This window comes from Catellatospora sp. NPDC049133, assembly GCF_040648455.1.
Lineage (GTDB): Bacteria > Actinomycetota > Actinomycetes > Mycobacteriales > Micromonosporaceae > Catellatospora > Catellatospora aurea.
Map to the genome: position 1 here is coordinate 57,672 of NZ_JBEZDT010000019.1, position 54,298 is coordinate 111,969.

Below are 54,298 nucleotides of genomic sequence, written 5' to 3' on the forward strand. Positions count from 1 at the left end.
CTCGTCGTGCAGCTCGGCGGGGATGGTGTAGCAGTCGGGTTCCTTGCGGCCGTCCGCGCGGTAGATCGGCCGGGGCGTGATCATCCAGTCGACGTCGGCGCCCATGGCGTACCACCAGCAGATGTTGGCCACGGTGTAGCCGGGGCGCTCGCGGCGGATCGCGTCCCAGACCCGCTCCCCGCCGACCAGCGCGTGGCTCTGCCGCCACAGCAGCACCTCGCCGAGGTCGCGGAAGTACCAGCCGTTGCCGACGACGCCGTGCCCGGCCGGGGTCTCACCGGTGAGGAAGGTCGCCTGCACCGAGCAGGTCACCGCGGGCACGACCGGGTCGAGCCGGGCGGTGAACCCGTTCGCGAACGCGGCGCGCAGCCGCGGCATGTGCGCCAGCAGCCGGGGCGTCAGCCCGACCACGTTCAGCACGACGAGTGGCTTGTTCACGAGACCCCCAGGGCGGCGAACTGGTCGCGGGCGAAGGCGAGCTCGGCCGCGATGCCCTCGGCCAGCCCGGCGTCGTCGGTGGGCCGGGCCGACGGCGGCAGCACGTCCCAGGTGTACGTCTCGACCTCGAAGTGGTCGCAGTCGCTGTTGGTCAGCAGCGCCGCCAGGCCCTCGCGCAGCACCGTGGAGCTGGTGCGCAGCGGGTCGAGCGCGGCGGCGTGCAGCGGGGCGTGGAAGTGGATGCGCCACGGGCCGGGCGCGTCGGAGGCCAGGGCCTGCGGCAGGTCGTCGAAGCGCTCGCCGGCCGAGCTGCGGGTCTGGTGCAGGAACCGCGGTTCGGCGTACGCCGCCAGCACCTGCCGGGCCGCGTCCGGGTCCTCGACTTCGAGGGCCTGCGACACCTGCACCTTGACCACGGCGACCCCGGCCGCCTTCAGCTTGGCGACCGCGTCGACCGGGTCCTCCCAGCCGCAGGCCAGGTGCGCCAGGTCGACGCAGACGCCGAGGTGCTCGCTGGCGACCGCGGACAGCGCCGCGACGGCCTGGTCGGTGGACTCGACCACGCAGCCGGGCTCGGGTTCCAGCGCGACCCGGATCGGCCGCTCGCCCCGGGCCAGGCCCGCGGCCAGCTCGTCGAGCTGCGCCTTGGCCGCGCCGAACCGCCGCCGGTCCCAGGGCTCGCGCCAGGCCAGCGGCAGGGTCGAGATCGACCCGCGGGCCGCGTCGTCGGGCAGCAGCTCGGCCAGCACCAGCGCCAGATCCAGGGTGTAGCGCAGCCGGCGCGGGTCGGTCCAGTCCGGCAGGTAGACGTCGTGCTTGACCACGGGGGCCTGGAACGCCTTGTAGGGAAACCCGTTGAGGGTCACCGTCTCCAGGCCTCGTGCCGTCAGCTCCCGGCGCAGCCGCCCGCGCAGCTCCGGCTGCTCGGCCAGGGCGCGGGCGACCGGGGCGGCCAGCCACAGGCCGAGCCCGAGCAGGTCGACGCCGAGGCGCTCGCGCACCGGCACCGCGAAGCGGTCGAGCTGGGACAGCACCCCGTCGAAGTCCTCCGCGGCGTGCACGTTCGTGCAGTACGCCAGGTGCACCGTCGCACCGTCGGCGTCGCGCAGCCGCATCACGAACCCCCGCGCAGGATCGAGTTGCCCGCGAAGGTCGCCTCGGCGCCGGTCTCGTCGAGGTCGAGGCGGCCGGACTGGCCGTAGAACTCGACCGGGTTGCGCCACAGCACCCGGTCCACGTCGTCGTCGCTGAACCCGGCCGCCAGCATCGCCTCCCCCGTGCGCAGGGTGAGCAGCGGATCGGACTTGCCCCAGTCGGCGGCCGAGTTGACCAGCATGCGCTCCAGGCCGTACTCGCGCAGGATGGCGACCATGCGGTCGGGCGACATCTTGGTGTCGGGGTAGATGGAGAAGCCCATCCAGCAGCCACTGCCGGCGACCTCGCCGACGGTCGGCTCGTTGAGGTGGTCCAGCACGACCAGGCCCGGGTCGATGCCCGACTCCTTGACCACGTCGAGGCTGCGCCGGGTGCCGACGACCTTGTCCCGGTGCGGGGTGTGCACCAGCGCGGGCAGCCCGAACTCGCGGGCCAGCTCCAGCTGCGCGGCGAAGACCTCGTCCTCCTCCGGCGTCATCGAGTCGTACCCGGTCTCGCCCACCGCCACGACCCGGTCCTTGGCCAGGTAGCGGGGCAGCACGGCCAGCACCTCGCGGCAGCGCGGGTCGTTGGCCTCCTTCGGGTTCAGCGCGATGGTGCAGTGGTGCGCGATGCCGTACTGGCTCGCCCGGAACGGCTCCCAGCCGATGAGCGCGTCGAAGTAGTCGGTGAACGACCCGGGGTTGGTGCGGGGCTGGCCGAGCCAGAAAGCCGGCTCGACCAGCGCTCGCACACCGGCCGCCGCCATCCGCTCATAGTCGTCGGTGGTGCGCGAGGTCATGTGGATGTGCGGATCGAAGATGCGCATCAATGCAGCCTCTCCAGGAGGTCGACGGCGTCGGCGGGCATGGTGCGGCCGGCCGCCTCGCGCTCGCGGCGCAGCGCCGCGAGCATCCGGCCCAGCTCGGCGTCGGCCCGCGACGCCAGTCCGTCGACACCGGACAGCGGCAGGCCCATGAACACGCTCTTGAGCACGCCCTGGCGCCATTCGGCGTCGGGCAGGTCCCGGGCGCCGGGGCCGAGCGCGGCGGCCACCAGCCGGGTGTCGTTGCTGCGCAGGGCGTCGCGCAGCAGGTCGGGGTCGGGGCAGGCCAGCAGCACGGACCGCTTCTCGTCGTTGTCGCCGTAGCGGTACAGCTCGGCGGCCTCGTCGCGGCCGGGCGCGGCGGCGCGCAGCAGGCGCACCCGGGCGTCCTCGGCGGCGGCGCGGCCGACCCCGCGGCGGGCCGCGGGCAGCAGCGTCGCGATCGCGGCGGGCTCGGTTTCGAGGCGGTGCAGCGCGTCGCCGAGCCACTGCGCGGCCCGCAGGAAACTCAGCGACCGGGCCGCGACGTCGGGGGCGGCGTGCGAATGGCGGGGCAGCTCGACGGCGACCAGGCCGCGGTATCCGGTGTCGGCCAGCGCCCGCAGCACCGGCGGGAAGTCGATCTCGCCCGCGCCGAACTCCAGGTGCTCGTGCACGCCCCGGCGCATGTCGTCGATCTGCACGTTGACCAGGTGCGGCCCGGCGATACGCACGCATTCGGCGACGTCTTCGGGCTCGTTGGCGCGGCAGTGGCCGATGTCGAGGGTCAGCTTGAGGTCCGCGCCGACCAGCTCGCGCAGCCGGAACCAGTCGGCCAGCGTCTCCACGAGCATGCCCGGCTCGGGTTCGAATCCGGCCGCGACCCCGCGCTCGGCGGCGTACCCGACGACCTCGGCGCAGCCTTCGGCCAGCAGCTGCCAGGCGACCTCGGCCGACACGTGCGGCGGGCGCACCCCGGCCCAGAAGGACACGGCCTCCGCGCCGAGCCCTTCGGCGATGTCGATCGCCCGCTTGAGGAAGTCGATCCGCCGGGACGCGTCGTCGTGCAGGAAGGTCGGCGCGTGCTTACGCCGCGGGTCGAGCAGGTAGCGCGCCCCGGTCTCCACGACCACCGCCAGCTCCCGTTCGGCGAGCAGCCGCGCGGTCCGCGCGACCTGGTCTTTCACCTCGGGGGCGTACGGGTCCAGGTGCGCGTGGTCGAGCGTCAGCGCGACGCCCGCGTAGCCCAGTTCGGCGATGACGTCGAGGGCGTCGACGAGCCGGTGGTTGGCGAAGCCGTTGGTGCCGTAGCCGAAGCGCAGGCTCATGTCGGGGACACCTTCCTCGCGAGCTTGGCCGCGGCCGGGGCGGCGGTGGCCACCATGGCTCCGGCCAGCGGTCTGCCGTGCCGTGCGATGAGCGCGCCCTGCAGCGCGGGCAGCGAGGTGATGCCGGCCCCGACCGCGGCGCGCACCCGTCCCGCGTCGGGTTGTCGCAGCACCTCGCGCTGGGCCTTGCCGAAGCGGGTGGCGTACCAGCCGGCCAGCACCGCGGGCAGCCAGCCGCCGCTGCGGCCCGCCGCGTGGGTCGCCACGGCCGCGGTCGCGGTCATGGTCAGCGCGGGCAGCACCCGGTCGGTGCCGCTGACCTCGCGCCGCGACAGCGCAGTGACGGCGTAGGTGTGCGCGGCGACGGCCAGCGCCGGGCGGGCGGCCTTGCGCAGGTCGCCGGTGCTCGCGCCGAGCAGCACGTCCAGTCCCCGGCACAGCGCCATGCCGGCGGGCCCGGCCGGTGAGTTCTTCCACTTCACGTCGTACGCCCACACCGCTCCCGCGAGCAGCCCGGCGGTGGCCAGGGTGCGTCTGCCGCCGCTGGCCGCGGCCAGGGCCAGCCCGGCGACGGTCAGGCCGCCCGCGACGGCGAGCGCGGTGTCGGGGCTGATCCGCCCGGAGGGGATCGGCCGCTCGGGGCGCTCGACGGCGTCGAGTTCGCGGTCGGCCCAGTCGTTGGCGGCCATGCCGCCCCAGTACAGGCAGACCGACGCGGCGGCGATGCCCGCGGTGCGCGCGTCGAGGACGCCCGCGGCGGTAGCGCCCGCCACCGCGTCGCCCGGCACCGACAGCGCCGCCGGTGCCCGGACGAGCTGTGCCAGGTCACGTAACTTCATGACTGCTGCCCGCCCGGCTCGGCCGGACCGGCGGGCGTGGTCCCGCCGGTCCGGCCGCCCAGGTCCGGGCGCTCGGCCGGGAGGTCCCAGCCCTGCACCCATTCGCACAGGTCGCGCCACTGCTCGGCCAGGCCGTGCGGGACGTCGCCGATCGGGTCCTTGAAGAAGAAGGCCAGCTGCGGCAGGGGGCCGGACAGGCCCTGGGCGTGGGCGGCGGCGGTGAGCCGGGCCAGGTCGAGCACGAGCGGCGCGGCCAGCGCGGAGTCGCAGCCGTGCCAGGTGAACTCCAGCCGCATGCGGCTGCCGAGGAAGCCGCTGAAGGTGATGAGGTCCCAGGCGGTCTTGAGGTCGCCGATGTCGGGCACGTAGTCGATGCGGGTGTGGCCCTCCGGCTCGTAGCCCAGCGTCTCGCGCAGCACCCGCTGCTTGCTGGCGACCTTGGCCGCGTTGGCCTCGGGCCGGGCCAGCGTCGCGCCGTCGCCGCCGCCGAGCAGGTTGGTGCCGGACCACGACCGCACGTGCAGGTTGCGCATCGCGAACATGGGTGCGAGCACCGACTTGAGCAGCGTCTCCCCGGTCTTGCCGTCGCTGCCCGCGTACGGCACGCCGTGGCGCGCCGCGAGCTGGTCGAGCGCGGGCAGCCGGGCTCCCGTGGACGGGGTGAAGTCGACGTAGGCACAGCCCGCCGTGAACGCCGCGTACGCGTACCGCGAGCTGGGCGGCAGCACCGGTTCGTGGTGCAGCGCCGCAGCCAGCGCCGCCGCGTCGGCATACGCCGGGTGGTCCGGCGGGATGGCCTCGGTCGAGGACACGTTGACCACCACCACCCGGGCGAGCCCGTGGCGTTCGCGGAAGTCGGCGAGGTCCGCGGCGATGCGGGCGACGGTGTCGTGCTGGGTCGCCCCGTCGGGGGCGTGCCGTACGTCGGCTTCGACGCCTGCCAGTTCGTCGGCCACGGCGGCGACGACGGCGGCGGGCAGGACGCCGGCGGCGACGAGCGCGTGGGCCTTCTTGACCAGCGACACGCAGGACACGTCGTGGCCGCCGAAGACGAGGTCGGACAGGGCCGGCAGCGCCGGGTGGCGCAGCGGGGGCAGTTCGGTGACGCAGCCGACCGGGTCGGCGAGCGAGGCCCGCACCGCCAGCGCGCCGACGATGCTGGTGACCGCGACCGAGCCGCGGGCGCCGACGAGCCATATACCAGTACGCACAGGGCCTCCTGTAACGCGTTCGTGGCGGCCATATTAAATCCAGATCTGCAAAAGTTTCTAGATAGGAACTCGTACTTTTTCTAGATCTAGCAAAAGTTCTGCGCTCATCAGCAAATCGGAGGGTCGCCGTCGCGAAAGTTGTCACGGCAGCCTTCCATGACTCGGCGCATTCCTATAGGATTCGACACCGATAGATATCGGATCCGTGTTTCGGCGACCGGCTCCGGTTCGCGGGTGAGAACCCGCCGAACGCCGTCAGCAGGGGCGTGCCCGCGCCCCGAGGACGTGTCCTGTCCGGTCGCCGCACCCGCGTGGCCCTCGCCAGCGCGGACGGCCGTGCGGACCAGCACGCCTCGCGGCGTCCGCCGGTTCGAGCCCGCCCTCCGCGCTACCCTCATCGAAGGAGCGAGCCACATGCGAAAACGCGTACTGTCCCTGGTCGCCGGACTGGTCACGGTCCTGGCGACGACGCTGTTCGCCCCGGCCACCCCCGCGTCGGCCGCCCCGCTGACCAAGGTGCTGGTCTTCTCCAAGACGGCCGGCTTCCGCCACTCGTCCATCCCCAACGGCATCGCCGCCATCCAGGCCCTGGGCAGCGCCAACGGCTTCACGGTCACCGCCACCGAGGACGCCGCCCAGTTCACCACCGCCAACCTGGCCCAGTACCAGGCCGTCATCTGGCTGTCGACCACCGGCGACGTGCTCAACGCGACCCAGCAGACGGCGTTCCAGAGCTACCTCGCCGCGGGCGGCGGCTACGTCGGCGTGCACGCCGCGGCCGACACCGAATACGACTGGCCCTGGTACGGCGGCCTGGTCGGGGCGTACTTCCACTCCCACCCCGCGATCCAGACCGCGCAGCTGCGGATCGAGTCGCCGGTCAACGCCTCGACGGCGCACCTGCCGGCCACCTGGACCCGCAGCGACGAGTGGTACAACTACCGCACCAACCCCCGTTCGGCCGTGCGCGTGCTGATGAACCTCAACGAGGGCAGCTACAGCGGCGGCAACATGGGCGACCACCCGATCACCTGGTGCCAGAACTACGGCGGCGGCCGGGCCTGGTACACCGGCCTCGGCCACACCGAGGCCAGCTACACCGAGAGCAACTTCACCCGCATGCTGCTCGGTGGCATCCAGATCGCGGCCGGCGCGGTCACCGCCGACTGCTCGCCGGCCACTCCCCCGCCCGCCGGGATCAGCCTGCGCGCCCGCGCCAACAACAAGTTCGTCACCGCCCCCAGCGGCGGGGCGGGCGCGCTGATCGCCAGCGCCACCGCGGTCGGCACCGCCGAGCGGTTCGAGCTGATCGACCGCGGCAGCGGCAACATCGCGCTGCGCGCCCTGGTCAACTCGCGGTACGTGTGCGCGGACAACGCCGGCGCGAACCCGCTCATCGCCAACCGCACCGCGATCGGCGGCTGGGAGACCTTCGCGCTGATCCGCAACTCCAACGGTTCGGTGAGTTTGCGGGCCCAGGCGAACGGGAAGTACGTCGTCGCGGAGAACGCCGGGGCGGCGGCACTGATCGCCAACCGGACCTCGATCGGCCCGTGGGAACAGTTCGACCTGGTCAGCCCATAGTTCATGGGGGTCAGGCCGCCCGGTGAGACCGGGTGGCCTGACCCGGCTTGATCTTTGTCACAGAACTGTCATGGTTCGCAGGGTTATCACCCTGCCCGGTGGGGAATGGCTGCACTCACCGGCAAGGAGGTACCCCAGGTGGAAGACATGGTCCCGGCGACCGCGGCACAGGCAGTGCCACTGGTGGAGGTGCAGGTAAAGGGCGATCTGGACGCGCAGGCCGCCCCCGAGGTGAACCGCCTCCTGGAGGAGGCCCTGGCGCTGCATCCCGAGCAGATCGTCGTCGACCTGGCCGACTGCGACACGATCGACGCGGCGGGCATCCTGCTGCTGCTGGACGCGCACCGGCGGGCCGTACGCGACGGCGGCGCGGTCGCCCTGCGCTCGCCGTCCGAGCGGGCCCGACGCTCCCTGCGGCTGGCCAAGCTCGACCGGATCATGCAGCTGCTGCCGTACGCGGTGGTCGAGGAGCTGGCTCCGGCCGGGCCGGTGGTCGCGTGACCGCGCGCTACGAACTGATCGTGGCCGGTGACCGGGTCCCTGCCACCGATCCCGACGGCAGCAGCGACCATGTGGACGCCGCACTGGCCTCGCTGCGCCCGTTCGTCGCCGCGCAGGGCGGCACCTGGGCGGCGGTGACCGACGGCGTGAACCCGCCTGACGCCGACGCGCTGCACGTCGACGCCGGGGCCGACGACGCGCGGTTGGGCGCGGGCCTGCTGCGCGCGCTGTACCACCACCAGCCGGCCGAGTTCCCGACCGGCTGGTTCGAGCCGTACGAGCAGGCCAACACCGCCATCGCCGACGCCGTCGCGGGGTCCGCGGGGCTCGGCGGCACGGTCTGGGTGCACGGGCACCAGCTCCAGCTGCTGCCGCGGATGCTGCGCCGCCGGCGGCCCGATCTCGCCACCGCGGTGCACCTGCACAGCGCGTTCCCGCCCGCGGAGTCGTTCGCGCGGCTGCCCGAGCACCGCGAGCTGCTGGCCGGCCTGCTCGGCGCCGACCTCGTCGCGCTGCCGCACCGCCGCGCGGTGGACAACCTGCTCGACCTCGCCGGCCGGGTGCACGGCCTGCCCGTACGCGACAACCAGATCGCCGTCGGCAACCACCGGGTGCGCGTGCTGGCCTGCGCGCTGCCCGCCGACACCGGCGGCATGCGGCGGCTGACGCGGCTGCCCCAGGTGCGCGAACGCGCCGCCGAGATCCGCGCCGCGCTGCGGGTGGGCGGGCCGGTGCTGCTGTCGATCGCCGGCTGGAACCCGTCCGACGCCGTCGAGCAGCGGCTGCACGCGTTCGACCGGTTCCTGGCCGAGCACCGGCCGGAGCCCGCCACCGTCGCGCTGCTGCACGTCGCGCTCGGCGACCCGCACACGCCCGATGAGCAGGAGCAGCGCGAACGTGTCGACCGGCTGATCGCGAAGATCAACGGTACGCACGCCAACGTGGGCCAGGCCGTCGTGCACTACGTCCGCGACAACCCCGACCGGCGCGAGCTGGCCGCACTGTACCTGGCCTGCGACGGCCTGCTGGCCACACCCGTGCACCACGGCACGGTCAACCCGGCGCACGAGTTCGTCGCGGCCCGCGGCACGCTCGGCGCGACCGTGGTGCTCAGCGAGCTGACCAGCGACGCCGCCGACGTGCCCGGGGCGATCGTGGTCAACCCGCACGACACGGCCGCCTACGCCGAGGCCGTCGCGACGGCCGTGGGCCTGTGCGGTCCCACGCCGCAGGCCGGTCCGGCGCCCACCGAGACGGGCCTGGACGGCTGGGCCCGGCACGTGCTCAGCGTCGTGCGCGCCCGCGCCTCGGCAGGCCCCGTCCCAGCGGTGGTCCGCCCGCGGCGGGCGCCCACCACCCCCGGGCACACCAGGCCCGCCGTCGCCGACCGCGCCGAGCACCTGGGAACCGCGCCGGGCACGCCCGGCCGCACCGCGTCGCGGCCGGCCCGCCCGTGAGCCTGACGCCGTGAAAGCCCGCCCCCGGCCGCGAGCCGGGCGGCGGGCCGCGACGGGAAGGAAGAAGATCCACCGTGACGACGATGCTCGACCAGTCGCAGCTGCTGCGCCGCGCGCACGGCTCCATCCTCATGGCCGCCCGCGCCGACCTGCTGGCCGCGCCGCTGCACGACGCGGCGATGCCCGATCCGGCGCAGGTGGAGGCGGTGCTGCGCGAACGGCGCGCCCGCCCGCCGCAGCCCGGCGCGGCCGCGACCCAGCTGCTGATCCTGGCCGAGCACCTGGGCCGCCACGCGGGCCGGGTGCATGACGACACGCTCGCCCTGGAGCTGGCTCGCGAATGGCCCGAGGACCGGCCCGAACTGGCCGACACCGGCACCGCCCGGGTGCTGGCCGCGGTGCGCCGCGGCGCGCGCTGGTCGCAGGTCGCCCCGACGGTCCACGACGGACAGGGCAGCTTCGGCAGTGTCGCCGCGGTGCGGGCGGGTGCGGTCGGCCTGCTGCCCGACACCGGCATGGGCACGGTCGCCGCGCTGGCCCGCCGCACGGCCGGGATCACGCACACCCATCCGCTGGCCCGCGACGCGGCCGCCGCGACCGCGACCGCGGTGGCGTTGGCCGCGCGCGGGCAGCCGCTGGCGCCCGCCGACAAGTACCACTTCCTCGACCTGGTCGGCGCGCAGCTGCGGACCAGCGAGTTCCGGGCGGCGCTCGGCGAGGTGCAGACCCTGGTCCGCCACCGCAGCGCCCCGGCCGACACGGCCGCGACGGTCGGTTCAGGACGCGCCGCGCTGCGCTGCGTGCCCGCCGCATTGACGGCGTTCCTGCGCCACCCCGACGATCCGGTCGCCGCCATCCGGTACGCGATGATGATGGGCGGTCAGGCCCGGACCGTGGCGACGATCGTCGGCGCGGTCTGCGGGGCCCGCCACCCCGAGCACAACCTGGCCGTGGCGGCCCGGCCGGACGTCACCCGCGGGCTTCGCATCCAGGCCGCCGCAGCGGCGCTGGCCCGGCTGGCAACCGGCCGCCGGGCCGCCGGGCTGCGGCGGGGCCGTCCCGAGGGCGGCCCCGCGGCGCAGCTCAGCCCCAGTTCTGGCCGGCGGGCTGGCGGGTGACCGCGTTGATCCGGTTGAAGAAGTTCGTCGTCGCGATCCACAGCACCAGCGAGGCCAGCTCGGCCTCGCCGAAGTGCTTGGCGGCCGCCTCCCAGACCTGGTCCGGCACCGCTTCGCCCTTGTCGGCCAGCCGCGTGGCGTGCTCGGCGAGGTCGAGGGCGGCGCGCTCGGCCTCGGTGAAGTAGTCGGTCTCGCGCCACGCCGCGACCGCGAACAGCCGCTCGTCGGTCTCGCCGGCCTTGCGCATGCCGCGCGCGCCGGAGTCGACACACGCGCTGCAGCCGTTGATCTGGCTGGCCCGCAGGTGCACCAGGTCCAGGGTGGACTTGGCCAGGCCGGCCGAGTGGGCGGCCTTGTAGATCAGGTTGATGCCCTTCACGGCGTCCGGCAGCAGTGCGGCGGGGTTGGTCATCCGAGCCTGCATGGGGTCCTCCAATAGGATCTTGTGGGCTGGGCCTGTCACATCGGCCCGATCTCGTTCGTCATCGGTATGACGGGCCGCTTTCCGAAGATGTGACAGATGTGGCCTGGATCACGATTGACGGAGATTCGGGGAGATATGCACGACATGGACGAGCAGGACCGGCTGGCCGAACGCTTCGAGCAGGACCGGGCCCGGCTGCGCGCGGTGGCGCTGCGGATGCTCGGCTCCTCGGCCGAGGCCGACGACGCCGTGCAGGAGGCCTGGTTGCGGCTGAGCCGCACCGACGTCGGCGAGGTCGGCAACCTCAGCGGCTGGCTGACCACCGTGGTCGGCCGGATCTGCCTGGACATGCTGCGCTCGCGCACCACCCGGCGCGAGGACCTGCTCGACGACACCGCCGACGCCGATCTGCCGCCGGTCGGGGCCACCGCCGTGCCCGACCCGGAGCAGGAGGCCGTGCTCGCCGACTCGGTCGGGCTCGCGCTGCTGGTCGTGCTCGACACGCTCACCCCCGCCGAGCGGCTGGCGTTCGTGCTGCACGACATGTTCGCCGTACCGTTCGACGAGCTGGCCCCGGTCATCGGCAAGTCACCCGACGCGGCCCGGCAGCTGGCCAGCCGCGCCCGGCGGCGGGTGCAGGGGCAGGCGCCGACCGGCGATGTCGACCAGGCCCGCCGCCGCGCTGTCGTCGAGGCGTTCCTGTCCGCAGCCCGCGAGGGCCGGTTCGAGGCGCTGGTCACGATGCTCGACCCCGACGTGGTGATGCGCGCCGACGCAACCGCCGTGTCGTACGGCTCGACCGCCGAGAAGCGCGGCGCGGCGACCGTCGCGGGCTACTGGAACGGCCAGGCCGCCGAGGCGCGCACCGCGCTCATCGACGGCGTCGTCCACGCGGTCTGGGCCCCGAAGGGCAGGGTGCGCGTGGTCCTCGCGTTCACCGTCGTCGACGGCCGTATCGCCGCCATCGACCTCACCGCCGACCGAGACCGGCTCGCCGCCATGGACGTGACCGTCCTCTGAGGCCACGACCCCGCCCTGACCGGCCGCGCCGGTCAGGGCGCGTCGCGCAGGCGGCCGATCTCGGTGAGCAGGTAGCGCAGCTCGGGGCCGCTGGACGTGCCGAACGCGGCGGCACGCAGGTGCTCGATCGCGGCCGGGCGGTCGCCGGCCATCTCCAGCAGATGACCGCGCACGGCGGCCAGGCGGTGGTGGCCGGCCAGCGGCCCGTCGAGGGTGTCCAGCACCTTCAGGCCCGCCTGCGGACCGTCGACCATGGCCAGGGCGACGGCGCGGTTGAGGGTGACCATCGGGTTCGGCTGGATGCGCGCCAGCACGCCGTACAGGGCGAGGATCTGCGGCCAGTCGGTCTCCGCCGCGGCGGCGGCCTCGTCGTGGACCGCGGCTATCGCCGCCTGCAGCTGGTACGGCCCCACGGCGCGCTGCCGCAGCGCCCCGCCGACCAGGTCGACGCCCTCGGCGATGGCCGCCCGGTCCCAGCGGGCCCGGTCCTGCTCGGGCAGCGGGATCAGCTCTCCGTGCGGCCCGGTCCGCGCGTCGCGGCGGGCGTCGTTGAGCAGCATCAGCGCCAGCAGCCCGGTGACCTCGGGTTCGTGCGGGAGCAGCCGGTGCACCTCGCGGGCGAGCCGGATCGCCTCCTTGGACAGGTCGGTACGCACCAGCTCGCCGCCGCCGCTGCTGGCGTACCCCTCACTGAAGATCAGGTAGAGCACGTGCAGCACGGCGTCGAGCCGGGGCCGCCAGTCCGCGCCCGAGGGCAGCCGGAACGGCTCGCCGGAGGCGTGGATGCGCTGCTTGGCACGGCTGATCCGCTGGCCCATGGTGGCCTCCGGGACCAGGAACGCCGCGGCGATCTCCGCGGTGGTCAGGCCGCCGACCGCGCGCAGCGTCAGCGCGATCGCCGACGGCGGTGTCAGCGCCGGATGGGCGCACATGAACAGCAGCTGCAGCGTGTCGTCGCGGTCCGCGGCGGTGTCGTCGGCCGCGCTCGCCGCAGCGGGCTCCCAGTCCTGCTCCTCGCGGCGGCGGCGGGCGTCGTCGGCGCGCCACATGTTGATCAGCCGCCGGGAGGCGGTGGCCACCAGCCACGCCTCGGGGCTGTCCGGCAGCCCTGCGGCGGGCCAGTGCAGGTGCGCCGCGAGCAGCGCCTCCTGCACGGCGTCCTCGGCGGTGTCGAAGTCGCGGTACTTGCGGGCGACCACGGCGAGGACCCGCGGCGCGAGTTCGCGCAGCAGGTCCTCTATCGGCCGGTCGGCCATCAGGCGTCGGCCGCCGGCGGCCCGACGATCGGGCGCACCTCGATCGGGATGCCCAGCGGCTGACCGTCCTTGCCGGGCGCGGACGACGCCTTGGCCGCGATCTCGTATGCCCGCTCGGGGCCCGCGCAGTCGACGATCCAGAAGCCGATCAGGAACTCCTTGGCCTCGGGGAACGGGCCGTCGGTGACGGCCGGCGCGCCCTGGCCGTCGTGGCGGACGATGCGCGCCTGGTCGGGGAAGGTCAGCCCCTCGTTGAAGACCATCTCGCCGGCCTCGCGCAGCTCGCGGTCGAAGTCGTGCTGGAACTCGATGTGCCGCTTCACGTCCTGCTGCGACCAGTTCGCGATGCCCTCGGTGGCGTCCTGCCCGGTGTGCATCATGATCATGTACTTCATCGCGGTACTCCTCCTGGCGATCCGTGGTGGCGGCGGCCGCCCTTCGGGCCTGTCCCGCCACCCTCTCACCGGGTAGACACCGCCGGCCGCGCGCCTTCGACATCCGCGCCGCACATTTCTCAAGATTTTTTCCGGGAACGGTGAAGGGCTCCGCTCACCGAACGGAGCCCTTGGTCACGACCGGCCTCTCAGTCCGGCCAGCTGCCGGTGAGCGCCTTGACGCCGTGTGCGCCACCGCGGTCCACCGCGGCCTTGACCAGTCCGAAGACCGCACCCTGCAACGCCGCGGCGATCAGGATCTCGGCCCATCCCTTCGTCGGGTCGGTGGCGTGCGGCGCCTCACGATTGCCGGAGACGACCCGCCAGACCTGCTTGAACGCCACCCCGGCGACAGCACCGGCCACGGCGCCGCCCACCATCCCGATCGGCTTGTAGACCAGCTTCTGCGTGTTCATGGCAGGCGCATACCCGGTTCAGCCGACGTGTACCGCCAGCTTGCCGACGCTGCCGGCGGTGAAGTCGGCGAACGCCTGCGGCACCTCCTCCAGGTGGTAGATGCGCTGCACCGGCACCTCCACCCGGCCCGCGACCACCTCGGCGGCCAGGTGCTCCAGCCCGGCCGGGGCGAGGTCGGCGTTGACCGGCAGCGCGACCACGTCGCGTACGCCCATCTGGTCCGGGCCGATGCCGAGCAGCGAGGCGAACCGGCCGCCCGGCGCGATCAGGTCGGCCAGCGCGAACGGGTCGCCGGCCAGGTGCACGGCCGCCTTGACGCCGCCCGGGGCGATCGCGGCGACCTGGCCGATGAGGTCGCTGCCGCGGTCGATGACGTAGTGCGCGCCGAGGCGGCGTACCAGCCGGGTGCCTTCGCCGGGCTCGGCGGTGGCCAGCACGACCGCGCCGCGCGCGGCGGCCAGCTGCACCGCGACGCTGCCCACGCCACCGGTCGCGCCCATGATCAGCACAGTCTCGCCGGGTGACGGCGCGATGGCGTCGACGACCGTGGCGGCGGCCGCCCCGGCCAGGCCGAGCGCCCCGGCGGTGGTGAGGTCCAGCCCGCCCGGCACCCGGGCGAGGCTCGCGGACGGCACCACGACGTACTCGCCGAAGCCGCCCGCGTGTAGCGGATGGTCCAGCACCACCCCGAAGACGGCGTCGCCGGCGGCGAAGCCGGTGACCCCGTCACCGACCTGGTCGACCGCGCCCGCGAAGTCCCGGCCGAGCACCACCGGGAAGCGGTGCTCCAGCAGTGTTGCCATGTATCCGCTGATCACCGCGGTGTCGAACCCGTTGAGCGAGGACGCGGCCACCTTGACCCGCACCTCGCCCGGCCCCGCCGACGGCGTCGGCACGTCCGCCAGTTTCGCCGCCGCACCCAGTTCCGCGCTGATGATCGCGCGCATATGTACTCCTCACCTGGTGTCCACGATGGAATACGCGCGACGTTAGGGCAGCGCGCCAGGCGCTCGATACTGTCCGTAACGACGTTGCGACGCGCCCTCCGGCCGTACGGTCTGACCCGTCGGAGGTCGCCGCCCTCCGCATGGACGTCACTTTCAGTGATCGCCGACGCCGATCAGATCGCCCCCTCGGCGGAAGCGCCGACGACAGCGGGCCCACCGCCTGATATTGCTGATCCACATCGGACCGATGCCGATCTCATAGAGAGCGCTCTCTTGACGGCGGCACGACTCCGCCCTAACGTGACGGTTGTCAATTTATTAACAGTGCTTACCAAAAGTGTTCTGCCCGGAACTCCTGGTAGCACGCCCCGCACGTTCCCTGGGAGGTAGTCCCATGCGCAGAACGACCCGACTGCTGGCCCGCCTGACCGTGGCCGCACTCGCCGCCGCCGGCCTCACCGTGCCCGCCACCGTCATCACCGCCACGCCGGCGCTGGCCGTCGGCCCGCAGACCTGGTCCGACGAGTTCAACGCGGCCGCCGGCACGCCCGTCAACGGCAGCAAGTGGAAGTTCGACATCGGCGGCGGCGGCTGGGGCAACAACGAGCTGCAGTACTACACCAACAGCACCAGCAACGCGGTCCACGACGGCGCGGGCAACCTCGTCATCACCGCCCGCCGGGAGAACCCCGCCGGCTACGGCTGCTGGTACGGCAGCTGCCAGTACACCTCCGCCCGCCTGCTCACCGCCGACCGGTTCACCCAGACCTACGGCCGCTTCGAGGCCCGCATCAAGATCCCGCGCGGGCAGGGCATCTGGCCCGCGTTCTGGATGCTCGGCAGCGACATCGCCACCAACCCGTGGCCGAACAGCGGCGAGATCGACATCATGGAGAACATCGGCAAGGAGCCCGGCACCGTCCACGGCAGCCTGCACGGCCCCGGCTACTCCGGCTGCTGTTCACTGACCGGCCAGTACACCCTGCCCGGCGGAGCGCGCCTCGCCGACGCCTTCCACACCTACGCCGTCGACTGGGCCCCCGACTCGGTGACCTGGTACATCGACGGCATCCAGTACTCCCGCAAGACCCGCGCCGACGCCGGCGCCAACCGCTGGGTCTTCGACCACCCGTTCTTCATGCTGCTGAACGTGGCGGTCGGCGGCAACTGGCCCGGCTCCCCCGACGGCAGCACCGTCTTCCCGCAGTCGATGGTCATCGACTACGTCCGGGTCTTCGCCCAGGACGGCACCACCCCGCCCACCGGCGGCACCCCGCTGATCGGCCAGAGCAGCAACCGCTGCATCGACATCCCGAACTCCAACACCGCCAACGCCACCCGGCTGCAGATCTGGGACTGCAACGGCACCGGCGCGCAGCGCTGGTCCTTCGAGTCCGACGGCAGCCTGCGGGCGCTGGGCAAGTGCATGGACGTCGCGGCCGGCTCCTCGGCCGACGGCGCGGCCATCCAGCTCTACGACTGCAACGGCACCGGAGCACAGAAGTTCGTCCTCAGCGGAGCCGGCGACCTGGTCAACATCCAGGCCAACAAGTGCGTCGACGTCACCGCGAACGGCACCGCCAACGGCACCAAGCTCCAGCTCTACACCTGCAACGGCACCGGCGCCCAGAAGTGGCGCAAGGGCTGAGGTTCCTCGCTGCCGGCGCAGTTTCGGGCAAGTGCAGCTTTCGAGCCTGGCTTAGCGGCAGTTTCCCCGAAACTGCAAGCCCCACCTGGTGCGAGACCGCCCCGTCTTCCGGATACGCCGAGTCCGGGGGGCGGGGCACTCGTGTCAGGTGGTGCAGGAGACGGTGACCTCGGCGAAGAAGACGTGGCCGAAGTAGGGGTGGTCGACGACCTCCCAGATGCCGGGCTCGCCGACCGGGACGCAGGTGTTGAGCAGCTCGGCGCTCGCCGACGCCTCGGCGTCCCAGGTCGCGGACCGGATCGCCGAAGCAGCCGTCAGACCCCGGCCGCCGCCGGTGAACTCCTTGGCGGTGGCCGCAGTCGCGGGTGCGGCGGCCGCCACCAGCAGCGCCGTCGCGGCCGCCGCCACACCGGCCGCCCTGGCGAGACGTCGCCCGATCCTGAAGCGGTGCACGTGGTTCTCCTTCCGGGCAGGAAGACGGGCAGTACATCGAAGTTGAGCGTTCAAACCGATGTCTCGACCAGCATCGCCATGACAGTGGCGACAGTCAATGCACACGTGCTCGCGCGACCGTCGAAAGCGTCACCCCTTCTCGGTAACCTGACCCGGTGACCCGCGACGTCCTCCCCGGCGCGCAGACGACGCCGACCCAACGGTGGCCCCTGTGTTCGAACATCGGGCTGCCGGTCCTGATCGGACTACCCGACGACATCTGTCACGACTGTCGAGCCGCCTTGGCATGACGTCGCCGAGGCCGCGCCGCACGCCGAAGCCGCTGCACGTGCTCGACGCACGGCGCGGGCTGACGCTGCGGGCGCGGGCCTACCTCGCCGCGTACGGGGTCCGGCGTGAGGTGTGGTCGCCCGAGCAGCACCGCAGGCATTGGCACCGCTATCACCGGCCTGCGGCCGCGATCGAGCACCTGGCCGCCTACCAGGGCCGCTGGGGCGGGCTGGAACTGCCGCCGACCCCCGAGTACGAGGGCGGGCCGCACGTCCTGGACGCCGACGACCCGACCGTGGAAGAGGGGCGAGGCGCCTGCTTCACGGCGGGCCGCCCCCGGTCCGCCTCGGCGTACGGATTCATGGTCGACGGCGACGGCCGGTTCGGCATCGTGGCTGACGGCACCTGGGTGCCGCTGCACGGCTCGGTCGAGGGCTGGGTGGAGTCGATCGCGTTGCGCCACCTCGCCGACCGCATGCCCGCCGAGGTGGCGCTCGCCACCGGGGCCAGGCTCGACGGGCTGCCGGAGCGGCTGCGGCTGCGACCGGTGACCGAGGTCGCCGGGGCCGCCGACGGCTGGTGGCGCGGCGAGGACACGCTGCTGGCGATCTACCGGGGCGAGGCCCGGTTGTTCGACAACGTGCAGTACCAGACGGCATACCTCTACACCGGCGTCGACGGCCTCACCGAACGCCTTCGCGCTGCGTGAAGCAAGGAACGAGAGGTGGCGGGTGCCCGCTAGGCTCGGCCGGTGACCGTGCGCCGCCCCTTCCCGCAGAGGATCCTGATCTACGGGGTTTACGGGGCGGGCAAATCCACCCTCGCCCTGGAACTCTCCCGGCGGCTGGGCCTGCCCTGGCAACCGGTCGACGAGCTGACCTGGGAGCCCGGCTGGAAAGAGGTCCCGATGCCGGTCCAGCGCGACCGGATCGCCGCGATCTGCCGCAAGAAGTCCTGGATCCTCGACGGCGCGTACAAGGACTGGCTGGACCTCCCGCTCGCCTCCGCCGACCTGGTCATCGGCCTGGACTTCTCCCGCGGCCTGACCCTGCGGCGGCTGCTGCGGCGCACCGCGCGGCTGATCTCGACCGGCGAGGTCATCTGCAACGGCAACCGGGAGACGCTCGGCAGCGCGCTGTCCTCCGAGTCGATCATCCTCTGGCACTTCGCTTCGTACGGGCGCAAGCGCCGCCGCATGCGCCGGTGGGCGGCCGACTCCCCCGGCCCGCAGGTGCTGCTGTTCCGCACCCCCGCCGAGCTGGACGGCTGGCTGGCCGAGCTGAGCCCGGTCAGCTCCGAAGGAAGGGCACCTTCTTAACGCTATTGGTGCGCAGGGTGCCCTTATCGACCACCACGGTGAAGGTGAGCTGGCGGCGGACGGCGAAGCCCATCGCCTCGTAGAGCCGGATCGCGGCGGTGTTGTCGCTGGCCGCGTGCAGGAACGGCGTCTCGCCGCGCCGCCGCACGCCCGCCGCGACCGCGCGGATCAGCCGGGTGGCCAGCCCCTGGCCGCGGTACGCCGGGTCGGTGCAGACGGCGCTGATCTCGGTGAATCCGGGCGGGTGCATGCGCTCGCCGGCCATCGCGACGAGCCTGCCGTCCTGCCTGATGCCGAGGTAGGAGCCCATCTCGACGGTGCGGGCGAGGAAGGGGCCCGGTTTGGTGCGCTCGACCAGGTCGAGCATCTCCGGCACGTCGGCCGCACCGAGCGGCACCGCCTCGGGCTCGTCCGCGACCGCGAGGGCGTCGTCGACCAGCTGGACGACCTCGTCCTGCCAGGTGATCTCCCAGCCGGGCGGCACCGGGTAGTCGCCGATGAGCACCGCGCGGCCACCGGCTCCCACCAGCACTGCGAGGTCCTGCCAGGCCTGGGCGTCGGCACCGGCGGGCAGCGCGGCGAACGGCGTGACGGCCGGGTCGTAGCAGCGCGCTTGGCCGTGCCGTCGGGCGAACCCGCGATGCGGGCCGGACAGGGCGGTCCCGGCCGGGTCGTCGAGCACACCGGTGTCGATCGCGTGCACGCCGCTCATCGAAAGACCACTCCCCCGCGACGATGTCCTGGTCAGCAGTGGCCATCGTAGTCGCCGCGGCGGTCCATCGACCTGGGCGGTCAGAACAGCAGGCGCTGGCCGGCGCTCAGGGCGATGTGCGCGGCGAGCCGGTCGCCGTCGGCGATCAGGAGGTCGCTGAACCGGACCCGGCCACCGGGCAGGTGCACGGTGAAGTCGCGGCGGGTGGTGGTGAACGCGCCGTTGCTGGTGTTGACGGTGACGCCCTCGACGTACGCGACCTCGTGCCAGGTCACCACGTGCCGCACCCGGCCGAGCGCGCCGACCGTGATCATCCCCCGTTCGAACACGTGGATCGCCCGGTTGCGGTGGATGAGCAGGGCCTGCGCGAGCAGGCCGGCGGTGATCGCGGTGCCGGCGAGCTGGTAGGCGACGACGTGTGCGCCGAAGCCCAGGATCAGCGTGGTCGCGGCCACGATGGGGGCGGTGAGCAGTTGGGCGACCGGCCGGGTGCCGTAGCGCCGCAGTTGGCTGCCGAGGCCGGCGTGGGCCGCCCTGTCCTGGACGCTCGAACCGCGCTTCATCGACAATCCTCCACATAAGACATACGGAGGGTACAGCAGCAGTACACGTTAGGTTAGGGCGGGTCGGCCGGGCCATCTCCTCAGCCAGCGGTCGATGCGGCGCAGCTGCCGCGGCGTCAGTCCGGCCTGCACCGGCGGCGCCAGCACCAGCGCCCGGTTGCCCCACCGCCTCGTGTCGGCGGCGCGTAGCTGGTGGCGTACGTCGTCGTCGGTCCAGAGCAGCGGGCGGCCCTCGTCGAGCACCCGCAGCGCGGCGGGCAGCTTCCACCACGTGTGCTTCCTGCTGACCAGCGGGCTCGCCAGGACGGCGTCCATCGACACGAACTCGGGGCAGTCACGCACCGGCCAGGACGGCAGTCCCAGCGCCGTGCCGACGTTGACCGAGTTGTGCTGCCAGGTGCTGTGCCACCAGATCTCGGCGCGGCCCTGCTCGTGGACCCGGCGCAGGAAGTCCAGCACCGGCGTCGCGGCCAGGATGGGCCACTCGATGTCCTCGTTGCTGGCCGCGGCGGTCCGCACCCACTGGTGGCCCCGCCACACGCGGCGATCCGGCAGGTCGGTGACCGCGTTGATGACCCCGTCGATGTCCAGCAGCCAGATCGGCACACCCTTGGCCACCGGCCGATTCCGCCGTAACAGCGCGATCACTCCCTGAGCCGCCCGTCCGTGTCGGCTCCATCATTTCGCCGTCCGGCAAGCCCGGCAAGGCCGCGACCGGCCCGTCCTGGTGTAGCCGGGCGGGTCGGCGCTGTCCGCCCACGCCAGTACGCTGCCCGCCATGACGCACACCGAGCGGACCCTGGCCGCATTGCTCGCCGAGGCGAAAGCCCTGCCCGCAGGCCGCACGAAGTGCGAGCGCCTGGACGAGGTGATCCGCCTGGCCGACGCCGCGGGGTTGGACGCCTTCGCCTTCGACACCCGGCTCGGGGCCCTGGGCGACTACACGGAGGCCGGGCAGACCCAGCGCGAACTGCTGGCCCTGTCGAGGTGCCTGGCAACGCTCGACCGCACGCCGGAGCTCGTGACGCCGTGGCAGCACCGGCGGCTGCTGTGGTCGCTGGTGTACGCGCCGATGAACCTGGTCCGGTTCCCCACGGTGGCCCGGCAGCAGATCGAGCAGGTGTTCGCCGACGCGGAGCGGCACTTCCGCGGCTCCGGCTACCAGATGCACGCGATCTACCAGCTGCGCATGTACGTCGCCCTGCATCTCGGGGACCACGAGGCGGCGCTGACCTGGCACGACCACTTCGTCGTGGCCAAGCCCGACCAGATGTCGAGCTGTAGCGCCTGCGTGCCGTCGTATCTCATCGAGTGCTACGAGGAGACCGGCCAGTTCGCCCGGGCGGTCGAACTCACCGAGAAGGTGAAACACCTGACCTGCCACGGGCAGCCGTACTGGCTGCTCAGTCACGCGCTGCTGCCGTACGTGCGCACCGGCGACCTCGACGGGGCCCGCGAGGCTCAGCGGCGCGCCTATCCGGGCATGACCGACGCGAACTGGCTGCACGGCATCGGCCTGCACCTGGTGTACTTCGCACTGGCCGGCAACGAGGTACGCGGGCTCGATCTGGTCGAACGCCATCTGCCCTGGCTGGACAGCTCGCCGTCGCCGTTCCAGACGATGGAGTTCGCCTCGGGCGCGGTGATGGTGCTGCGCGCGCTGGCGCAGGCGGGACACGGCGGCACGGTGGTCCGCGACGGCCGGCGCGGCGGCGAGCCGCTGACCACCGTCGCCGCGCTGTGCGACGAGCTCTCCACGACCGCGAACGACCTCGCCGGGCAGTTCGACGCCCGCAACGGCAACGACCACTTCCGGCGTCGCCTGGCGGCCCGGTCGGTGCCCACCGCCGACGCACCGGCGCGCTGACGGCCGGGGCGTCGTTGCCCACCGGCCGGGTTACCGATAATGTCCGCGCCTGACGCGGCCCGTACCGCCGCGGCCAGGCGAAGGAGGCACGATGGCGTCGTCCGGGGTGGTCTTCCCCGTCAGCGCCGGCACCGAGCGCAGCACGTCCGCGCTGGGCCGGGCGGTGGTCGCCGACGCGCTGCGGCCGGTGGACCCGGTCGGGGCGCGGGCGGCCGAGCACGAGACCAACTGGCGCGCCGACTACCTGGTGCACTTCCGGCGGCTGGTGGAGGCGGGGCTGCTGTCCGGTGACGCGGCACGCGGCAGCGCGGCGGCGGGCCTGGCCTCCTTGCACCAGCGCATGCGCGTGGTCACCGACGACGGCGAGACCGGGCTGCGCGAAGTGTTCGCGCGCAAGCCCGACCCGGCCGCCGAGCTGGGCACGGTGACCGTCGGCGGCGACGGCGACACCGACCGCGAGCTGTCCCTGCCGTACCGGGGCGAGCGGTTGCGCGGTGACGCGCTGGCCCGGCAGCTGGACGCCTGGGTGAGTGCCGGGGTAGTGGAGCCGAGCTGCGCCGAGGCGGTGCGGGCGGTGCTGGCCAATCCGGACTGGCTCGACCTGTCCGACGTGCGGGTGGTGGCGCTGGGCGCGGGGGCGGAGATGGGCCCGACGCACTCGCTGCTGCGCTGGGGCGGCGAGGTCGTCGCGGTGGACCTGCCGCGGCCGCAGCTGTGGCGGGGCCTGCTGGAGACCGCCCGGCGGTACGGCGGCCGGCTGCGCGTCCCGGTCGCCGCCGCGCGCCGCGACCACACGGACCTGGCCGAGGTGGCCGGCGCGGACCTGCTGCACCAGCTGCCCGCGGTCGCGGACTGGCTGCTCGGCATGGACGGCCGGCTGGTGATCGGCAACTACGTCTACGCCGACGGGGCGACCAACGTGCGGGTGTGCGCCGCGGTGGACGCGCTGTCCGAGCACCTGCGCGGGCAGCGCCCGGACACGGCGCTGGCGTTCCTGGCCACGCCGACGGACGTGTTCGCCGCCCCGGGTGAGGCGGTCGCGCAGGCCGACGAGAAGTACCGGCGGCCGTCGACGCTGCGTACGCTGCGCGGGCCGCTGCGGTTCGTGTCGGCGGGGCGGCTGCTGCGGCGCAACTATCCGCCGGACGCCGACCCGGGCATCTGCGACAGCCTCGTGGCGCAGCAGGGCCCGAACTACGCGCTGGCCAAGCGCTTGCAGCGGTGGCGGGCGGCGGTGGCCCGGCACGAGGGGGCGACGGTCAGCTTCAAGGTCGCGCCGCCGACGCGTACCCGCTCGGTGGTGAAGAACCGGGTGCTGGCAGCGGCCTACGCGGGCGCGCCGGCGTTCGGGGTGGAGGTGTTCGAGCCGGCCACGTCCAACACGCTGATGGCCGCGCTGCTCGTGCACGACCTGCGCAATCCCCCGCCGGTACGCGAGCACGTGTGGCAGGAGGAGGCGCAGGGCGCGGCGCACGGCGGGCTGTGGCGGATGCCGTACGCCCCGCGCAGTGCCCTCGGGCTGGCGGCGCTGCTCGGCCTGGGCGGCGCGCGCAACTGAGACGGCGCGGCCCGCACCGGCGGTCGTCCGCCGGTGCGGGCCGCCGCGCCGGTCAGGCCAGCGTCTTGAGGTAGGCGTCCAGTGCCCGGTAGGACTCGTTGGCCCCGCCCTCCATGCCGAAGGCGACCATGCCGTCGCGGTCCTCCTTGTTGGCGAACGTCGAGGTGCCGGTGAGCGTGGTCTTGCCGTCCTTGTGCTCGAACACCAGCCGCTCGACGGAGATGTGGCCGGGCATGCCCTCCCACTCGAAGGTCTGCACGATCAGCTCCATCGGCACGATCTCGCGGACCTCGCCGCGGAAGGCCCACTCCTCGCCGTTGTCGCCGTGCTCGACGATGCGCCACTTGCCGCCGGGCCGGAAGTCGAACGCGGTGACATCGGCCTCGTGGCCGCGGGCCCACCACTTCTTCAGGTGCTCGGCCTTGGTGTGCACCTCCCAGACCAGCGCGAGCGGCGCGTCGAAGCTGCGCGTCATCACGATCTCGAGGTCGCCCTGCAGTTTGACGTCCAGGGTCTTGGTCTCGCCCATCTCACTTCTCCTCTTCCGAGGGACCCGTCTGCTGAAGGGTCCGCAGGTAGTCGTCCAGCCGGTCGTAGCGCTCGTCCCAGAAGCGGCGGTACTGCTCCGCCCAGGCGGAGATGTCGCGCAGCGGGGCGGCCTCCAGCCGGCAGGGCCGCCACTGGGCGTCCCGGCCGCGGGTGATCAGACCCGCCTGCTCCAGCACCTTCAGGTGTTTGGAGACCGCCTGGAGGCTGATCGGGAACGGCTCGGCGAGCTGGTTCACGGTGGCCTCGCCGTCGGCCAGCCGGGCGAGGATCGCCCGTCGGGTCGGGTCGGCCAGCGCCGCGAAGACCAGGCTCAGTCGGTCCATGACCGCCTCTCTATTCAACCATCCGGTTAATCAACCGACAAGTTGAGTATGCACCTCACACCACCCCTGTGCAACCCATACCCCGGAAAACACGAACGGGCGGCGCGGGTCAGGAGGCCTTGGTCAGCGGGCAGGTGACGTAGCCGTTGCTCAGCTCCGCCTTGTTCCCGGAGCAGGTGTAGGAGACGGTGTTCTTGGACAGGTCGAGGTTGCCCTCGCCCTGTACTGACAGGAAACCGTCAGCGGACGGTCGGCGACGACCGTTGCCATACTGTGTGGCACACACTATCGTGTGACGCATGGTGAACGACGAGCAGCTCTCGACGCATCTGCAGGAACTGCGCCGGGGCACCGTCGTGCTGGCCTGCCTGCTCGTGCTGAGGCAGGCCAACTACGGATACGCGCTGCTCGACCTGCTGGAGCAGCGCGGTTTCGCGGTCGACGCGAACACCCTCTACCCGCTGCTGCGGCGCCTGGAGAAGCAGGGGCTGCTGACCAGCGACTGGAACACCGACGAAGCCCGGCCGCGCAAGTTCTACCGCACCAGTGCCGAGGGCGAGCAGCTCGCCGAGACGCTGGGCCGTGACTGGGACGCCCTCGACGCCGCATTCCGTGCTCTGAAAGGCCGGCCATGACCACCCTCACCGACCGCTATGTGGACGCCGCGCTGCGCCGCCTGCCCGGCCGCCAGCGCGCCGACATCGAGAAGGAGCTGCGCACCGCGATCGCCGACGCCGTGGACGACCGGGTCGAGGCCGGTGCCGAACCCGCCACGGCCGAGATCGAGGTGCTGACCGGCCTCGGCGACCCGGCCCGGCTCGCCGCCGGCTACGCGGACCGGCCGCTGCACCTGATCGGCCCGGCGCTCTACCACGACTACGCCCGCCTGCTCACGGTGCTGCTGGCCACGGTCGTGCCCGCAGCGGCCGCGGGGGTGGGCCTGGTCCGCGCGCTGCACGGCGCGGACCCCCTGGCCTTGGCCGGTGACGTGCTGTCGGCGGCGTTCACCACGGCCGTCCACATCGTCTGCTGGACCACGGTGGCCTTCGCCGCCATCGACCGGCTGCCTCGGCTGCGCCGCGGCCCGGCCCGGCCCTGGAGCGTCGAGGCGCTGCCCGTGCCGCCCAGCCGCCGGGCCCGCTACGCGGAGCTGGCGACGCTGACCGTGATCACCGTGCTGTTCTCGACGTTCGTGCTGCTGACACCCGTGGTGAGCACGCAGAGCGACCCGAGCGGGAAGCCGATCGGGCTGTTCGCGCCGCGGCTGTGGGACACCGGCCTGGTCTACGCGTTCCTGGCGGTGGTGCTGGCCGGGCTCGGCTTCGCGTTCGCGCGGCACTACGCGCGCTGGAGCGTGCCGCTGGCCGTCGCCGGCTCGCTCGTCGACGTCGCGGCCTCGCTCGCGCTGATCTGGCTGGTGACGACGGACCGGCTGCTCAACCCGGCGTTCGTCAGCGCGGCCGGATGGGGCCCCGAGGTGCCCCGGTGGATCGGCATCGGGCTGGTCGCCATGTCCGTCGTCACCCTGCTGCACACCGTCGCCGAGGCGGTGGGCCAGGCCCGCCGCGCCACCCCGAGCTGAGGAGAGCACCCGTGAAAGCCATCGTGTACGACAGGTACGGCTCCCCCGACGTGATCCGCCACGCCGACGTGCCCACCCCCGCCATCCGTCCTGATCAGGTGCTGGTGCGCGTGCGCGCCTGCTCGCTCAACTTCGGCGACCGGGCCGCGCTGCTCGGCGAGCCGCGGCTGATCCGGCTCGCGTTCGGGCTGCGCCGGCCCAAGGCCCCGATCCTGGGCCGCGACGTGGCCGGCACCGTCACCGAGGTCGGCGCGCAGGTCACCGCCTGGCAGCCGGGGGACGACGTGTTCGGCGAGGTCAACCAGCGCGGCTTCGCCGAGTACGTCGCCGTGCCCGCCGCCCATCTCGCCCGCAAGCCCGCCGGGGTGACGTTCGAGCAGGCCGCGACGCTGCCGGTGGCCGCGTCCACGGCACTGCAGGCGCTGCGGCTGGGTGGTGTCACCACGGGCACCCGGCTGCTGGTCAACGGGGCCTCCGGCGGCGTGGGCACGTTCGCCGTGCAGCTCGCGGCCGACCTGGGGGCCCGGGTCACCGGCGTGTGCAGCACCCGCAACGCCGAGCTGGTGCGCTCGCTGGGTGCGGAGGTCGTCGACTACACCCGGGAGGACTTCACCGCGGCGGACCGCGGCTACGACGTGATCCTCGACCTGGCCGGCGGGCACCCGCTGGGCGCGTACCGGCGGGTGCTCGCGCCCGGCGGCGTCTACCTGTCCTCCAGCGGCGCGGGCGGCCGGACCCTGGGCCCGATCCCGCACCTGCTGAAGGTGACCGCGGCCGGCGTGGTGGCCCGGCAGCGGCTGCGCGTGGTGGCCAACCGCCGCGACACCGCCGACCTGGACCACCTCGCCGCCCTGATCGCCGCGGGCCGGCTCACGCCGGTCATCGAGCACGTCCGCCCCCTCGCCGAGGCGGCCGAGGCCTTCCGCGCCCAACTCGCCGACCACGCCCGCGGCAAGACCGTGCTGACGGTGTGACCCGCGACGCCACGGAAAGCCGAAGGCCCGGCGCCAGGATCTCCCCGGCGCCGGGCCTTCACGGTACGGGTCAGGGCATGGACACCAGGTGGTTGTGGACGGTGTTGGCGAAGTTGTAGCCGTTGGACGCGTCCCAGTTGATGGACCAGGTCATCGCGCCGCGGATCGTGGGCCAGCGCGCCGGCGGCACGAAGCTGCCGCAGTTGGTGCCGGCGGCCAGGCAGTTCAGCGCGTTGTTGACCACGGTCGGGTTGACGTAGCCGCCACCCGCGGCCTGGGTGGTGGCGGGCAGGCCGAGCGCTATCTGGTCGGGCCGCAGCGCCGACTGCAGCTGGATGCAGGCCAGCGCCGTGAGGAAGTTGATCGTGGCCTGCGAGTACGCGAACTGCTGGTCGCAGCCGAGCATGCTGCCCGAGTTGTAGAACTGGGTGTGCACGATCGTCAGGATGTCGCGGATGTTGAGCGCGAGCGAGAAGTAGCCCGCCCCCGTCGACTGCATGTCGATGGTCTGCGGGGCCATCGTGATGATCAGTCCTGACCCGACGCGCGAGCGCAGGTTGCGCAGCGCCTGCTCCATGTAGGTGGCGTTGAGCCCGTTCTCGAGGTCGATGTCGACGCCGTTGAAGCCGAAGTCGGTGATCAGGGTGTAGAGGCTGTTGGCGAAGTTGGTCGCCGCCGTCGAGCTGTTCACCGAGACCGAGCCCAGCTCGCCGCCGACGGACAGGATGACCTTCTGGTTGCGGCCCTTGAGCGTGGCCACGTCGGTGCGGAACTGGGCGTTGGTGTAACCGCCGAGCGCCGAGGACAGCCCGGAGTCGACGTTGAAGGTCACCGCGCCGGGGGTGCCGGACACGGCGTCGGCGAACGCGACGGCCACGATGTCGTACGTGGTCGGCACCGACGACAGCCGCAGCGGGGTGGCCCCGTTGACGAAGTTCTGCCAGTACCCGGTGAGCAGGTGCTTGGGCAGGGTGCCGGTGGTGCAGCCGGTGGTGGTGCCGGACGCGGCCGCCGACGCCGGGGACTCGCCGGTGGCGTTGTAGGCGCGCACGGTGTAGGTGTGGCTGGAGCAGGTGGCCAGGCCGGTGATGGTGGCGGAGGTTCCGGTGACGGTGGCGCGCACGGTGCTGCCCTCGTACACCCGGTAGCCGGTGACGGTGCCGGACGAGGCGCTCCAGGAGACGTTCAGCGAGGTGTTGGTCGCGCCGCCGACGGTGACGTTGCCGGGGGTGCCGGGCACGCCGGTGCCGCAGCCGGTGGTGGTGACGGTGACGTTGCCCGAACGCGGGGACTCGCCGGCGCTGTTGTACGCCGCGACCGAGTAGGTGTGCGTGGTGCACGCGCCCAGGCCGCTGATCGTGGCGGAGGCGCCGGTGGGGTTGGCGACCACGGTGCTGCCCTCGTACACCCGGTAGCCGGTGACCGTGCCGGACGACGCGCCCCAGCTCAGCGCGACCGACGTGTTGGTGATCGAGCCCGCGGTCGGGGTGCCGGGCGTGCCGGGCACCGGGTTGGTGCCGCCCTGGCCCTGCAGGGACACGTCGTCGGCGAAGTAGGTGCCGGTGCCGTACCAGCCGTGCAGGTAGACCTGGATCGAGCTGCTCGCGGCGGTGAAGGTCAGCGTGAGCTGGGTCCAATTAGTCGCGTTCGGGGTCCAGGTGGAAACGCCGCCGTTGACGCCGAGGTAGACGTAGCTGCCCCGGACCCAGGCCGACAGCGTGTACTGGGTGCCGGAGACCACCGAGACGGTCTGCGTGCACTTGGAGTTGTCGGAGGCGCTGGCCGCACCCTGCAGCGCCTTCGTGCCGGTGCGCACCGGAGTGGACACGACGCTGCCCAGGTTGCCGGTGCAGCTCCACGGCGACAGCGCGCCGGTCTCGAAGCCGCCGTTGACGAGCACTTCCGCGGCGGAGGCGGGGGCGGACAGCGCCGCCACCGCGAAGGTGGTGACCAGCGCGGTGGCCAGGGCCGCCGCCGCTGTTCGCAGTCTGTTCATGGGAGCTCCGATCTCAGGACACGGGGGAGCCGTTCTCCTGGGATCGTCGCGGGTCGATAATTAACAGTCAATAAGCCTTACTATTAATTCCCACCAATTGAGACAGTGCATCGACGACACAGGCCCGCTCGCCTGACGCGAGCGGGCCTGTGCTGCTGGTACGTGACTACTCGGCGTCCGCGCCGACGCGCTCCGCCTGCGGCATCCGCTGCGCCGGAACGGCGAGCTCGGCGTCGCGGCGGCCGTTGGCGTACTCGGCCAGCTCGGGGTCACCCTCGTGGTGGCGCTGCTCGGCCTGCTCCTCGTGCGCCTCGGCCACGGCCTCCTCGCCCTGCGGCGGGCCCTCCAGCTCCAGCACCGCCTCGATCTGCTCCGCCTGCACCTCGACCTCGTCGGGCTCGGCCGCCGAGTGGCGGGGGTTCGGGCGCATCTGCACGCGCGGGTACTCGCCGGTCTCGACCCCGCCGACGGCGGCGGCCATGACGGCGGCGGCGGCCAGGTTGGCCACCCGCTCCGCCTCGCGCTGCACCCGGGCCCGCACCGCCACGGCGTGGCGCTCGGCGGACTCGGCCGAACGACGGGCCTCCTCCAGCCGGTGCAGCTCGTGGTTGAGCTCCTGGGTGGTCTCGCTGAGGCGCTGCTGCAGCTGGGCGACATCCCGCTCGGCGGTGGCGCCGTCCTGGCGCGACTGCACCAGGCGCTGCTGGGCGATGTCCAGCTCGGCCTGCAGCTGGGCCAGCGCCTGACGGCGGGCCCGGATCTCCTGCTGCACGACGGTGAGCTGCTGCTGGTGCGCGGCGTTCTGGTCGTCGGCGCGCCGGCGCAGGTCGGCCGCGTGCTGCTGGGCCTCGGCGTGCAGCGCGGCGTTCTTCTGGTTCACCGCGGTGCGCTGGCCGGCCAGCTCACGCTCGGCGGCCGCGCGCAGCTCGGCGAGCTCGCGCTCGACGTTGGCCTTCCACTGCGAGACCTCCTGCTGGGTCTGCGCGCGGGCGGCCTCGACCTCCTGCTGCACCCGCACCCGGGCGGCCTCGACCAGGGCGTCCGCCTCGGCGCGGGCGTGCTCGGCCTGCTGGGCGTTCTGGTCGTGCACCCGCTTGAGCTCCTGCTCGGCGCGCTCCAGGGCGCCCTCGCTCTCGGCGCGCAGCCGGTCGGCCTGCTCCCGGGCGTCGGAGAGGATCTTCTCCGCCTCGTCCTTGTGGTGGGCCATCTGCTGGGCCGTGGTGGTGGTGATCGCCTCGGCCTGCTTCTCGGCCAGCTCCAGGATCTGGTCCACCATCGGGCCCAGGTGGCGGAACGAGGCCCGCTCGACCTGCGGCGGGCGCTGGCGCAGCTCGGCCAGCTCGGACAGGTCGGTGTGCTGGCGCTTCAGCCGCTCGGTCAGGTCGCGGACCTGCCCGAGCGCGCGCTCACGCTCGGCCGACAGCGACGACACCTCGGCGTTGATGCGCGCGATGTACTGCTCGACCTGCCGCTGGTCGTAGCCGCGCAGCTTGACCTCGAAGTCGGGCCGTGCCGCCAGGTCGTCGCGTAGTGCGAGCACGTCCTCGTCCTGAGACATACGTCTTCCTCCACAAGATCACGATCGCGTCGGCCGGCGGTGGCCGCGCCGCCGGGGGTAGCGGTGCGTTCGGCGTACCCGCCTGCGCATCCGCAGACGGTACCGGCGTCCCTATGTTCGCCGTCACCCCGCCCCGCCACCAGTCCACCGACCGTTCACGTTTGTGTCGGATCGGGGCCTGCCGGACAGGATGGCACCACAGTTGAGCCAGATTGGCTTGCCTATGGCACCACGGTGGTGCCATAGTGATGCCATGGAACTGACGCCCTACGTGGAGAAGCTCCGGGCGGAGCTGGCAGTCGCGGCCGAGACCGGTGGCGCGGAGGCCCGCGCCCTCGCCGAGCGCCTGGCCGTGCCGCTGGAGTCGGCGATCCGGCTCACGCTGCTGGAGGCGATCTCGGCCGCCGCCGACGAGATCACCCGCGACCTCGCGCCCGGCTCGGTCGAGGTGCGCCTGCGCGGGCTCAACCCGGTCTTCGTGGTGAACACCCGGCAGAGCCCGCCCGAGGAGCACCCGGTTGCCGCCGCCCCCGCCGCCGCACCGGCCTGGGACGAGACCGCCGGGGAGAAGGGCGCGACCTCGCGCATCAACCTGCGCCTGCCCGACGAGCTGAAGGCGCGCATCGACGAGGCCGCCGCCCGCGAGCGGCTGTCGGCCAACTCCTGGCTGGTCCGGGCTGCCGCGGCCGCGTTGGACGCCACCGCCGCGCCGCGCCCCGCAGCCCGCCCCAGCGGCACGGACCTCGGCCAGCGCTACACCGGCTGGGCGCGCTGACCCTGCCCCGTCACCCACCCCCGCCCACCAGCGGATTCACCGAACAGACCGAGGTAAGGGGAGCACCATGCCCACTTTCGCCACACCCGATCCGATCACCGTGTCCGTCAGCGTCATCGCCGCCGACGTGCGCATCCTCGCGACCGAGCGCACCGACACCGTGGTCGAGGTGCGTCCGGCCGACAACGGCAGCAAGTCGATCAAGTTGGCCGAGCAGACCCGCGTCGAGTACGCCGACGGCCGCCTGCTCATCAAGACGCCCAAGCACCTCAGCACGCTGATCGGCCGCACCGGGTCCCTCGACGTCGACATCCACCTGCCCGCCGGGTCGGCCCTCGACGGCGACTCGGGCCTCGGCGACCTGCACGTCGACGGCCCACTGGGCGACTGCCGCTACAGCTCCGGCTACGGCCGCCTGTACTTCCAGCAGACCGGCAACCTGCGCGCGAGCACCGGTGCGGGCGAGATCAGCGCCGACCTGGTGTCCGGCGACGCCGACCTGTCCACCGGCGCCGGGCGCACCCGCGTCGGCGTCGTCGCGGGCAACGCGGTCATCAAGAGCTCGACCGGCGGCTGCGAGGTCGGCACGATCGCCGGCACCGGCCGGATCAACGGCGCCGACGGCCCCATCACCGTCGGCCGGGCCGCCGCCGAGCTGACCGCCAAGACCGCCAACGGCGACGTCACCGTCGACCGGGCCGAGGGCGGGCTCACCGCCAAGACCGCGTTCGGCGACATCCGCGTCGGCGCGGCGGTGCGGGGCACGCACGTGCTGGAGACCTCCGCCGGGCGCATCGACGTCGGCATCCCCGAAGGCACCGCGGCCTGGCTGGACCTGAGGTCGAGCCGCTCGGTGCGCAACACCCTCGACAACGTGCCCGGCCCGGAGGAGTCCGACGAGCGCGTCGAGGTGCGCGCCCGGACCCACTGGGGCGACATCACCATCCACCGCTCCTGAGAGGACACTCCCCCATGCCCACCCCCGCGAACGCCATCGAGGTCGCCGGCCTGCGCAAGGCGTACGGTGCCAAGACCGTCCTGGACGGCATCGACCTGCGGGTCCCCGCCGGCACGATCTTCTCCCTGCTCGGGCCCAACGGCGCCGGCAAGACCACGATGGTCAACATCCTGTCCACCCTGCTGCGCCCCGACGCCGGCCGGATCAGGGTGGCGGGCCACGACCCGGCCACCCACCCCGACGACGTGCGCGCCGCGATCGGCCTGACCGGCCAGTTCTCCGCATTGGACACCTTCCTGACCGGCGCGGAGAACCTGGCCCTGATGGCCGACCTGAACCACCTGGACCGCAGGGAGGGCCGCCGCCGCATCGCCGACCTGCTGGAGCGCTTCGACCTGACCGAGGCCGCCGGCAAACCGGCCACCACCTACTCGGGCGGCATGAAGAGGCGGCTCGACCTGGCCATGACCCTGGTCGGCAACCCGCGGGTGGTGTTCCTGGACGAGCCGACCACCGGCCTGGACCCGCGCAGCCGCCGGACCATGTGGGACAGCATCCGCGCCCTGGTCGCCGACGGCGTCACCATCTTCCTCACCACGCAGTACCTGGAGGAGGCCGACCAGCTCGCCGACCGGGTAGCCCTGCTCAACCACGGCCGCATCATCGCCGAGGGCACCCCGGCCGAGCTCAAGCGGCTCATCCCCGGCGGGCACCTCCGACTGCGCTTCGCCGGGCTCGCCGAGCTGGAGGCCGCCGCCCGCCTGTTCGGCACCTCGACCCGCGACGACGACGCACTCACCCTGCAGGTGCCCAGCGACGGCGGCGTCCGCTCGCTGCGCGAGGTGCTGGAACGGCTCGACGGCGCGTCCGTCGAGATCGCCGAGCTGACCGTGCACACGCCCGACCTCGACGACGTCTTCCTCACCCTGACCGGCCGGCCCGACGCCACCGGCTCCCCCGCCCTCGAAGGAGCGAGCAACCGATGAGCACCACCGCGTACGCCCTGCGCGACTCGTCCACCATGCTGCGGCGATACCTGCTGCGCGCCCGCCGCTACCCGCTGATCGGCTTCCTGGTCGCCATCCCGGTCATCATGCTGCTGCTGTTCGTGTACGTCTTCGGCGAAACGCTGGGCGACGGCATCGCCGCGGGCGGCGGCCGGGCCGCGTACGCCAACTACGTCACCCCCGGCATCCTGCTGCTCGCCATCGCGAGCGCGCCGCAGCTCACCGCGATCGGCGTGGCGCAGGACATGACCGAGGGCATCATCGCCCGGTTCCGCACCATGGCCATCTTCCGGCCCGCCGTGCTCACCGGACACGTGCTGGGCAACCTGGTGCAGCTCGTCGTCGCCCTGGCCGTCGTCGTCGGCGTCGCCGTGCTCGTCGGCTTCCGCCCGAACGCGACCCCGGTCGAGTGGCTGGCCGCCGCCGGGCTGCTGACCCTGGTCTCGTTCGCCGTGACCTGGTTCGGCGTGGCCTGCGGGCTGACCGCACGCACCGTCGAGTCGGCCAGCAACCTGCCCATGCCGCTGATCCTGCTGCCGTTCCTGGGCAGCGGCTTCGTGCCCACCGACTCCATGCCGAGCGGCGTGAGCTGGGCCGCCGAGTACCAGCCGTTCACGCCGGTCATGGAGACGCTGCGCGGCCTGCTGCTGGGCACGGGCATCGGCGACAGCGGCTGGCTCGCGCTGGCCTGGAGCCTCGCCATCACGGTGTTCTGCTACATCTGGGCCAAGCGCCGCTTCAACCGCGAAGGCGCCTGAACCCGCCGCGCTGTTGCGCCGACGGGTGCGGAGCAAGGCTTTGGGCGCAGAGCAAATGCGTTGCGCACCACATACGGCGGCGGCCACCGGACCTCCCGGCGGCCGCCGACGCACACCTGCCGCGCCGGACCCGCCTGGATCGTCGGACTTGCCTGGCAGGTGTGCGAATCATGGATGCGCTTTCGACCATGTGTCAGGCAAGTCGGACGATCAACGGCGTCCGGGGCCGCCGCCGGGAGAAGGCGGCGGGCCGTGCGCGGCGGCGGCCGCGCTAGCCTGCCGGGATGAGCGATGCCGCCGCACTCCCTGAACGCCGTGGCTCGGCCGCCTTCGCGGGCCTGATCGGGGCCGTCGCCGGCCTGTCCGTGGCCGCGTCCTGGGGCGTCGCCGCGATGGCGGCAGGCGCGCTGGCGGGCGCGCTGCTGCTCGGCCTGGTCGACGTGCTGGCGCGGGCGCGGCAGCGGCCGGGCGAGATCCCGGCACTGTGGTCGCGCATCGTGATGAGCGCCGCGCTGGCCGCGCCGTGCGGCTGGGCACTGGCCGCGCTGGGCGCGAACTCGCTGCTGATCGGCGTCGTCGCCGGTGGCGCAGCCGGGCTGCTGGGCGTACGCCCGCACAAGGTCGTGCTAGGTCCGCTGGTCGGCGCGGCCCTCGGCTGGGCGATGGCGGGCGTGCCCGGCGCGATCGTGGCGGCGGTGACCGTCGCGGCGTTCCGCATCCTGTCCGCGCTGCTGTTCCGCGACCCGCAGGTGAGCCTGCTGGCAGAGCGGGTCGACCCGGCGCGGCTGCCGTTCGTGGTGCCGCTGGCCGCCCGCACCCGCTACGTCGGCACCGGCTACGTCGCCGACCTGGCCGAGCGCCTCGGCGGCGAGCACCGCCGCGACCACCCTGACATCGGCATCGTCGCCTCGCTGGACGAGCTGGCCGGGCCGGGGTTCGACCCCTCCGGCGCGGACCCGCTGGTGCGCGAGTTCTACGAGCACACCACCCGGTTCACCCTCGACATCGAGCCCCGCTGGCGGGCCTGGGTCCGGCCCGGCTACCTGTTGTACCGGCACCTGCTGGCCCGGCCGCTGGGGCAGGCCGACGTGCCGATGAACCAGCGCGAGACCCAGCGCGGGGTACGCAGCCGCATCGACACGGTCAGCGTCGACGGCGAGATCACGGTGCGCGGCTGGATCCGTTCGTACGCCGACACCGACGCGCCCATCTACGTGGGCGTGTACACCACTTACCGGCGCGAGGGGCGCGGCTATGTCAGCGTGGGCTTCCCGCTGCCGCAGGCGAGCTTCACCGCCACCCTGGAGCCCCGGACCCGGCCGGGCGGCGGGCTGGTGCTGACCAGCCGCAGCAAGCTGGACCAGCCCGGCCACTACCTCACGTTCGTCGACCCGGCCGACGGGCGGCTGACCGCCATGGCGGTGCACGGCTTCGCCGAGGACCTCGACGTCTACGTGCGGGACGGGCGGCTGCGGGCAGAGCACGCGTTCCGGGTGTTCGGCCTGCCGTTCCTGGTCCTGCACTACCGCATCCACCGCAAGCCGGCCCGCTGAGCGCCTCGATGGCCCGCGTGGCCGGTCCGTCACTGTTCGTGGCTTTACGTTCCCCGTACACGCAGCGCGAGCGGCTCGGATCTCCGCCTGCCTAGGATCGGCGCATGGCGGAACGGGAGAAGGTCGCGCACCTGCTGCGGAGGGCAACGTTCGGGCCCACCGCCGACGAGGTGGACCGGGCCGAGCGGGCCGGATATCAGGCGACCGTCGAGCAGTTGCTCGCACCGGACGGCGCGGACCGGGGCGCGGGGCGTACGCCCGCCCCGAAGCTCGGCGCGGACCCCTACACGGACCTGCCCAAGAAGCCGAGCCGCGAGCAGCGCCAGCGCGCCCAGCAGGCCCGCAAGGAGCAGGTGCAGCAGCTCACCAAGTGGTGGGTGGACCGGATGGTCGCCGCGGATCACCAGTTCACCGAGAAGCTGGTGTTCTTCTGGCACGGCCACTGGGCCACCAGCGTGCAGAAGGTCAAGTCGGCCGGGTTGATGCTGGCGCAGCAGGAGACGTTCCGGCGCGACGGCCGGGGCGACTTCGGGGTGCTGGTGCGGGCGATGCTGCGCGACGGCGCGCTGATCCACTGGCTGGACGGGCAGCGCAACACCCGCAAGGCCCCCAACGAGAACCTGGCCCGCGAGCTGATGGAGCTGTTCACGCTCGGCATCGGCGCGTACACCGAAGCCGACGTCAAGGCCGCCGCCCGTGCGCTGACCGGCTGGACCGTGGACCGGGTCGACGGCACGGCCACCTTCCAGCAGGCCCGCCACGACCCCGGCAAGAAGACGGTGCTCGGACGCACCGGCCCGCTGGACGCCGACGCGCTCGCCGAGGTCATCCTGGAGCAGCCCGCCGCGAAGACGTTCCTGCCCGCGCGGTTGTGGTTCCGGTTCGCCTCCGGCGAGCCCATGCCCGACGGTGTACGCGATCGGCTGTCCGCCGCGTTCGCCGGGCACGACGTCACCGCCCTGGTCCGGGCGCTGCTGACGGACGAGCAGTTCGCGGCGACCGGCGGGCAGCTGGTCAAGCAGCCGGTGGAGTGGCTGGTCGGCGCGGTGCGACAGCTCGGCGTCGCCGCGGCGGCCGACAAGCAGCGCAAGCAGCTCTATCAGGGCCTCAACCGGCTCGACCAGGTGCCGTTCAAACCGCCGAGCGTCGGCGGCTGGCCGTCGGGCACGGCCTGGCTCAACACGTTCGCCACGCAGACCCGGGTGCAGTTGGCGCAGGCCCTCACCGCCGCGGCGAGCCCCGCGTTCCTGGAGCGCCTGTCGGCCGCGCCGGTGGCCGGCCGGCCCGAGGCCCTGGCCCGGCTGCTGGTCGTGGACGCCTGGACCGACCGCACCCGCAAGGTGCTGGCCGAAGCCGCCAAGGACGCCAAGAAGCTGACCGTGCTGGGGCTGATCAGCCCCGAGTACGCGGTGCACTGAGAGTTCGAGGAGACGACCGATGGACACCACGACCCGGCGGAAGTTCCTGATCGCCAGCGGCGTCGTCGGCGGCGCGGCGCTGGCCGCGGGCGCGACGACGCTGGCCCTGTCCGACCTCCTCGACACCGCCGGCGACCGCCCGGACGGCGCGAAGACGCTGGTCGTCATCACGCTGTACGGCGGCAACGACGGCCTCAACACCGTCATCCCGTACGCCGACCGCGCCTACCAGGACGCCCGCCCCGAGCTGGCCTACGACGGCGGCGAGGTGCTCAAGCTCGACGACGCGACCGGCCTGAACCCGGCCCTGAAGGGCCTGCACGAGCTGTTCGGCGGCAAGAAGCTGGCGATCGTCCGCGGTGTCGGCTACCCCAAGCCCGACCGCAGCCACTTCCGCTCGATGGACATCTGGCAGACCGCGAACCCGGAGCGGCCCGGCAACACCGGCTGGATCGGCCGGTGGCTCGATGGTGCGGGCGGCGACCCGCGGCTGGCCGTGTCGTTCGAGAAGGTGCTCCCGCCGCTGCTGGCCGGTGAACGCAGCGCGGGCGCGGTGATCGGCGCGGCCGACGTGAAACTGCCCAAGGCCGTCACCGCCGACGCGCTCGCCGGGTTCGCCGCGCCGTCGGCCGGGGAGCCGCCGCTGCAGGCGCGGGCCGCGGCGTGCTTCGGCGACCTGGCCCGGGTGCGGGAGATGGCCCAGCAGGTCAAGGACGCCGACGGCGACGACGGTGGCGACGACGAGAAGGTCCCGGCGACCGGCACCGGCGGCCCGGCCGGGCTGCAGGCGCAACTCGACCTGGTCGCGCAGTGCATCGAGGCCGGGGTGTCGACCCGGATGTTCTCGGTGTCGCTCGGCGGCTTCGACACCCACGCCGACGAGCGCGACCTGCAGGAGACGCTGCTGTCGTACCTGGACAAGGGTCTGACCGCGTTCTACAGGCGGATCATGGCGCATCCGGCGGGCAAGGACGTGGTGGTGCTGGTGTACTCCGAGTTCGGGCGGCGGGTGCGGGCCAACGCCTCCGACGGCACCGACCACGGCACGGCGTCCAACGTGTTCGTGCTGGGCGAGTCGATCCCCGGCGGCCTGTACGGCGAGCAGCCCAGCCTCACCGACCTCGACGACGGGGATCTGAAGTTCACGACCGACTTCCGCGACGTGTACGCCAGCGCGCTGGACCGGGTGCTGCAGGCCGATCCGCAGGCGGCGCTGCAGGGCTGGAAGGGCCGACTGGACTGGTGGTGACGGCGGGGATGGTGCGGGCGACGGCGATGGCTTAGCTTCATGCGCATGTCTCGAAAGATCGCCGCCGTCCTCGCCGCGGTGGCCGTGGCCGTGCTGCTGCCCTCCCCCGCGCAGGCACACGGCCAGCTGGCCTTCTCCGACCCCGCCGACCGCAGCACCGTGACCGAGCCTCGTGAGAGCGTGCGGCTGGTGTTCACCGAGAAGCCGACCCAGGCCGCGTACTTCACGGTGAAGGCGCCCGACGGCACCCGTGTCGACCACGGCTGGTCGGGTGGCGAGCCCAAGCCCCTGCCCAGTCCGGTGCAGGAGCTGACGCTGCGCGACGGCAACTGGGAACCCCAGCTCTACAAGATCGGGTTCCCGACCGTGATCCCCGTGTCGCACTGGCCGCAGACCGGCGTCTACACCATCACCTACCTGTCGGTGGCCTCCGACGGCGACAAGGTCAGCGGCGAGATCCGCTTCGACTACCAGGGCAGGCTGACCGCTGCCCCGGCCGGTTGGACGCCACCGACCAACCAGCCCGACCCGCAGTTGCTGGGCCAGACCGCGCCGCCGCGGCAGCCCGCCGGGTCGGGGAACGCGACGTCCGGCGTCGAGGCCGCCCCAGGCCCCGACCCGGCCTCGACGACGTGGCCCTACTGGGTGCTGGCCGGGCTCGTGGCGGCGCTGGTCGTCGGCGGCGTGCTCGTGCACCGGCGGCGCACCGCGCGCTGACCTCGGCCGGCCTCCCGCGTCGCACCCGCTGTGCGACGCGGGAGGACCGACGTCCGTGAATCTCGTTCGCAGGCGCGCCCGCAGGGGCGCGCGGCCGAGGGGGACGAGATGACCCGGATCGTCGAGAAGGTGCAGGGTTCGGCTGCGGAGCGCCGCCTCCAGCAGGCCCACGGGACCACCGAGCGGGCGCAGCGCTTCTACGACCAGCAGATGCTGGACCACCTCAACGAGCGGATGGCGGCGTTCGTCAGCCGCCAGGAGATGATGTTCGTCGCGACCTCCGACGCCGCCGGGGAGTGCGACAACACGTTCCGGGCCGGGCCCGCGGGCTTCGTGCACGTGCTCGACGCCACCCACCTGACGTGGCCGGAGTACCGCGGCAACGGGGTGATGGCGAGCCTGGGCAACATCACCGAGAACGGCCACGTGGGACTGCTGTTCGTCGACTTCGTCACCGACGTCATCGGCCTGCACGTCAACGGCCGCGCGACGGTCCTGGAGGACGGGGCGGCCCGGGCCGCGTTCCCGGACCTGCCGGTCGACACGGTCCCGGGGCGGCGGCCCGAGCGCTGGGTGGTGGTCGACGTGCAGGAGGCGTACATCCACTGCGCCAAGCACATCCCTCGGATGGCCAAGGCGCCGAGCAGGCGGGAATGGGGCACCGACGACGTGCGGCGCAAGGGCGGCGACTTCTTCGGCGCGGCCGCCGACGCCGCCGCGCGCACCGCGTCGCCGGTCGACGCCGCCCGCCCCACCCTCCTGCGGCGCTGGCTGCGGCGGATGAAGCCCAGCCGCCGGGTCGATGCGGCCGCCGGCACCCGATGACCCGGCCGGTGGTCAGTTCGGCGGGGTGACCAGGCCCAGTTCGTACGCGGTGATGACGAGCTGGACGCGGTCGCGGGCGGCCAGCTTGGTGAGCAGCCGGGCGACGTGCGACTTGGCGGTGGCCGGGGAGATGAACAGCTCCTGCGCTATCTCGCCGTTGGACAGCCCGCGCCCGACCAGCGTGAGCACTTCGCGCTCCCGGTCGGTGATGCCGGGATCGGGGCGGGCCGCCCGGGGCGCGGTAGGCCCGGCGGCGAAGTCCGCGATGAGGCGGCGGGTGACGCTCGGCGCGATCAGGGCGTCCCCGGCCGCGACGACCCGGATCGCGGCCAGGATGTCGTCCAGCGCCATGTCCTTGACCAGGAACCCGCTGGCCCCGGCCCGCAGTGCGCCGTAGACGTGCTCGTCCTCGTCGAAGGTGGTGAGCATGAGCACCCGGGCGGGGCCCGACCCGGCGGTGATCTGCCGGGTGGCCTCGATGCCGTCCATGCCCGGCATGCGGATGTCCATCACGACCACGTCGGGGCGCTCCTGGGCGGTCAACCGGACCGCGTCCGCGCCCGTACCAGCCTCCGCGACGACGGTCAGGTCGGGCGTCTCGTTGATCAGCACCCGCAGTCCGGACCGGACCAGCGGCTGGTCGTCGGCGAGCAGCACCCGGACCGCCGTCATGCCTGCGCCCGTGCGGCCGACCGGGGTCCGGGCACGCCGTGCCCCGGTGCCGCCTGCTGCCCGACGCGGGGATCCGGCTGCGGCTGCGCGGCGGCAGCCACCCGTTCGGGCAGCGGAATCCATGCGGTGACCAGGAATCCGCCGCCTTCCCGAGGCCCGGCGGCGAACTCGCCGCTGAGCAGTGCGACCCGTTCCCGCATGCCGGTGATGCCGTAGCCGGATCCGGGCTGCGGGCAGCCGCGACCCTCGTCGGCGATCGTCAGGCGCAACTCGGTGTCGCGGTAGTCGACGGTGACCGTGCACCGGGGCGTCGCCGCGTGGCGTACCACGTTGGTGACGGCTTCCTGCACCACCCGATACGCCGACAGCTCCAGGTCGCCGGGCAGCGGCCGCCGGTCGCCGCGGCAGTCCAGCTCGACGCGTACCCCCGCGCTCGCGGTGGTCGCGGCCAGGCGCTCCAGGTCGGCCAGCGTCGGCGCGGGCGGCGCGACGTCGCCGTCCCGGCGCAGCCCGACCAGCATGCGCCGCAGCCCCGCGAGGGTCTCCCGGCTGGTGTCCTCGATGGCCTGCAGGGCGTTGCGGGCCTCGCCGGGCTGCGAGTCGATGACGCGGCGGCCCATGCCCGCCTGGATGGCGATGACGCCGACGCTGTGCGCGACCATGTCGTGCAGCTCCCGGGCGATGCGCAGCCGCTCCTCGGCGGCGGCCTGACCGGCGGCCCGGGTCCGGATCGCCTCGGCGTGCTCGCGGCGGGTGCGCACCGAGTTGCCGACGGTCCAGGCGAAGGCCATGGCCAGGGTGGGGATCTCGAACTCGAAGACGGGCGTGTTCAGCCCGTTGGCGTACCCGATGAGGACCTGGACCAGCAGAGCGACGAACGCCACGGTGGCCGACACGCGCCGCGAGCGGTTCGCGGCGACCACGGCCACGGCGAGGTCGACGGCGATGAGCTCCAGGTAGCGCATGTCGGTGAGGTACGCGACCTGCTCGGTGTGGATCGCGACCGTGGTCAGGGACGAGCCGACCAGCAGCAGGCCCAGCGCGGCCAGGGGGCGGCGGCGCAGCAGCGCGAACGGCAGCGCCAGCGCCAGCGCGGGCAGCAGGTGCCGCATCGACAGCCACGGCACCAGGTCGATGCTCCCGCCGCCGGCGCCGTCGGCGACCACGACGTACAGCAGGACCGGCGACGCCAGGGCACCGGTCCACGCGAACACGGCACGCGACCACCCGGCGGCTGTGCGGCGGGCCTTCGGGCCAGGGGTGATGAGGTCCACTCGGTGAGGGTAGCCAGCTCAGCGGGGTGCGGCATCCGCCCGTGGGCGTAGGCCCAGGGAATGGTGCCGGCCGCCGTTGCCGTCCGGTGCCCGATGCCCGCCGTGCTCGTTGTGGCGCTGACCGCCGGGCGCGACCATCGACACCGCGCCCGACCACCTCGCCGTACGCGGACTGCCCGGCGGCGCTCGCCTTCGCCAACGCCGTCGAACGGGACGAACTGACCACCCCACCACCAGCCTGGAGGAAGCCTTCGTGACTCCGCCCACGCGTGAGCGCGCGGGCTTCCTACGTCGGTGGCTAGCCACCGGCGCAGAGGACCAGCCCGGTCCTGTAGAGCACGTTGAGCGCGCCTACCCGGTCGGCGTGTTCGACCAGACCGCAGTTGACGCACTCGAACTCGGCTTGGTTGACGCGGTTGTCCTTCGCGACGTGCCCGCAGCCGCCGATCTGGGGCGGGCAGGTGCGCGAGGTGTTGCGGGCGTCCACTGGAATCGTTCGGCGACCGGCGCTCTCAGCCTTGTTCGCCAGGATTGCCAGGAACTGTCCCCAACCTGCGTCGAGGATGGCACGGTTGAGCCCGGACTTGGCGGCGGCCTGGTTGGGCAGGAACACGCCGTCGTTTCCAGGATCGGGCTTGGGCGCGGACTTGCCGGTCATGCCCGCGATGTTCAGGTTCTCGTGCCCGATCACGTCGTGCAGTCGCACCAGCTTCAAGGCCGTCTTGTGGTGATGGTCGAGCCGCCTACGCGCGATCTTGCGGTGCAGGTCGGCAACCTTGCGGGCGGCGGCCCGGTGCTTTTTCGTGCGGCGTCTGGTGCGCTGCGGATACGTCGAAAGGTGCTGCTGGGCTGCGGCCAGCTCGCCGGCCGTCGTGCGCAGGAACGTCGGGTTCGGCTCGTGCACGCCGTCGGAGTCGGTGAAGAAGTGCACGGTGCCCACGTCGACACCGACGATGCTGCCCGTGGGCGCCAGCGGCTTCGCCGCGACGTTGTCGCAGGACAGGATCACATACCAGCGGCGGCCCTCACGTTTGACCGATACGGTCTTCACCCGGCCGTTGACCGGCCGGTGTTGGTGCACCCGCACGTGCCCCACACCCTGCAGACGGACCCTGGTCTGGGTGTCGTGCGGGGTGCTGTTCCAGCGGCAGCCGTCGCCGTCTTTCGGGAAGGTCACGGTGTCGAAGTGCCCGGCTCCTTTGAAGCGGGGGTAGCCGGGGGTCGTTCCGGCTTTGACGCGGCCGAAGAACGCAGCGAACGCCTTGTCCAGCCGCCGCAGGGTGGCCTGCTGGGACGAGAACGACCAGCGGCCCTGCCGTTCGGGGTCGAACGCACGGATGTCTTTCAACTGGGCGGACTGACCGCTGTAGCGGATCGTGGTCCTCGACGCGTGCCGGTAGGCGTCACGACGTTCCTGCAGTGCGGCGTTGTACAGCGACCGGTGGTCGGCCAACATCTCGGCCAAGACCTGCTCCTGACGCACCGTAGGCCGCAGGAGGAACTTGTACGCGCGGATCACGACCCCTCCCCCAGATTCCTCCTCCAGGCCGTTCCCGCTGGATGTCGATGTATCGGCGCATCGTGGCGGCGCTTGCGGCAACCGACGCGGCGAAGTACGACGACGACCACAACCTGGGCAGCTTGGAGCGCAGGTGCGGGAACCCCTCGCGCAGGATGCGGGAGGAAAAGCCCTTGAACTGCTTTGAGACGAATGACGCGAAGTCCTTCGGGTGGTGCCTGGCGAACACGTGAACGTGGTCCGGCATCACCTCCAGCGCCACGATCTCCCACCCCCGTTCGTCTGCCCCGGCTCGGATCAACACATCCAGGCATTGCGCGACCAGGCCACCGACGACCGGGCAGCGGCACTTCGGACACCACACGACGGCCAGCCCGAGGTCATACACACCACCAGAACATCGGCGGACGCTCTGGTCGCAGACACACCGAGCATACGCACTGCATCCATATAGGGATGAAGCTGCGGCCGGAGCCAGCCGCAACGCCGCAGTGTCCATGGCGGACCCCATCGCTCGGCGCACCGTGGTGGCTTCGGCCCTGCTCGCCCGGTCTGCGCCCTCATCGGACTCTGCCTGGGCGGTGCCGACCCGCCACACCGCCATGACCATGGTCACCGGTGCGTTCCTGCCGCTGATGCTCCCGACGATGCTCTCTTCGGACAAACGCTGGTCGGCCGAGCTGGGCCACCTGACGCCCCGCATCGCCTGGAACACCTCAGTCATCCCCGTCGAACAGCAACGCCTCTCCCATCCTCGACACCATCGTCCGCAGCCGGCAGGAGAACCATCAGCGACCTTATGAAGCGGTATTCACGCCGCAAAACCGGCGGGGACGACGCCCTCGCAGCGAACAACTCTCCCGACCATCCGGCGGCGGCACGATCGTCACCAGGACTCAAGATCCGGAAGGACGAGTGCTCACCCACCCAACCGCGATCACCCGACGAGTCTGCCCCAAGCCGACCCGCAGCACTCATTGGGAAGGGCGCCTCCCAACATCTGCCGACGTGCGGCCTGGGGCGGGCTGCCGCCGCGCCGCGCGGACGGACGCAACACGAGAACGTGACGGCCTTCGGCTGTCGGGATGTGCGCACATAGACGCAGGTGCAGGCCGCGCGTCTCGCGGTTCGGCGGAACGGATGACGCGCCTTCCCCGCCAGCGGCGGGGCGACTACCATCGGCGCTGTTCTCGACGGTGCAAGCTGCGCGGGAACGTCGACCCGGGCCGGCGGGAGTCGCGGCGTTGAGAACACTGGGGTGAGGAGAACCTGCGATGACCGACAACCGGTTGAAGGGTCGGGTCAAGGGCCTGTTCAGCGGCCCGGCCGAGAACGAGCCGATCGAGCAGCAGGCCAGTGTGCTCGCGGACCCGGACGCCGAGCGGCAGGCGCTGCAGGTGCTGGTGCTGGCCCGGCGCACCGCCGACGAGCACGTCGCCACCGCGCAGGCCGAAGCCGACCGGATCAAGGGCGATGCCCGGGCCAAGGCCGACGACCTGGCCCGTGACGCGCGCGGCATCGTGGAGAGCGCCCGGCAGGACGCGGCGCAGATCCAGGCCGCCGCCCAGGCAAGGTCGGTGGAGATCAACCGCGAGGCGCAGGCGAACGCCGACACCGCCCGCCGGGAGACCGAGCAGATGATCGCCGAGGCGCGCTCCACCGCGACGAAGATCGTGGAAGCCGCCCAGGCCAAGGCCGACGAGCTGGAACGCGACGCCCTGCAGCAGTACGAGGACGTGGTGGGCAGCCTGGAGAACAAGCGCTCGGTGCTGCAGCGGCGCATCGAGGCGCTGCAGAACTTCGACCGCGACTACCGGGCCAGGCTGCGCAAGTTCATGAACAGCCAGCTGGACGCCCTCGACCTGGACGAGCACCCCGCGCCCGAGGGCGACGACGAGCTCGCCGAGGTCGCGGCGGGCCCGGAGCACAAGCAGCCCGCGGTGGTGCGCCGCCAGCCGGCCGCCGTCGTGGTGCCGCAGGAGCGCCGCCGCCCCTGAGCGGCGGCCCGCGGGTGGCATCATCACGAGCATGACCGCCGACCGATCCGACCGGGTGGCCGGCGCGCTGCTCGGCGTGCACGCCGGTGACGCGCTCGGCGCTACCGTCGAGTTCGACTCCTGGGAGTACATCCGGTTCCGGTATCCCGACGGCGTCCGGGAGATCACCGGCGGTGGCGTGTTCGAGTGGCCGCCGGGCCACGCCACCGACGACACCGACCTGACCCGTGCCGTCGCACTGGCCTATCTGGACCCGGGTGAGGACGTCGTGCTCGCCGCCGCCCGGCTGATGCTGAGCTGGTACGAGGGTGACTGGCCGGGCCGGGTGCCCGGCCGCCCGCCGGTGGACGTCGGCGGAGCCACCGAGGACGGGCTGCGCGCGTTCGCCCGTACCGGAGATCCGGACGGCTCCGGCGCGGGGCCTGGCCGGGCGGGGAACGGCTCGCTGATGCGCTGCATCCCGACCGCGCTGGCGGTGCGCGACCGCGAGCGGCGGATCCGGGAGTCGGTGCGGATCTCCGCGGTCACCCACTCCGACGTGCGGTGCACGGTCGCCTGCGCGGCGTACAACGAGATCGTCGCGGTGCTGGTCGACGGCGGCTCGGCGGCCGATGCCGTGGCCGCCGGGACGGCCGCCGCACAGGAGCTGGGCGAGCGGTCCGTGGTGGACGCCATCGCGCTGGGCGAGCGGCTGGACCTGGCCGAACTGGCCCGGACCGGGGTGACCGGCCTGCCCGACGACGGCAACGGATACGTGCTCGACTCTCTCGCGCTGGCGGTCGCCGCCGTGCTCGACTTCCGCGACCTGAGCGACGTGCTGATCGACATCGTCGCGCTGGGCAACGACAGCGACACCAACGCCGCGATCGCGGGCGGGCTGCTGGGGGCTCGGGACGGGGCATCGTCCATCCCGGACGCATGGCTGTCGGTGCTGCAGTTCCGCACCGAGTTCACCGGCGTAGCCGCGGAGTTCGCCCGGCGCTGAACGCGGGTCGCAGCGTCCCTCCGACACTAATAACCTAACAAGGATCATGGCGTTGCGCCATCGGGCAGTCGAGGGACTGCGCAGCTCAGCGGTGCTGGCTATGGTCAGCCGATGCCTACTCCCCTGATCAACGCGAACGCGGCGGGCACCTGGACGCTCGGTGACCTGGCCGTCAACCGGATCGGATTCGGCGCGATGCGCCTGCCCGGCGGCGCCAACTACGGCTACGGCGCGTCCAGCGACCGCGACCGGGTCATCGGTGTGCTGCGGCAGGCCGTCGAGCTCGGCGTGAACCACATCGACACGGCGGCGTTCTACTTCTCGCCGCTGCGCTCGGCCAACGAGCTGATCAACCGGGCGCTCGCGCCGTACGCCGCCGACGTCGTCATCGCCGTGAAGGTCGGGCCGGGCCGTGACCCGTCCGGCGAGTGGCTGCCGCTGGCCCGGCCCGACCAGCTGCGCGGGCAGGTCGAGGAGAACCTGCGCCAGCTCGGCCGCGACCACCTTGACGTCGTGTACCTGCGCCAGCACGGCCTGGACTCGGTCGCCGAGCACTTCGGGGCGCTGGCCGAGCTGCGTGATGCGGGGCTGATCCGGCACCTGGCCCTGTCCAACATCCGGCCGCAGCACCTGGCGCAGGCGCAGGCGATCGCCCCGGTGGTGAGCGTGCAGAACCCGTACGGCGTCGACACCCGGCGCATGCACGACGAGTTCGTGCGGGTCTGCGGTGAGCAGGGGGTCGCGTTCGTGCCGTTCTACGCGATCGCCGGCGAGGGCAAGGAGTCGGGCGGTGTCGCCCGCAACGACGCGGTGCTGGCCGTGGCACAGGCACGTGGTGTGACGGCGGCGCAGGTGCGGATCGCGTGGACGCTCAGCCGCGGGCCGCACATGCTGGCCATCCCGGGCACCGGCAACCCCGACCACCTGGTGGAGAACATCGCCGCCGGGGCGCTGCGCCTGTCCGCCGAGGAGCTGGCCTGCCTGGAGTAGCGCGACCGTCCGCCTTCGACACGATCAGGTCCATTCCACGGGGGAAGGAACCACATCTCTGATGACGATCACGAGCCTGGCCACCGAATCGACACCGCACCGTTCCTGGCTGGTCAGCCGGGGGCTCATCCCGGAACGCGGCCCGCAGCGTGTGATCGCGCTGGCGACCTTCGTGAACATGGTCGGCACCGGCGTCTTCATGACCAGTGCCGCGCTCTTCTTCACCCGCTCGGTCGGCCTGCCGCTGCCGAAAGTGGCGCTGGGCATGGGCATCGCCGCCCTGGTCGGCATGCTCGCCGGGATGCCGGTCGGGCACCTGGCCGACCGGCGCGGACCGCGCGAGATCTACCTGCTCACCCTCGTCGTGCGGGCCGTGTCGATGGCGTCGCTGGTGTTCGTGCACACGTTCTGGCTGTTCGTGGTGGTGGTCTGCCTGACCCAGCTGGCCAACTCCGCCGGGGGCGCGGCCCGCGGGCCGCTGGTGCGGGGTTTCGGCGGCACGAACCTGACGGAGTTCCGCTCGTACCTGCGCTCGGTGGCCAACCTCGCCGGGTGCTGCGGGGCGCTGGCGGCGGGCACGGCGGTGCAGCTGGACACGCGTGCCGCATACCTGGCGCTGGTGCTCGGCAACGCGCTGAGCTTCGTCGCGTGCGCGGCGGTCATCACCCGGCTGCCCTCACTGCCGCCGGTGCCGGTGCCGGCCGAGTCCGCCGGGCGCTGGGTCGTCCTGAGGGACCGGCCCTATCTCGTGGTCACCGCGCTCGACGCGGTCATGTCGGTCCAGGGTCAGGTGCTGGTCTTCGCGCTGCCGCTGTGGATCACGCTGCGCACCGACGCGCCGCGCTGGTTCATCGGGGTGGCCGTCGCCGTCAACACCGCCCTGGTCGCGGCGTTGCAGGTCAGGGCGAGCCGGGGCATCGACACGGGTCCGGCCGCCGGGCAGGCCCTGCGCCGCTGCGGTGTGGCGTTCCTGGTCGGCATGGCGCTGATGGCCGCGGCCGCGGGCACCCCTGCCTGGCTGGCCGTGGTCCTGATGGCCGTCGGGATCGCCACCCACACCGTCGGCGAGCTGTGGCATGCGGCCGCCTCGCTCGAACTGCAGTTCCGGCTGGCGCCGGCGCACGCGCAGGGCCAGTACACCGGCGTGTCCGGGTTCGGCACGGGCATGGCGAACGTGGTCGCCCCTTCGGTCCTCGGTCTGCTCTGCGTCACCTGGGGCGCCCCTGGTTGGCTGCTGATGGGCGGGGTGTTCGTCGCGGTCGGACTGGCCGCGCCGCTGGTCGTCCGCTGGGCCGAGCGGACCCGCCTACAGGCGACGGTAGCCGCCTGAACCGCCATGCGGGTGGTCCGGACCGTCCGGACCACCCGCAGCCCAGACCTCCACGGTGAGCAGGCACGACGATCCACATTCGACGGCCTGGGATATTGGCATCCATCCACCCATAGACATTGACAGTAAAGCTTCCTAATAATGACGCCATGCCGAACTCCTCTCGAACGCTGCGCCGCTCAGCGCGCTGGGTGATCGCCGTCGCGACCAGCGCGGCGGCCACCCTCGCGGTCGCGGTCGTCTCCATGCCGAGCGGCCAGGCCGCGCCGACCCCGGTCGCCGCCCTCGTCGCCTGCTCCGCCCCGGCCTGGGCCGAGGGCAACACCTACACCGCCGGCACCCAGGTCACCTACAACGGCCGGCTCTACCGCGCCCTGGTGACGCACACCGCCCACGTGGGCGCGGGCTGGAACCCCGCCGCGACCCCGTCGCTGTGGACCGACCTCGGCGCCTGTGACGGCACCCCGCCGTCGCCGACCCCGTCGGCCTCGCCGTCACGGCCCCCGTCGCCGTCGGCCTCCCCCTCGCGCCCGCCGTCACCGTCCCCGTCGGTGTCGCCGCCGTCGTCCCCGTCGCCGTCCACCTCCCCCGGCGGCACCACCTGCGCCGTGAAGTCCCGCCCGACCGGCAAGGTCCTGCACGGTTACTGGGAGAACTGGGACGGTTCGTCCAACGGCGTGCACCCGCCGTTCGGCTGGACGCCGATCACCGACTCCCGCATCCGCCAGCACGGCTACAACGTCATCAACGCGGCGTTCCCGGTCATCCGCTCCGACGGCACGGTGCTGTGGGAGGACGGCATGGACGCGGGCGTGAAGGTCGCCACCCCGGCCGAGATGTGCGCCGCCAAGGCCGCCGGCCTGACGATCCTGATGTCGATCGGCGGGGCCACCGCCGGCATCGACCTGAGCTCGTCGACCGTCGCCGACCGGTTCGTCGCCACCGTCGTGCCGCTGCTCAAGAAGTACAACTTCGACGGCATCGACATCGACATCGAGACCGGCCTCACCGGCAGCGGCAACATCAACACCCTGTCGACCTCGCAGGCCAACCTGATCCGCATCATCGACGGCGTGCTCGCGCAGATGCCGTCCAACTTCGGCCTGACCATGGCCCCGGAGACCGCCTACGTCACCGGCGGCAGCGTCACCTACGGCTCGATCTGGGGCTCCTACCTGCCCATCATCAAGAAGTACGCGGACAACGGCCGCCTGTGGTGGTTGAACATGCAGTACTACAACGGCAGCATGTACGGCTGCTCCGGCGACTCCTACTCGGCCGGCACCGTGCAGGGCTTCGTCGCGCAGACCACCTGCCTCAACACCGGCCTGGTCATCCAGGGCGTCACCATCCGGGTGCCGTACGACAAGCAGGTCCCGGGCCTGCCCGCGCAGGTCGGCGCGGGCGGCGGCTACATGACGCCGTCGCTGGTGTCGCAGTCGTGGAACAGCTTCAACGGCCAGCTCAAGGGCCTGATGACCTGGTCCATCAACTGGGACGGCGCGAAGAACTGGACCTTCGGCGACAACGTCAAGGCGCTCCAGGGCCGCTGACCGGCCTCAGTCAGGGCTCCGTCCCGCGTCACCGCGGCGGGACGGAGCCCTCCCCTTCGGCCGGGCCCCGCCATTGCCGGCCGCCTGGTACGGCCCGACCCGGAACACCCCCGTCATGTCCGGGTGCGCCCGGTAGCCGAATGTCGAGTACAGGCGCATCGAGTCGCCCGCCGCGAACAGGCCGACGAACGAGCGCGGCCCCGCCTGGGTGGCGATCCAGCGCTCCAGCGCGGTGACGATGGCCCGCCCGACCCCGCGCCCCTGGTGTTCGGGCAGCACGGCGATGTCGTGCAGGTAGAAGTAGATCGCGCCGTCGCCGATCACCCGCCCGACGCCGACGACCTCGCCCTCGTGCACCGCGACGACGGCATGCAGGGAACGGGCCAGCGACACCGGCAGGGCGTCCACGTCGTACGCGTGCCGCCAGCCCACCGCGCCGGTGACGGCGGTGAACTCGTCGAGCGTGGGCAGCCGGTCGATCACGTCATAGGACACGGGCGGCGACTCTAGCCGACGTTCGGAGCCGCTTCGGTCCGCCACACCGCGATGACATCGCAGGTCAGCAGTGGTCCGGGGGTACGGGGGCGGCCGAGGAGCCGCCCGGTGTCAGTCCGGCGGGCGCAGGCCGCGCTCGCGGGCCAGGATCGCGGCCTGCACCCGGCTGCGCAGGCCGAGCTTGGCGAGGATGCGGCTGACGTGCGTCTTCACGGTCGCCTCGGCCATGTTCAGCGCGGTCGCTGCCTCGACGTTGGACATGCCCGTGCCGAGGCAGCCGAGCACCTCCCGCTCCCGGCCGGTCAGGGTGTCCAGGTCGGGCGCGGCGGCCGGGTCGGTCCACTGCGGCGCGGCCAGGAACCGGTCCAGCAGCCGCCGGGTCGCGGCCGGGGCGATGATCGCGTCGCCGCGGGCCACGGTGCGCACCGCGTCGGCCAGCGCCCCGGCCTCGATGTCCTTGAGCAGGAAACCGGCCGCCCCGGCTCGCAGCCCGCCGAAGACGTACTCGTCGAGGTCGAACGTGGTCAGGATGAGCACCTGGGCCAGCCGCTGCGCGACGATCTCGCGGGTCGCGGCGATACCGTCGAGCACCGGCATGCGCACGTCGAGCAGGGCGACGTCGGGGCGCTCCCGGCGGCACAGCTCGACCGCCTGCGCGCCGTCGGCCGCCTCGCCGACGACCTCGAGGTCGGGATACGCGTCCAGGATCAGCACGATGCCCGACCGTACGGCGGGCTGGTCGTCGGCGACCACCACCCGGATCGTCAAACCGTCGCCTCCTCGGTGTGGCGCACCGGCAGCGTCGCGCGCAGCCGCCAGCGCCCGTCCTCCGCTCCGGCGGTCAGCGTGCCGCCCAGCAGCGCCGCGCGCTCGCGCATGCCGATCAGGCCGTGCCCGCCGCCCGGCGGCGGCCCGTCCGGGCGCAGCGCGTTGTCCGTCTCGATCAGGACCCGGTCGGCGTCGACGTCCACTCGCAGCACCGCGGCGCCCGCCCCGTGCTTCCACGCGTTCGTCAGGCTCTCGCGCACGATGCGGTGCGCGGCGAAGTCGACGCTGACCGGCAGCACCTGGTCGAGCCCGCCGGTGCGCAGGTCGACGGCGAGCCCGTCGGCCTGCGCCTGGGCGACGAGCTGCGGCAGCGAGGCCAGCCCTGGGCGGGTGGCCGGATCGGCCGAGCCGGGGTCGCCGTCCTCGCGCAGGAGGCCGATCATCTGGCGCATCTCGGCCAGGCCGGAGACGCTGCTCTCCCGGATCTGCTCGACGGCCCGGCGCACCAGCTGCGGGCTCGGGTCGGGCGCGGACAGCACCGCCGTGGCGTGGATGGCGATGGCGCTGAGCTGGTTGGCGACCACATCGTGCAGCTCCCGCGCCATCCGGGCGCGCTCGTCGGCGACGGCCTGGCGGCGTTCCCAGGCGGCCAGCCGCGCGGTCTGCTCGGCCCGCAGCCGCTGGACGCGTGCCTGGTCGCGGTACTGCCGCACGCTGATGCCGGTGACCGTCGGCAGCACCGCGACCAGTGCCACGACCAATCCGAGCACGACGCCGCGCCAGTCGCCCGAGGCGATCACCCCGGCCGCGGCGGCCAGCACGGAGGCGGCGACCGAGCCGATCAGGTTGGCCCGCCACAGCCACGGCCTGCCGTACACGCACGCGTCGTAGACGACCTGCGTGAAGATCAGCGCCGTGCCGAGCGAGCCGCCGAGCAGCGTGTCCGCGGCAAGCGCGACCAGGCCGACCGCCTCGCCGGTGCCCGGGGCGAGCCGCCGCAGCAGGCAGCAGGCGGCCATCACGGTCATCGGCACCAGCAGCACCCAGTGCGGGGCGTCCGCCCACGGTCCGCCGCCGAGGAACATGCGCCAGCCGCCGGCCGCGTACAGGATCAGGCCGCCGAGGAACGAGACCAGGCTGATGGCCAGGTCGGTGCGCCAGGAGGGCCAGCGTGCGGTCACCTGTCGATCACAGCACACGGTGCGGGCCGCGACGACCGGCCGGGGGCCGAGGCGGGCTACATCCTTCGGTGTACGCCGGGTTCGTGCCGCGCGCCGAGGCGGACCGCGCCGGGGCCGGACAGGATCGAGTCATGTTGCTCGTCGTCATCGCCGCCTGCGAGGTCGGTTTCTGGGTCATCCTCGGCGCCGGGCTGGCCGCCCGCTACCTGCTGCGCCGGCAGCGGGTGTCGACCGTGCTGCTGGTCGGGGTGCCGGTCACCGACGTGGTGCTGCTGGCCGCGACCGCCGTGGACCTGTCGCGCGGGGCCACCGCCACCTTCGCGCACGGGCTCGCCGCGGCATACCTGGGCTTCTCGGTGGCGTTCGGCCCGTCGATGGTGCGCTGGGCCGACGTGCGGTTCGCGCACCGCTTCGCCGGGGGACCCGCCCCGGTGCCCCCGCCCCGGTACGGCGCGGCCCGCACTCGCCACGAGTGGCGCGAATGGGTCAAGGCGCTGGTCGCGTGGGCGATCGCGGTGGCCCTGCTCGGCGCGGCGATCCTGCTGGTCGGCGACGCCGCCAGGACGGCGGAGCTGCAGGGCTGGATCGGGCGGCTCAGCCTCGTCCTCGGCATCTGGCTGCTGGGCTGGCCGATCTACTACACGATCTTCCCCAGACGCGACCCGGCACTCCACAACGGCAGCGCCACCTCCTAGCGGGGCCGCGCAAGTCGCACCTTCCCGATTCGCTCACATCTTCCGATGTGGCACCCACATCAGAAGATGTGAGCCCTGATAGGACAGTCCCTTCCTGGCGACGGCACGCCCGGCGGGCTTCGGTTTAATGGCGGACATGACCACGACCCAGCCCGTCCGGCTCAACGGCCGCTACCGCCTCGACCAGCGCATCGGCGCGGGCGGCATGGGCGAGGTCTGGCGGGCCACCGACGAGCTGCTCGGCCGCACCGTGGCGGTGAAGACGGTGCTGCCCGCGCTCGCCGACGACGCCGACTTCGCCCGCCGCTTCCTCGCCGAGGCGCGGGCCATGGCCGGGGTGCGCCACCGCGGCGTGGTCGCCATCCACGACCTGTATCACGGACCGGAGGGCGCGTTCCTGGTCATGGAGTTCGTCGACGGCGAACCCCTGTCGCAGGTGCTGACCCGCTACGGCCGGCTCGCCCCGCCGCCCGCGCTGCACCTGGTCGGGCAGGCCGCCGACGCGCTGCACGCGGTGCACGGCCGCGGCATCGTGCACCGCGACGTCAAACCCGGCAACATGCTGGTACGCCCCGACGGCACGCTGCTGCTCACCGACTTCGGCATCGCCCGCCGCGACGGCGCGACCGCGCTGACCGCGACCGGCGCGGTCATCGGCACCCTGTCCTATCTCGCCCCGGAGCAGGTGCTCGGCCACCCGGCCACCCCCCGCAGCGACGTGTACGCCCTCGGGGTCGTCGCCTACGAGTGCCTGAGCGGGCGGCGGCCGTTCACCGCCGAGAACCCGTTCGCGGCCGCCATGATGCGGCTCAGCCAGGCTCCCCCACCGCTCGGCCCGCACGTGCCCGCACCCGTGGCGGCGCTGGTGGAACGGGCGCTGGCCGTCGAACCGGGCGACCGCTGGGCCGACGCCGCCACGTTCGGCGCGGCGATCGCCCAGGTCGCCGCCGCCCTGCGCAACGGCGTCGCGCCCGCGACGGCCCCGGACGCCGCCGAGCAGACCGTGGTGCGCCAACGGACTCCGCTGACCCCGACGCTCGTCGAACCCGGCCTGGCCGCCACCGCGCTCGCCACACCGCACCCTGGCGCAACCCCGCTCACCGCACCCCTGCCCGGCACCGCGCCGGCCGCGCCGTACGCCGAGGCGACCGTCCTCACCCCGCGGCCGGACGGGGCTGCGCCGCTCGCCCCGGCCGTGCCGACCGGGTTCCGGCCACGGGACGGCTACTACGTGCCCGTCGAGCCGATGTGCTGGGGCGGGCTGGTCATCCCCGGCGGCCTGGGTCGCACGCCAC

General features: G+C 72.9%; 57 protein-coding genes (2 of these 57 only partly in view). 30 read left to right on the forward strand and 27 right to left on the reverse strand.

Features of this window, described 5'->3' with window-relative positions; genetic code table 11:
* The 6 genes in view from AB0B35_RS22070 to AB0B35_RS22095 are tightly spaced (each overlapping or abutting the next) and all read right to left on the reverse strand, a layout consistent with a single transcriptional unit that may run on beyond the window.
* Positions 1–438 carry the 5' end (the start) of a nucleotide pyrophosphatase/phosphodiesterase family protein gene (locus AB0B35_RS22070; RefSeq protein WP_361048408.1) on the reverse strand. Its footprint begins 936 nt before the window's first position, so the window shows 438 of its 1,374 coding nt (coding positions 1–438); the start codon lies at positions 436–438; its stop codon lies beyond the left edge, outside the window.
* Positions 435–1,553 (reverse strand): metabolite traffic protein EboE, encoded by a 1,119-nt coding sequence (eboE, locus tag AB0B35_RS22075; RefSeq protein ID WP_361048410.1) that lies wholly within the window; start codon positions 1,551–1,553, stop codon positions 435–437. Before eboE ends, AB0B35_RS22070 begins: the two co-directional genes overlap by 4 nt.
* Positions 1,553–2,401, reverse strand: coding sequence for a TatD family hydrolase (locus tag AB0B35_RS22080; protein WP_361048412.1), 849 nt, complete (start codon positions 2,399–2,401; stop codon positions 1,553–1,555). The genes eboE and AB0B35_RS22080 overlap by 1 nt, the downstream gene beginning before the upstream one ends.
* Positions 2,401–3,705: a TIM barrel protein gene (locus AB0B35_RS22085; protein ID WP_361048414.1), complete on the reverse strand. Its 1,305-nt coding sequence runs from the start codon at positions 3,703–3,705 to the stop codon at positions 2,401–2,403. The genes AB0B35_RS22080 and AB0B35_RS22085 overlap by 1 nt, the downstream gene beginning before the upstream one ends.
* On the reverse strand, positions 3,702–4,544 hold the full coding sequence (locus AB0B35_RS22090; RefSeq protein ID WP_361048416.1) for an SCO3242 family prenyltransferase: 843 nt from the start codon (positions 4,542–4,544) through the stop codon (positions 3,702–3,704). The genes AB0B35_RS22085 and AB0B35_RS22090 overlap by 4 nt, the downstream gene beginning before the upstream one ends.
* Positions 4,541–5,755 (reverse strand): inositol-3-phosphate synthase, encoded by a 1,215-nt coding sequence (locus tag AB0B35_RS22095; protein WP_361048417.1) that lies wholly within the window; start codon positions 5,753–5,755, stop codon positions 4,541–4,543. The genes AB0B35_RS22090 and AB0B35_RS22095 overlap by 4 nt, the downstream gene beginning before the upstream one ends.
* Before the next feature lie 414 nt (positions 5,756–6,169).
* On the opposite strand from AB0B35_RS22095, the gene AB0B35_RS22100 reads away from it, so the two are divergent.
* The 4 genes from AB0B35_RS22100 to AB0B35_RS22115 all read left to right on the forward strand — a co-directional run bounded on the left by AB0B35_RS22100 (position 6,170) and on the right by AB0B35_RS22115 (position 10,415).
* Positions 6,170–7,339: a ThuA domain-containing protein gene (locus tag AB0B35_RS22100; protein ID WP_361048419.1), complete on the forward strand. Its 1,170-nt coding sequence runs from the start codon at positions 6,170–6,172 to the stop codon at positions 7,337–7,339.
* 147 nt (positions 7,340–7,486) lie between these two features.
* The gene (locus AB0B35_RS22105; RefSeq protein ID WP_361048600.1) at positions 7,487–7,840 is read left to right on the forward strand and encodes an STAS domain-containing protein; all 354 of its coding nucleotides are present in this window, start codon (positions 7,487–7,489) and stop codon (positions 7,838–7,840) included.
* Complete coding sequence (locus tag AB0B35_RS22110; protein ID WP_361048421.1) at positions 7,837–9,297, forward strand: trehalose-6-phosphate synthase; 1,461 nt, start codon at positions 7,837–7,839, stop codon at positions 9,295–9,297. The genes AB0B35_RS22105 and AB0B35_RS22110 overlap by 4 nt, the downstream gene beginning before the upstream one ends.
* 83 nt (positions 9,298–9,380) lie before the next feature.
* Complete coding sequence (locus AB0B35_RS22115; protein WP_361048602.1) at positions 9,381–10,415, forward strand: ADP-ribosylglycohydrolase family protein; 1,035 nt, start codon at positions 9,381–9,383, stop codon at positions 10,413–10,415.
* Here AB0B35_RS22115 and AB0B35_RS22120 read toward each other — a convergent pair.
* Positions 10,381–10,839: a carboxymuconolactone decarboxylase family protein gene (locus AB0B35_RS22120; protein ID WP_360531562.1), complete on the reverse strand. Its 459-nt coding sequence runs from the start codon at positions 10,837–10,839 to the stop codon at positions 10,381–10,383. The genes AB0B35_RS22115 and AB0B35_RS22120 overlap by 35 nt on opposite strands.
* A 144-nt stretch (positions 10,840–10,983) precedes the next feature.
* Here AB0B35_RS22120 and AB0B35_RS22125 point away from each other — a divergent pair, with 144 nt between their 5' ends.
* Positions 10,984–11,859, forward strand: coding sequence for a sigma-70 family RNA polymerase sigma factor (locus AB0B35_RS22125; RefSeq protein ID WP_361048423.1), 876 nt, complete (start codon positions 10,984–10,986; stop codon positions 11,857–11,859).
* Between the two features lie 32 nt (positions 11,860–11,891).
* On the opposite strand, the gene AB0B35_RS22130 is transcribed toward AB0B35_RS22125, so the two are convergent.
* The 4 genes from AB0B35_RS22130 to AB0B35_RS22145 form a co-directional block, all read right to left on the reverse strand.
* On the reverse strand, positions 11,892–13,115 hold the full coding sequence (locus tag AB0B35_RS22130) for a sigma-70 family RNA polymerase sigma factor (RefSeq protein WP_361048425.1): 1,224 nt from the start codon (positions 13,113–13,115) through the stop codon (positions 11,892–11,894).
* Positions 13,115–13,510, reverse strand: a complete 396-nt coding sequence (locus tag AB0B35_RS22135) for a YciI family protein (protein WP_361048427.1) — start codon at positions 13,508–13,510, stop codon at positions 13,115–13,117. Before AB0B35_RS22135 ends, AB0B35_RS22130 begins: the two co-directional genes overlap by 1 nt.
* A 188-nt stretch (positions 13,511–13,698) precedes the next feature.
* Entirely contained in the window at positions 13,699–13,965 is a 267-nt protein-coding gene (locus tag AB0B35_RS22140) for a DUF4235 domain-containing protein (RefSeq protein ID WP_360531574.1), read from the reverse strand.
* Positions 13,966–13,983: 18 nt separating this feature from the next.
* Complete coding sequence (locus AB0B35_RS22145; RefSeq protein WP_361048429.1) at positions 13,984–14,913, reverse strand: NADP-dependent oxidoreductase; 930 nt, start codon at positions 14,911–14,913, stop codon at positions 13,984–13,986.
* Between the two features lie 394 nt (positions 14,914–15,307).
* On the opposite strand from AB0B35_RS22145, the gene AB0B35_RS22150 reads away from it, so the two are divergent.
* Positions 15,308–16,561 (forward strand): family 16 glycosylhydrolase, encoded by a 1,254-nt coding sequence (locus AB0B35_RS22150; protein WP_361048431.1) that lies wholly within the window; start codon positions 15,308–15,310, stop codon positions 16,559–16,561.
* 144 nt (positions 16,562–16,705) lie between these two features.
* Here AB0B35_RS22150 and AB0B35_RS22155 read toward each other — a convergent pair whose 3' ends face one another.
* A complete protein-coding gene (locus AB0B35_RS22155; protein WP_361048433.1) occupies positions 16,706–17,014 on the reverse strand; it encodes a hypothetical protein in 309 nt (102 codons plus the stop codon).
* Positions 17,015–17,300: 286 nt separating this feature from the next.
* Between AB0B35_RS22155 and AB0B35_RS22160 the strand changes: the two genes are divergently transcribed.
* Together AB0B35_RS22160 and AB0B35_RS22165 are read left to right on the forward strand one after the other, a co-directional pair.
* Positions 17,301–17,993, forward strand: a complete 693-nt coding sequence (locus tag AB0B35_RS22160; RefSeq protein WP_361048435.1) for a hypothetical protein — start codon at positions 17,301–17,303, stop codon at positions 17,991–17,993.
* A gap of 42 nt (positions 17,994–18,035) precedes the next feature.
* On the forward strand, positions 18,036–18,602 hold the full coding sequence (locus tag AB0B35_RS22165; protein WP_361048437.1) for an adenylate kinase: 567 nt from the start codon (positions 18,036–18,038) through the stop codon (positions 18,600–18,602).
* Here the strand turns inward: AB0B35_RS22165 and AB0B35_RS22170 are convergent.
* The 3 genes from AB0B35_RS22170 to AB0B35_RS22180 form a co-directional block, all read right to left on the reverse strand.
* Positions 18,574–19,314 (reverse strand): GNAT family N-acetyltransferase, encoded by a 741-nt coding sequence (locus AB0B35_RS22170; protein ID WP_361048439.1) that lies wholly within the window; start codon positions 19,312–19,314, stop codon positions 18,574–18,576. The genes AB0B35_RS22165 and AB0B35_RS22170 overlap by 29 nt on opposite strands.
* An 80-nt stretch (positions 19,315–19,394) precedes the next feature.
* Positions 19,395–19,877, reverse strand: a complete 483-nt coding sequence (locus AB0B35_RS22175) for a hypothetical protein (RefSeq protein WP_361048441.1) — start codon at positions 19,875–19,877, stop codon at positions 19,395–19,397.
* A gap of 48 nt (positions 19,878–19,925) precedes the next feature.
* Positions 19,926–20,495 (reverse strand): hypothetical protein, encoded by a 570-nt coding sequence (locus tag AB0B35_RS22180; protein WP_361048443.1) that lies wholly within the window; start codon positions 20,493–20,495, stop codon positions 19,926–19,928.
* A 160-nt stretch (positions 20,496–20,655) separates the two neighbouring features.
* On the opposite strand from AB0B35_RS22180, the gene AB0B35_RS22185 reads away from it, so the two are divergent.
* Together AB0B35_RS22185 and AB0B35_RS22190 are read left to right on the forward strand one after the other, a co-directional pair.
* Positions 20,656–21,744 (forward strand): hypothetical protein, encoded by a 1,089-nt coding sequence (locus AB0B35_RS22185; RefSeq protein WP_361048445.1) that lies wholly within the window; start codon positions 20,656–20,658, stop codon positions 21,742–21,744.
* Between the two features lie 91 nt (positions 21,745–21,835).
* Positions 21,836–23,302: a hypothetical protein gene (locus AB0B35_RS22190; protein ID WP_361048447.1), complete on the forward strand. Its 1,467-nt coding sequence runs from the start codon at positions 21,836–21,838 to the stop codon at positions 23,300–23,302.
* Positions 23,303–23,354: 52 nt separating this feature from the next.
* Here the strand turns inward: AB0B35_RS22190 and AB0B35_RS22195 are convergent, their stop codons facing one another.
* From AB0B35_RS22195 to AB0B35_RS22205, 3 genes are all read right to left on the reverse strand, one after another.
* Positions 23,355–23,831, reverse strand: a complete 477-nt coding sequence (locus AB0B35_RS22195; protein ID WP_361048449.1) for an SRPBCC family protein — start codon at positions 23,829–23,831, stop codon at positions 23,355–23,357.
* A gap of 1 nt (position 23,832) precedes the next feature.
* A complete protein-coding gene (locus AB0B35_RS22200; protein ID WP_360531628.1) occupies positions 23,833–24,174 on the reverse strand; it encodes a metalloregulator ArsR/SmtB family transcription factor in 342 nt (113 codons plus the stop codon).
* Between the two features lie 109 nt (positions 24,175–24,283).
* Positions 24,284–24,460: a hypothetical protein gene (locus AB0B35_RS22205; protein ID WP_361048451.1), complete on the reverse strand. Its 177-nt coding sequence runs from the start codon at positions 24,458–24,460 to the stop codon at positions 24,284–24,286.
* A gap of 13 nt (positions 24,461–24,473) precedes the next feature.
* Between AB0B35_RS22205 and AB0B35_RS22210 the strand changes: the two genes are divergently transcribed.
* Genes AB0B35_RS22210 through AB0B35_RS22220 form a run of 3 tightly spaced genes read left to right on the forward strand, consistent with a single transcriptional unit; the run spans position 24,474 to position 26,730 of the window.
* Complete coding sequence (locus AB0B35_RS22210) at positions 24,474–24,809, forward strand: PadR family transcriptional regulator (RefSeq protein ID WP_120319830.1); 336 nt, start codon at positions 24,474–24,476, stop codon at positions 24,807–24,809.
* Entirely contained in the window at positions 24,806–25,756 is a 951-nt protein-coding gene (locus tag AB0B35_RS22215) for a permease prefix domain 1-containing protein (protein ID WP_361048453.1), read from the forward strand. The genes AB0B35_RS22210 and AB0B35_RS22215 overlap by 4 nt, the downstream gene beginning before the upstream one ends.
* An 11-nt stretch (positions 25,757–25,767) precedes the next feature.
* The gene (locus AB0B35_RS22220; protein ID WP_361048455.1) at positions 25,768–26,730 is read left to right on the forward strand and encodes an NAD(P)-dependent alcohol dehydrogenase; all 963 of its coding nucleotides are present in this window, start codon (positions 25,768–25,770) and stop codon (positions 26,728–26,730) included.
* Positions 26,731–26,800: 70 nt separating this feature from the next.
* Here AB0B35_RS22220 and AB0B35_RS22225 read toward each other — a convergent pair whose 3' ends face one another.
* Complete coding sequence (locus AB0B35_RS22225) at positions 26,801–28,726, reverse strand: glycoside hydrolase family 18 protein (protein ID WP_361048457.1); 1,926 nt, start codon at positions 28,724–28,726, stop codon at positions 26,801–26,803.
* Positions 28,727–28,892: 166 nt separating this feature from the next.
* Positions 28,893–30,284, reverse strand: a complete 1,392-nt coding sequence (locus AB0B35_RS22230) for a hypothetical protein (protein ID WP_361048459.1) — start codon at positions 30,282–30,284, stop codon at positions 28,893–28,895.
* Positions 30,285–30,537: 253 nt separating this feature from the next.
* On the opposite strand from AB0B35_RS22230, the gene AB0B35_RS22235 reads away from it, so the two are divergent.
* From AB0B35_RS22235 to AB0B35_RS22275, 9 genes are all read left to right on the forward strand, one after another.
* Positions 30,538–31,059 carry a ribbon-helix-helix protein, CopG family gene (locus AB0B35_RS22235; RefSeq protein WP_361048461.1) on the forward strand — a complete coding sequence of 174 codons (522 nt, stop codon included), beginning with the start codon at positions 30,538–30,540 and terminating at the stop codon, positions 31,057–31,059.
* 67 nt (positions 31,060–31,126) lie between these two features.
* Positions 31,127–32,017, forward strand: coding sequence for a DUF4097 family beta strand repeat-containing protein (locus AB0B35_RS22240; protein WP_361048463.1), 891 nt, complete (start codon positions 31,127–31,129; stop codon positions 32,015–32,017).
* A gap of 14 nt (positions 32,018–32,031) precedes the next feature.
* Positions 32,032–33,003, forward strand: a complete 972-nt coding sequence (locus AB0B35_RS22245; protein ID WP_361048465.1) for an ATP-binding cassette domain-containing protein — start codon at positions 32,032–32,034, stop codon at positions 33,001–33,003.
* Positions 33,000–33,782 (forward strand): ABC transporter permease, encoded by a 783-nt coding sequence (locus tag AB0B35_RS22250; protein ID WP_361048467.1) that lies wholly within the window; start codon positions 33,000–33,002, stop codon positions 33,780–33,782. The genes AB0B35_RS22245 and AB0B35_RS22250 overlap by 4 nt, the downstream gene beginning before the upstream one ends.
* Positions 33,783–34,066: 284 nt before the next feature.
* A complete protein-coding gene (locus AB0B35_RS22255) occupies positions 34,067–35,335 on the forward strand; it encodes a hypothetical protein (protein WP_361048469.1) in 1,269 nt (422 codons plus the stop codon).
* Positions 35,336–35,439: 104 nt separating this feature from the next.
* The gene (locus AB0B35_RS22260) at positions 35,440–36,753 is read left to right on the forward strand and encodes a DUF1800 domain-containing protein (RefSeq protein WP_361048471.1); all 1,314 of its coding nucleotides are present in this window, start codon (positions 35,440–35,442) and stop codon (positions 36,751–36,753) included.
* 19 nt (positions 36,754–36,772) lie between these two features.
* Positions 36,773–38,002 (forward strand): DUF1501 domain-containing protein, encoded by a 1,230-nt coding sequence (locus AB0B35_RS22265; RefSeq protein WP_361048473.1) that lies wholly within the window; start codon positions 36,773–36,775, stop codon positions 38,000–38,002.
* A gap of 45 nt (positions 38,003–38,047) precedes the next feature.
* Complete coding sequence (locus AB0B35_RS22270) at positions 38,048–38,719, forward strand: copper resistance protein CopC (protein ID WP_361048475.1); 672 nt, start codon at positions 38,048–38,050, stop codon at positions 38,717–38,719.
* A 108-nt stretch (positions 38,720–38,827) separates the two neighbouring features.
* The gene (locus AB0B35_RS22275) at positions 38,828–39,544 is read left to right on the forward strand and encodes a pyridoxamine 5'-phosphate oxidase family protein (RefSeq protein WP_361048476.1); all 717 of its coding nucleotides are present in this window, start codon (positions 38,828–38,830) and stop codon (positions 39,542–39,544) included.
* 12 nt (positions 39,545–39,556) lie between these two features.
* On the opposite strand, the gene AB0B35_RS22280 is transcribed toward AB0B35_RS22275, so the two are convergent.
* From AB0B35_RS22280 to tnpA, 4 genes are all read right to left on the reverse strand, one after another.
* Positions 39,557–40,216 carry a response regulator transcription factor gene (locus AB0B35_RS22280; protein WP_361048478.1) on the reverse strand — a complete coding sequence of 220 codons (660 nt, stop codon included), beginning with the start codon at positions 40,214–40,216 and terminating at the stop codon, positions 39,557–39,559.
* The gene (locus AB0B35_RS22285; RefSeq protein ID WP_361048480.1) at positions 40,213–41,490 is read right to left on the reverse strand and encodes a sensor histidine kinase; all 1,278 of its coding nucleotides are present in this window, start codon (positions 41,488–41,490) and stop codon (positions 40,213–40,215) included. The genes AB0B35_RS22280 and AB0B35_RS22285 overlap by 4 nt, the downstream gene beginning before the upstream one ends.
* 298 nt (positions 41,491–41,788) lie before the next feature.
* Positions 41,789–43,009 (reverse strand): transposase, encoded by a 1,221-nt coding sequence (locus AB0B35_RS22290; RefSeq protein ID WP_361048482.1) that lies wholly within the window; start codon positions 43,007–43,009, stop codon positions 41,789–41,791.
* Complete coding sequence (tnpA, locus tag AB0B35_RS22295; protein WP_361048604.1) at positions 42,894–43,619, reverse strand: IS200/IS605 family transposase; 726 nt, start codon at positions 43,617–43,619, stop codon at positions 42,894–42,896. The genes AB0B35_RS22290 and tnpA overlap by 116 nt, the downstream gene beginning before the upstream one ends.
* On the opposite strand from tnpA, the gene AB0B35_RS22300 reads away from it, so the two are divergent.
* The 6 genes from AB0B35_RS22300 to AB0B35_RS22325 all read left to right on the forward strand — a co-directional run bounded on the left by AB0B35_RS22300 (position 43,507) and on the right by AB0B35_RS22325 (position 49,864).
* Complete coding sequence (locus AB0B35_RS22300; RefSeq protein ID WP_361048614.1) at positions 43,507–43,812, forward strand: hypothetical protein; 306 nt, start codon at positions 43,507–43,509, stop codon at positions 43,810–43,812. The two genes, tnpA and AB0B35_RS22300, sit on opposite strands and share 113 nt — an antisense overlap.
* A 471-nt stretch (positions 43,813–44,283) precedes the next feature.
* Complete coding sequence (locus tag AB0B35_RS22305; RefSeq protein WP_360531686.1) at positions 44,284–45,006, forward strand: hypothetical protein; 723 nt, start codon at positions 44,284–44,286, stop codon at positions 45,004–45,006.
* Between the two features lie 31 nt (positions 45,007–45,037).
* Positions 45,038–45,991, forward strand: a complete 954-nt coding sequence (locus tag AB0B35_RS22310) for an ADP-ribosylglycohydrolase family protein (protein WP_361048484.1) — start codon at positions 45,038–45,040, stop codon at positions 45,989–45,991.
* Between the two features lie 111 nt (positions 45,992–46,102).
* Positions 46,103–46,981 (forward strand): aldo/keto reductase, encoded by an 879-nt coding sequence (locus tag AB0B35_RS22315; RefSeq protein ID WP_361048486.1) that lies wholly within the window; start codon positions 46,103–46,105, stop codon positions 46,979–46,981.
* 61 nt (positions 46,982–47,042) lie between these two features.
* Positions 47,043–48,311: an MFS transporter gene (locus AB0B35_RS22320; RefSeq protein ID WP_361048488.1), complete on the forward strand. Its 1,269-nt coding sequence runs from the start codon at positions 47,043–47,045 to the stop codon at positions 48,309–48,311.
* A gap of 245 nt (positions 48,312–48,556) precedes the next feature.
* Entirely contained in the window at positions 48,557–49,864 is a 1,308-nt protein-coding gene (locus AB0B35_RS22325) for a glycosyl hydrolase family 18 protein (RefSeq protein WP_361048606.1), read from the forward strand.
* Positions 49,865–49,870: 6 nt separating this feature from the next.
* Here AB0B35_RS22325 and AB0B35_RS22330 read toward each other — a convergent pair whose 3' ends face one another.
* From AB0B35_RS22330 to AB0B35_RS22340, 3 genes are all read right to left on the reverse strand, one after another.
* Positions 49,871–50,359, reverse strand: coding sequence for a GNAT family N-acetyltransferase (locus tag AB0B35_RS22330; protein ID WP_361048490.1), 489 nt, complete (start codon positions 50,357–50,359; stop codon positions 49,871–49,873).
* 111 nt (positions 50,360–50,470) lie between these two features.
* A complete protein-coding gene (locus AB0B35_RS22335) occupies positions 50,471–51,127 on the reverse strand; it encodes a response regulator transcription factor (RefSeq protein ID WP_361048492.1) in 657 nt (218 codons plus the stop codon).
* Positions 51,124–52,308 (reverse strand): histidine kinase, encoded by a 1,185-nt coding sequence (locus AB0B35_RS22340; RefSeq protein WP_361048494.1) that lies wholly within the window; start codon positions 52,306–52,308, stop codon positions 51,124–51,126. Before AB0B35_RS22340 ends, AB0B35_RS22335 begins: the two co-directional genes overlap by 4 nt.
* Positions 52,309–52,439: 131 nt before the next feature.
* Here AB0B35_RS22340 and AB0B35_RS22345 point away from each other — a divergent pair, with 131 nt between their 5' ends.
* Positions 52,440–53,003 (forward strand): hypothetical protein, encoded by a 564-nt coding sequence (locus AB0B35_RS22345; RefSeq protein ID WP_361048496.1) that lies wholly within the window; start codon positions 52,440–52,442, stop codon positions 53,001–53,003.
* Positions 53,004–53,139: 136 nt separating this feature from the next.
* On the forward strand, positions 53,140–54,298 hold the 5' portion of the coding sequence (locus AB0B35_RS22350; RefSeq protein WP_361048498.1) for a protein kinase. It continues 278 nt past the right edge of the window; 1,159 of the gene's 1,437 nt are visible here — the first part of the coding sequence; it begins with the start codon at positions 53,140–53,142; its stop codon lies off the right edge, out of view.

Bases quoted from the DNA above. Each gene is read 5' to 3' on its own strand.
- AB0B35_RS22275 (WP_361048476.1), top strand. From the start codon at position 38,828: ATGACCCGGATCGTCGAGAAGGTGCAGGGTTCGGCTGCGGAGCGCCGC.
- AB0B35_RS22125 (WP_361048423.1), top strand. From the start codon at position 10,984: ATGGACGAGCAGGACCGGCTGGCCGAACGCTTCGAGCAGGACCGGGCC.
- AB0B35_RS22080 (WP_361048412.1), bottom strand. From the start codon at position 2,401: ATGCGCATCTTCGATCCGCACATCCACATGACCTCGCGCACCACCGAC.
- AB0B35_RS22250 (WP_361048467.1), top strand. From the start codon at position 33,000: ATGAGCACCACCGCGTACGCCCTGCGCGACTCGTCCACCATGCTGCGG.
- AB0B35_RS22215 (WP_361048453.1), top strand. From the start codon at position 24,806: ATGACCACCCTCACCGACCGCTATGTGGACGCCGCGCTGCGCCGCCTG.
- AB0B35_RS22085 (WP_361048414.1), bottom strand. From the start codon at position 3,705: ATGAGCCTGCGCTTCGGCTACGGCACCAACGGCTTCGCCAACCACCGG.
- AB0B35_RS22160 (WP_361048435.1), top strand. From the start codon at position 17,301: ATGACGTCGCCGAGGCCGCGCCGCACGCCGAAGCCGCTGCACGTGCTC.
- AB0B35_RS22235 (WP_361048461.1), top strand. From the start codon at position 30,538: ATGGAACTGACGCCCTACGTGGAGAAGCTCCGGGCGGAGCTGGCAGTC.
- AB0B35_RS22270 (WP_361048475.1), top strand. From the start codon at position 38,048: ATGTCTCGAAAGATCGCCGCCGTCCTCGCCGCGGTGGCCGTGGCCGTG.
- AB0B35_RS22100 (WP_361048419.1), top strand. From the start codon at position 6,170: ATGCGAAAACGCGTACTGTCCCTGGTCGCCGGACTGGTCACGGTCCTG.
- AB0B35_RS22190 (WP_361048447.1), top strand. From the start codon at position 21,836: ATGGCGTCGTCCGGGGTGGTCTTCCCCGTCAGCGCCGGCACCGAGCGC.
- AB0B35_RS22230 (WP_361048459.1), bottom strand. From the start codon at position 30,284: ATGTCTCAGGACGAGGACGTGCTCGCACTACGCGACGACCTGGCGGCA.
- AB0B35_RS22115 (WP_361048602.1), top strand. From the start codon at position 9,381: ATGCTCGACCAGTCGCAGCTGCTGCGCCGCGCGCACGGCTCCATCCTC.
- AB0B35_RS22245 (WP_361048465.1), top strand. From the start codon at position 32,032: ATGCCCACCCCCGCGAACGCCATCGAGGTCGCCGGCCTGCGCAAGGCG.
- eboE (WP_361048410.1), bottom strand. From the start codon at position 1,553: ATGCGGCTGCGCGACGCCGACGGTGCGACGGTGCACCTGGCGTACTGC.
- AB0B35_RS22310 (WP_361048484.1), top strand. From the start codon at position 45,038: ATGACCGCCGACCGATCCGACCGGGTGGCCGGCGCGCTGCTCGGCGTG.
- AB0B35_RS22105 (WP_361048600.1), top strand. From the start codon at position 7,487: ATGGTCCCGGCGACCGCGGCACAGGCAGTGCCACTGGTGGAGGTGCAG.
- AB0B35_RS22195 (WP_361048449.1), bottom strand. From the start codon at position 23,831: ATGGGCGAGACCAAGACCCTGGACGTCAAACTGCAGGGCGACCTCGAG.
- AB0B35_RS22200 (WP_360531628.1), bottom strand. From the start codon at position 24,174: ATGGACCGACTGAGCCTGGTCTTCGCGGCGCTGGCCGACCCGACCCGA.
- tnpA (WP_361048604.1), bottom strand. From the start codon at position 43,619: ATGGTCATGGCGGTGTGGCGGGTCGGCACCGCCCAGGCAGAGTCCGAT.
- AB0B35_RS22185 (WP_361048445.1), top strand. From the start codon at position 20,656: ATGACGCACACCGAGCGGACCCTGGCCGCATTGCTCGCCGAGGCGAAA.
- AB0B35_RS22145 (WP_361048429.1), bottom strand. From the start codon at position 14,913: ATGCGCGCGATCATCAGCGCGGAACTGGGTGCGGCGGCGAAACTGGCG.
- AB0B35_RS22255 (WP_361048469.1), top strand. From the start codon at position 34,067: ATGAGCGATGCCGCCGCACTCCCTGAACGCCGTGGCTCGGCCGCCTTC.
- AB0B35_RS22265 (WP_361048473.1), top strand. From the start codon at position 36,773: ATGGACACCACGACCCGGCGGAAGTTCCTGATCGCCAGCGGCGTCGTC.
- AB0B35_RS22315 (WP_361048486.1), top strand. From the start codon at position 46,103: ATGCCTACTCCCCTGATCAACGCGAACGCGGCGGGCACCTGGACGCTC.
- AB0B35_RS22210 (WP_120319830.1), top strand. From the start codon at position 24,474: ATGGTGAACGACGAGCAGCTCTCGACGCATCTGCAGGAACTGCGCCGG.
- AB0B35_RS22090 (WP_361048416.1), bottom strand. From the start codon at position 4,544: ATGAAGTTACGTGACCTGGCACAGCTCGTCCGGGCACCGGCGGCGCTG.
- AB0B35_RS22320 (WP_361048488.1), top strand. From the start codon at position 47,043: ATGACGATCACGAGCCTGGCCACCGAATCGACACCGCACCGTTCCTGG.
- AB0B35_RS22140 (WP_360531574.1), bottom strand. From the start codon at position 13,965: ATGAACACGCAGAAGCTGGTCTACAAGCCGATCGGGATGGTGGGCGGC.
- AB0B35_RS22175 (WP_361048441.1), bottom strand. From the start codon at position 19,877: ATGAAGCGCGGTTCGAGCGTCCAGGACAGGGCGGCCCACGCCGGCCTC.
- AB0B35_RS22135 (WP_361048427.1), bottom strand. From the start codon at position 13,510: ATGAAGTACATGATCATGATGCACACCGGGCAGGACGCCACCGAGGGC.
- AB0B35_RS22240 (WP_361048463.1), top strand. From the start codon at position 31,127: ATGCCCACTTTCGCCACACCCGATCCGATCACCGTGTCCGTCAGCGTC.
- AB0B35_RS22130 (WP_361048425.1), bottom strand. From the start codon at position 13,115: ATGGCCGACCGGCCGATAGAGGACCTGCTGCGCGAACTCGCGCCGCGG.
- AB0B35_RS22150 (WP_361048431.1), top strand. From the start codon at position 15,308: ATGCGCAGAACGACCCGACTGCTGGCCCGCCTGACCGTGGCCGCACTC.
- AB0B35_RS22260 (WP_361048471.1), top strand. From the start codon at position 35,440: ATGGCGGAACGGGAGAAGGTCGCGCACCTGCTGCGGAGGGCAACGTTC.
- AB0B35_RS22225 (WP_361048457.1), bottom strand. From the start codon at position 28,726: ATGAACAGACTGCGAACAGCGGCGGCGGCCCTGGCCACCGCGCTGGTC.
- AB0B35_RS22325 (WP_361048606.1), top strand. From the start codon at position 48,557: ATGCCGAGCGGCCAGGCCGCGCCGACCCCGGTCGCCGCCCTCGTCGCC.
- AB0B35_RS22120 (WP_360531562.1), bottom strand. From the start codon at position 10,839: ATGCAGGCTCGGATGACCAACCCCGCCGCACTGCTGCCGGACGCCGTG.
- AB0B35_RS22300 (WP_361048614.1), top strand. From the start codon at position 43,507: ATGGCGGACCCCATCGCTCGGCGCACCGTGGTGGCTTCGGCCCTGCTC.
- AB0B35_RS22170 (WP_361048439.1), bottom strand. From the start codon at position 19,314: ATGAGCGGCGTGCACGCGATCGACACCGGTGTGCTCGACGACCCGGCC.
- AB0B35_RS22280 (WP_361048478.1), bottom strand. From the start codon at position 40,216: ATGACGGCGGTCCGGGTGCTGCTCGCCGACGACCAGCCGCTGGTCCGG.
- AB0B35_RS22345 (WP_361048496.1), top strand. From the start codon at position 52,440: ATGTTGCTCGTCGTCATCGCCGCCTGCGAGGTCGGTTTCTGGGTCATC.
- AB0B35_RS22305 (WP_360531686.1), top strand. From the start codon at position 44,284: ATGACCGACAACCGGTTGAAGGGTCGGGTCAAGGGCCTGTTCAGCGGC.